We start from the raw sequence: 56,834 nt of genomic DNA, 5'->3' as shown, positions 1-56,834 counted from the left end.
GCGTAGGCCCGGGGGCGGGCGCAGGACGCGGGGGCCCGAGCGGAAGCCCCGGGGCGGGGGGCTCGGCTTCCGCTCGGGCCGGTCAGGGGTGTCTCGCAGTGGTCGTCACGCCGCGCGGACGTTGCGCTCGGCCGTCGCCTGGTGGGCGCACGGACGCTTCGTGCCGGTGCGCCGGTGGCGCAGGAAACGCGGCAGCGGCAGGGCGAGGTTGACGAAACCTTCCGCCTGCATGGCGGCGAAGCCGATGCGCGGCAGGTCGGCGGAGGCTCGGTAGACGACGAAGCGGGGCTCCCAGCGGGGCTGGAACTTGGCGTTGAACTTGTACAGGGACTCGATCTGGAACCAGCGGGAGAGGAACACCAGCAGCCCGCGCCAGGCGCGCAGCACCGGGCCCGCGCCGATCTTCTCGCCGCGCGCCAGGGCCGAGCGGAACATGGCGAAGTTCAGCGAGACCCGCTCGATGCCGAGCCGCGGGGCCGCTTGGAGGGCGGCCACGATCAGCAGCTCGTTCATGCCGGGGTCGGCCGAGCGGTCGCGGCGCATCAGGTCGAGGGAGGCGCCGTCCGTGCCCCACGGCACGAAGTGGAGGATCGCCTTGAGGTCGCCGTACGGGCCGGGCCGGTCGTCCGCCTTGTGGGCGGTGGCGATCAGGCAGTCGCCGTCGGCGGGGTCGCCTATGCGGCCCAGCGCCATGGAGAAGCCGCGTTCGGTGTCGGTGCCGCGCCAGTCGTCGGCGGCGCGGCGGATGCGGTCCAGCTCGGCCTCGCCGAGGTCACGGACACGTCGTACCCGAGTTTCGTAACCGGCGCGCTCGATGCGCTTGACCATCTGGCGCACATTGCGCATCGCGCGGCCGGCGAGTGAGAAATCCTTGACGTCCACCACCGCCTCGTCGCCCAGTTCGAGGGCGTCGAGCCCGGTCTCGCGGGTCCACACCTCGCCGCCGGTCTCGGAGCAGCCCATGACGGCGGGGGTCCAGGAGTGGGCCTTGGCCTCGTCCATGAAGCGTTCGATGGCGCCCGGCCAGGCCTCGACGTCACCGATGGGGTCGCCGCTGGCGAGCATCACGCCGGAGACGACGCGGTAGGTCACGGCCGCCTTGCCGCTGGGGGAGAAGACGACGGCCTTGTCGCGGCGCAGCGCGAAGTGGCCGAGGGAGTCGCGGGCGCCGTGCTTGTCCAGCAGGGCGCGCAGGCGTTCCTCGTCCTCAGGGGTGAGGTGGGCGGCCGGGTGTTCGGGGCGGAAGGCCAGGTAGATGGTGGTGACGGCGGTGAGCAGGCCGAGGGCGCCGAGGGAGAAGGCGACCGTCCAGGAGGTGTTGCCCTGGTAGTCGACCGGGCCCTCGAAGCCGAACAGGCCGTAGACGACGTGGGTGAGGCGGTCGGCCAGGCTGGGGTCGCCGACCATGCGGTCGGTGTGGACGCTGACGATGACCAGGCCCAGGGCGAGCGAACCGGCGCCCATGAGGACGAAGTTGGCGAGCGCACGCCAGCGGCTGCGCGGGTCGGGCAGCGCCCTGAACTGGTCGCGGTGGCGCAGCAGGGGCGCGAGCAGCGCGAGCGAGACCAGTACGCCCACGATCGAGTGCCGGTACGTGAACTGCGCCACGGCACCGGCCGGCAGCAGCGCCACGGCGGCCCGCCACGCCCGGCGCTTGCCGCGCTTGAGGCCGTGGGCGAGCAGTAGCAACAGCACACCGGCGCTCAGCGACAGCGCGGCCGCGAACGGGCCGAGCGCGCCGGGCAGCACCTCGGCGATGGCGTGCATCCGGCTGTGCCGGAAGCGCGGGAAGACGCCCGCGGCGATGTCGACGAGGCCCACGAGGGCACAGGCTCTGCCGACGAGGAGGGGGACGGCCTCGGGGCGGGGCCCACGGAACACGCGGCGCACACGGCTCGTCGGGCGCGTACCGCTGGCACCGCTGGCACCGCTCGTACCGCTGGTACGGCTGGTACCGCTCGTACGGTTCGTACGACCCGGAACCTCGCCCGACATTTCCTCATCTGTCCTGACAGACATCGCACCCTGCAGTTCTGCGAGAGACCTTGGATCCGGTGCCGATTCGGGCATCCGGCGACATTGCGCCCTCTAGGACGGTGTCTCGGGGGGAGAGGTTCACTCCCCTCGTCAAAGCCGTTTCAAAGGTCATGGAAAGCTCCGGGCAAGCCCCCGCGAAGGGGTGGGGGAGACCGCGCCCGGGCTCAGAGCGCAGGCAGGTAACCAGGCATGGGTCTCACGAGCAACAAGGCGCTCGCGCTGGCGGTGCTGTCCGCCGTGCTGCTGTTCGTCGGCACGGTGTGGCTGTGGCCACGACTGGCCCGGCGCGGCTGGCGGGCCGTCGGCGGGCGGATCGGCCTGCTGCTCGCCACCCAGCTGGCCATCTTCGCCGCGGTGGGCCTGGCCGCCAACCAGGCCTTCGGGTTCTACGCCAGCTGGGCCGACCTGTTCGGGCAGGAGAAGGACCAGGGGGTGGTCGTCGACCACACGCCGAGCGGCGGGCCGCTGCGGGTGGCCGACACCCGCCGGGTGCCGGGGGCGGGCAGCGGCCGGCCCCAGACGGGCGGCCAGATCCAGGAGGTGGGCATCGTGGGCCGTACGACCCGTATCGCAACGCCCGCGTACGTGTACCTGCCGCCGGAGTACTTCCAGCCGAAGTACCGCACACGCACGTTCCCCGTGGCCGTCGTCCTCACCGGCTACCCGGGCACCGCGTCGGCGCTGGTGGAGAAGCTGCATTACCCGCGTACGGCCCTGGAACTGGCCCGGGACGGCCGGATGCGGCCGATGATCCTGGTGATGCTGCGGCCCACGGTCGCGCCGCCCCGGGACACGGAGTGCGTGGACATCCCGGGCGGGCCGCAGACCGAGTCGTTCTTCGCCAAGGACCTCCCAGACGCCGTACGCGCGCACTACAGGGTGGCCGAGGAGCCGGGCGGCTGGGGCATCATCGGCAACTCCACGGGCGGCTACTGCGCGCTGAAGCTCGCCCTGCACCATCCCGACGTGTACGCCGCCGGAGCGGGTCTGTCCCCGTACTACAAGGCGCCGATCGACCCCACCACGGGCGATCTCTTCCACGGCGACAAGGAACGGGAGAACCGCGCGAACCTGTTCTGGTACCTCAAGCACATGCCCGCCCCCGACACTTCACTGCTCGTCAGCAGCAGCAGGGTCGGCGAGTCCAACTACAAGGACACCCTGAAGTTCATCGAGCGCGTGAAGGCCACCGGGCTGACCCGGATCTCGTCGATCATCCTGGAAAGCGGCGGGCACAACTTCAACACCTGGCGGCGGGAGATTCCGGGGACGCTGCAGTGGATCAGCGGGCGGCTGGGCGGCCACTGAAAACGATCTTGCGGAATTCGGGGTTCCATGTGCTTCCCTGCGCTCCCTCGGGATCCATTGGGATCCATTGGGATCCGATGGGATCCGATGGGATCCAATGCGCTGCAATGGGCTGCCACGGGCTCCATTCACGGTGCCGGGAGTTCCTGATGTCCTGTGAACCCTTCGGTGTGGCTTTGTTTTTACGGGGCGGGGCACCACGATTCGCCTACGCGCGGTAAGTTTCTGGCCATGCCACGTGGACGTCACCGCCATTCCCCGCCCCTGCACAGGCTGCTGCCCCCGTCGGCGATCGCAGGCGTCTCTCTCGTCTGCGCCCTGGGGCCATGGGTGTTCACGGAGCCGGCCGTGCTCCGCACGCTGGCCGCGGCCGGCGCGGCCACGGCGCTCGTCGGCGCGGCCGTCATGCGCCGCTGGGACATCCAGGCGGGCAAGCGCGTCGCCGACCTCACGCGCGCGCGTGCGAGCGACGAGTGGCGCTTCGAGGAGCGGGTCGCCGAACTGGAGGCCGACCTCGAGGAGTCGCGCGAGCTGCGCGGGAAGCTGGAGCAGCGGCTGCGGGCCAAGCGCGCCGAGCTGGCGGGGCTGCGCAACGAGCACGCGGCGCTGCTGCGGCGGTACGCCACGGCGGAGACCGAGCGCGCGAGCGTGCTGGAGGAACGCCGGGTGCTGGAGATCGAGGCCGCGACTCCGGCGCGTGCGCTGACGGCGGGCCCGGAGACGGCGGGCCCGGAGACGGCGGGTCCGGAAGCGGCCGCGGTGGACGCTGTCTCCGCGGCGGACGTGGCGCCCGCGTCGGACGCCGGGGCCGAGCCGGAGACCGCCGAGGAGAAGTCGGCGCATCCCGCGGTGTTCTCGCCGGAGGGCTCCCAGCTGTTCCTGCGGGCCAACGCGGCGCTGGCGCGGTTCGGCGGGGACGCCCCGGACGGCACCGTCCCGGACGGCGACGGCACGCCGAGGAGCGACGGCACGCCGAAGGGCGACGGCACGCCGAAGGGCGACGGCACGCCGAAGGGCGACGGCGCCCCGAAGGGCGACGAATCAGCGCCCGCGCAGGAGCAGAAGCGCGCGCAGGAGCAGGGCGAGCAGCACAGCGAGCAGGAGGACGAGGCGCAGGGGCAGCCCGAGGCGGTCGACGGGCACGAGCACGCGACCGCCGCCACCCCGACGACGGCGCAGCCCGACCAGCCCGCGCAGCCCGACCAGCCCGAGCACCCCGCCCAGCAGCCGGCCGGGCACTTCACCGTGCCGACCGCGGTGGCCGTCGTACCGCCGACCGCGCCCGTGCGGCCTCCGGTGGCCGAGGGCGGGTTCGACTTCTTCGGCACCAAGAAGGGGACGTCCCGGGCCGCCCTGGAGGCCGTCCAGAACGAGGACCTCGCCGATGTCGTCGGCCAGGAGGCGCTCGCCCTGCACAAGGCCGAGACCGAGGCCCGGTTCAAGCCGGCCGGCGAGGAGTCGCGTGCCGTGGGCCAGGTCATCGACCTGACGGCTCATGACGAGACGGAGCAGATCGACGTGCAGGGGTTGCGGAGCGCGGCTTCCTGAGGTCTGCCGGACGGTTGCCGGCGCCGCGGCTGCGGCTGCGGCTCGGGCTGCGGCCGGGGCGGGATGGGGTGGGGGCGCAGTTGGGCCCGCTCACGCCATCCATCGATCCGGCCGCGCGTCCCTGCGCCCCGTCCGGGACCTCTCCGCCTGCGCCCGCAGCAGCTCGGCGGCCTCGGAGGCGTCCCGCAGCCGTGCCGTCACCGTCTTGTTGGCCCCGGTGTCCACATGGACGTCGGCCACCCCACGGGCCCGCTCCCACGGCCCCTGCGTCAGCCGTACGCTCTGCACCTTGGCGTGCGGCACCAGTGCCAGGCTCCGCCGCAGCAGCCCGGACCGCGCCGCGAACACCGTGTCGGTGACGGCGAGTCCGTACCCGCGCCACCACACCGGCACGCACCACCGAGCCCGGCGCGGCGGCCGGGACAGCGCCGCGTGCGGCGGCACGGTCATCCCGGGCAGCACGCGCGCGATGACGGACTCCGCGATCTCGCGCGGGGCGACCGGCACCAGCATGGAGTTGGACGAACCCGCCACGTCCAGCTCCACCCGCACCCAGCCGCGCCGCCGCCACAACAGCGGCTCGACGATCCGCACGGTCTGCACCCGCCCCGGCGGCACCGTCTCGTGGGCGCGGTCGAGCAGCCCGTGGTCGACGCGCAGCCCGTCGGGGGACTCGCCGACCGTCCAGTCGTACTCGGTGACGAACCGCCCCACGCTGCTCGCCCCCGCCGCGCCGAGCAGCGGTACGGCGGCCGCCAGCACCGTCCACAGGCTGTCGCTGACCAGCCACACCACCGGCACGACGACCAGCGCGACGATCAGCCACCCCCAGGCCGCCCCGGTCAGCGCCAGCGACACGGCCAGCACGCCGGGCGGCACCCGCAGCAGCCGCGTCGACGGTGCCTCGCCGACCTCGTGCGCGGTCTCGGGCGCGAAACCGGCCGCCCGGGCGAGCAGTTCGGCCCGCAGGGTCCGTGCCTCGTCCGCGCCCAGGAAGGCGAGTTCGTCCTTCTTGTCGGTCCCTATGACGTCGAGTTTGAGCTTGGCGACGCCCGCGACCCGTGCGAGCAGCGGCTGGGTGACGTCGATGGCCTGGATGCGTTCCAGCCGGATGTGCGCGGTGCGGCGGAACACCAGGCCGGTGCGGATGCGCAGTTCGGTGTCGGTGACCGCGAAGTGCGTGAACCACCAGGAGCAGAAGCCGTACAGCGCGGCGGCCGGGAGCAGCACGGCCAGGGCGATCAGCAGGGTGCTCGTGGTCAGCCGGGTCAGGTGGCGCTGCGCCTGGTCGGGGTCGTGCACGGCCCAGCCGACGAACACGGCGACCGGCGCCCACGCCCGCCTGAACGGCGTGACGGGGTGCAGCCGCCGCTCGGCCACGGGCCGCGTCCCCCGTACGGCGTCGTCGACGCCCGGCGCCGTCACAGGCCCGCCGATCGTGCCTCGCCCAGCTCGGTGAGCCGGTCGCGCAGCCGTTCCGCCTCGGCCGGGTCGAGGCCGGGGATGGTCGCGTCGGTGGCCGCGGCGGCCGTGTGCAGCTGCACGCTGGCCAGCCCGAAGTACCGCTCGACGGGCCCGGAGGTGACCTCCACCAGCTGCATCCGCCCGTACGGCACGACGGTCTCCTGGCGCCACAGCACGCCCCGGCTGATCAGCAGGTCGTCGGCGCGTTCGGCGTACCGCCAGGACCGCCAGTTGCGGCCGAGCATCACCCAGCCCCATGCCGTCAGGGCGAGCGGCAGCAGCGCGAAGGCGGCCCACGCGGGCCCGGCGAACATGCCCGGCAGCACAGCGGTGGCCACGGTCACCAGCCCCAGCCACACCACCAGCAACAGCCGCCGCATCGTCAGCAGCCCCGGCGGCAGCCCGGTCCACACCGGCTCGTCCCCCGTGGCGGTCACCTCGGACGGGCCGGGTGTTCCCCCGGCCCCTGCCGCCCCCGCCGCATCCGCCGCTCCCGCGTCGTGCGGGCTCCCCGTCTCCATGAGGCCAGCGTACGTAGGAGAGACTGTGTGCATGACTCCTCAGACGGAGACCATGGTCGGTATCGGCGGCGCCGCGGAGAGCACCGACATGGTGCTCAACATCGGACCGCAGCACCCGTCGACGCACGGTGTGCTGCGGTTGCGGCTCGTCCTGGACGGCGAGCGCATCACGCACGCGGAGCCGGTGATCGGCTATATGCACCGGGGCGCGGAGAAGCTGTTCGAGGCGCGCGACTACCGCCAGATCATCGTGCTCGCCAACCGCCACGACTGGCTGTCGGCGTTCTCCAACGAGCTGGGCGTGGTCCTGGCGGTGGAGCGGATGCTCGGCATGGAGGTCCCCGAGCGCGCGGTGTGGACGCGCACGCTGCTCGCGGAGCTGAACCGGGTGCTCAACCACCTGATGTTCCTCGGCTCGTATCCGCTGGAGCTCGGCGGCATCACCCCGGTGTTCTACGCGTTCCGGGAGCGCGAGACCCTCCAGAACGTCATGGAGGAGGTCTCCGGCGGGCGCATGCACTACATGTTCAACCGCGTGGGCGGCCTCAAGGAGGACCTGCCGGCCGGATGGACCGCACGCGCGCGTGCCGCCGTAGCCGCCGTGCGCTCGCGCATGGACGTCTTCGACGACCTGGTCCTCGGCAACGAGATCTTCCGGGGGCGCACCCGGGGCGTGGGCGTGCTGGCGCCCGAGACGGTGCACGCCTACGGCGTGAGCGGCCCGATCGCGCGCGCCTCCGGTGTCGACTTCGACCTGCGCCGCGACGAGCCGTACCTGGCCTACGGCGAGCTCCAGGACGTCCTGACGGTGGTGACCCGCCAGGAGGGCGACTGCCTCGCCCGCTTCGAGTGCCTGCTCGCCCAGACCCACAACGCGCTGGACCTGGCCGACGCCTGCCTCGACCGGCTCGCCGAGCTGGCGCCGGGGCCGATCAACCAGCGGCTCCCCAAGGTCCTCAAGGCGCCCGAGGGGCACACGTACGCGTGGACCGAGAACCCGCTCGGCATCAACGGCTACTACCTGGTCAGCAAGGGCGAGAAGACCCCGTACCGGCTGAAGCTGCGCTCCGCCTCGTACAACAACATCCAGGCGCTGACCGAGCTGCTGCCGGGGACGCTGGTGGCGGACATGGTGGCGATTTTGGGGTCACTGTTCTTCGTGGTCGGGGACATCGACAAATAGCTCCGGGATCCCGACCGGCTGGAGCAGCCAGGTGAAGTCGCCGAGTCCGCCGGGCGCGGTGAGCTCGGCGGCCTCACCCGCGTGCGCGAGGGCCCGTACGTAGGCGGCGGGGTCGGTGGAGGCGAGCGCGAGCGGGGGGCGTGCGCCCGTGACGCCCAGGGCGTGCAGGGCGTCGCGCTGGCCGATGAGGCGCCCGCCGGGCAGCACGCTCGCGTCCAGCGCGACATGCGCCGTGAGGTCGCAGGATCCGTCCGGCACGGGCGCTGTCTCGCGGCCCTCCCGGAACCCGGTGAGCGTCCCGAACGGCGGGCGCGCCCGAGCCGTGTGCGCGTAGTCCACGGCCACGGCGAGCCCCCGCTCCACGCGGGCGACGGCGGACGCCCACGCGGCGTCCCGGGGCAGCCCGATCTCCGCCCGCAGGCCCTCCTCGGCCGGCAGCGGCCACCACCGCGCCAGCCACTCGGCCTCCGCCCCGCGGACCGGCTCCCCGAGCCGCTCCGTCCCGTCCGCGCGGACCAGCACCCGCCGCGCCACGCCCGCGCGGTCCACCTCCGCGACCTCCACGGGTACGTTGTCCAGCCACTCGTTGGCGAACAGCAGCCCGGCGACGCCCCGCGGGGGCTCGGCCCGCCACTCGATCCGGTGATCGAGGCCGTCGGGACGGTCGGCGAGATCGACGGCGTACGCGCGCGTGCGCGCGGCCACACCGGCGGGGAGCGCGGCGAGCACGCCGCTGGCCAGTTCGCCCCGCCCGGCCGCCATGTCGACGAAGTCGAGCGGCGCGGGCCGCCCCAGCGCCTCGTCCACCCGGCACAGCAGCCGCGCCACGGCCTCGGCGAACAGCGGCGAGGCGTGCACCGACGTACGGAAGTGCCCGGCCGGGCCCTCCGGTCTGCGGTAGAAGCCGCCCGGCCCGTACAGGGCCGTCTCCGTCGCCGCGCGCCACCCGCGCCACTCGTCCGTCGTCCCCGCTGTCACCGCCTCAGGTTACGCGCACACAACAACCAGAACTCCACCTTGCGGAGTACGCGCGCCCGATGCGGATCGGCCCTCCGGTTGACCTCTGCACACATCTCGCTTCCCTACGCTGGGTTATGTGCAGCGCCTCTATGACTTCCTCCGCAGGCACCCGACGTGGGTCGACGGCTTCTGGGCCCTCGTCCTGTTCGGGATCTCCGTGCTGGGCGGAGCGGCCCGGGAGGAGGCGGAGGGCGCCGACCTGCCGGTCGTCGTGGTCCCGATCACGCTGCTGCTGTGCCTGGTGGTCGCGCTGCGCCGCCGTATGCCGGAGAAGATGCTGATCCTGGCGGCCGCGCTCGGCGCGGCGCAGCTGATCACGGACGTCGGGATACTCCCCGCCGACTTCGCCCTGCTGGTGATCGTCTACACGGTCGCGGCGAACGGCGCCCGCTGGGCCTCCCGCTTCGCCCTGGCCGCCGGCCTGTGCGCGGCCCCCGCGGCGCAGCTGCGCTGGCCGAGCGAGCAGACGGGCGTCGCGGGCAACGTCGCCCTGATGGTCCTGCAGACCGTGCCCTTCGCCCTGGCCTGGGTGCTCGGCGACTCGATCCGCACCCGCCGCGCCTACTTCGCGCAGCTGGAGGAGCGCGCCGCCCGGCTGGAGAAGGAGCGCGAGGCGCAGGCCAAGGTCGCGGTCGCCGCCGAACGCGCCCGGATCGCGCGCGAGCTGCACGACGTCGTCGCGCACAACGTCTCGGTGATGGTGGTGCAGGCCGACGGCGCCGCCTACGTCCTCGATGCCGCGCCCGACCAGGCGAAGAAGGCCCTGGAGACCATCTCCTCGACCGGCCGCCAGGCCCTCGCCGAGATGCGCCGCCTGCTCGGCGTCCTGCGCACCGGAGAGCACCAGGAGGCCGGGGAGTACGTGCCCCAGCCCGACGTCCAGCAGATCGAGGAGCTCGTCGAGCAGTGCCGCGGCTCCGGGCTGCCCGTCGACTTCAAGGTCGAGGGCACCCCGCGCCCCCTGCCGAGCGGCGTCGAGCTCACCGCGTACCGCATCGTGCAGGAGGCGCTCACCAACACCCGCAAGCACGGCGGACCGAACGCCGGCGCGAGCGTGCGTCTGGTCTACTTCGACGACGGGCTCGGCCTGCTCGTCGAGGACGACGGCAAGGGCGCCCCGCACGAGCTGTACGAGGAAGGCGGCCTCGACGGGCAGGGCCACGGCCTGATCGGGATGCGTGAGCGGGTCGGTATGGTCGGCGGCACCCTGGACGCGGGACCGCGCCCGGGCGGAGGATTCCGCATCAGCGCCCTGCTCCCGCTCAAACCCGCGCAATGACGCCCCCGCACGTCCTTTGTTGACACCTGTAACAGACGGGTGACGTCCCGGCGTCCGCCACCCTGCCGAACACCTGCCGACCACTTGCCGACGGAAACGGAAGAAGACCCGATGACGATCCGCGTGATGCTCGTCGACGACCAGGTGCTGCTGCGCACCGGGTTCCGGATGGTGCTCGCCGCCCAGCCGGACATGGAGGTCGTGGCGGAGGCGGGCGACGGCGTGGAGGCGCTCGAGGTGCTGCGCTCGACCGCCGTCGACGTGGTGCTGATGGACGTGCGCATGCCGAAGCTGGACGGGGTGGAGGCGACCCGCCGCATCTGCGCGGACCCCGAGGCGCCGAAGGTGCTCATCCTGACCACCTTCGACCTCGACGAGTACGCCTTCTCCGCGCTGAAGGCGGGCGCCTCCGGCTTCATGCTCAAGGACGTGCCGCCCGGCGAACTCCTCGCCGCGATCCGCTCCGTGCACAGCGGCGACGCGGTGGTCGCGCCCTCCACCACCCGCCGGCTCCTGGACCGCTTCGCACCGATGCTGCCCAGCACCGGCAAGCAGCCCCAGCACAAGGAGCTGGAGCGGCTGACCGGCCGTGAACGGGAGGTCATGGTGCTGGTCGCGCAGGGCCTGTCCAACGGCGAGATCGCGGCCCGGCTCGTGCTGTCCGAGGCGACCGTCAAGACGCACGTGGGCCGCATCCTGACCAAGCTGGGCCTCAGGGACCGCGTGCAGGTGGTGGTCCTGGCGTACGAGACGGGGCTGGTGCGGGCCGGGGGACACGGCTGACCGGTGTCCTGGCCGCCCGGCTGAGCGGCTCCCGGACAGAACAGCTAGCGGAGGATGCCCTCCAGGAAGTCGCTGCCGAGCCGGGCCACCACCGTCACGTCCAGCTGGTGCTGCGCGTACCGGCCGCGGCGGCGCGTGGTGATCAGGCCCGCCTTCTTCAGCACGCTCAGGTGCCTGGATATCTCCGGGGCCGTCATGCCGTGGATCTGGGCCAGCTCGCTCGTGGTGTAGGCGCTGCGGGCCAGGTTGCGGCACATGCGCATACGGACGGGGTGGGACACCGCGGTCATCCTGAGGGCCAGCTGCTCGACCGTGGGCGGCGCGGCGAGCTCCGGGGAGCCGACCGGGTAGTGCAGCACCGGCTGCCAGCCGTACCGGTGCAACACCATCAGGTGCGGCCAGCCCAGACTCGTCGGCACGAGCAGCAGGCCACCGGCTCCCGTGGCCGTGCGCCCCTCGCCCAGCTTGTCGACCGTGATGCGGGCGGCCACCTCGTCGAGCGTCACCGCCGGTGACACCGCGGCCAGCGCCCCGGCCAGGCCCTTGTGCCGCAGCAGGTCCGTCTTGAGGCGGGTGTCCGCCACGAGCTGGTGACGCAGCCGGGACCACACCTCGGCGAAGAACGCCTCGTCGCAGTCCTGGAGGAACTGCCGCAGCCAGGCCCGGATACGCGGCGGATCGGCCAGCAGCCGCTCGGTGAAGCGCACCTGCTGCGGCCCGCGCGCGGCGGCCAGCTCCAGGGAGCGCCGGCGCTGTGCCTCGTCGGCGAGCGGGCCCGGGCCCGGTGCGCCGTAGGGGACGGCGCAGGTGAACTCCAGGGCCGCGTCCACGAACTGCTCGTCCGACAGCTTGTCCAGCAGGTCGAGCTCCTCGGCGAGCGTCGCGCCCGGCAGCGTGGCACCGCCCGGGATGCCCGCGCACGGCAGGAACAGGTCCGAGAACGTCGTCCGCCACAGGAAGTCGGCCTCGCACATCCGGTCGGCCAGGTGCGGGTCGAGCCGGGCCGTCACCCCCGTCACCCAGCCCTGCAGGCCCGGGTGGTGCCCCGGCTCGGACAGCGCGTGCAGCGCCATGCCGAGCTCGGCCAAGGGCGAGGGCACGACGGCGACGCCCTCCGGCCGCAGCCCCGCGATGTCGATGCTCACGCTCATGCCCGCATGGTGCATGCCGCCACTGACAACCCGGCCCCGATTGACGGCCGCCGTCAATCGACGGGACTACGACGGGCGGACGGTGCGCGAACTGCGCGAGCACCGGCGGTTCCGCGCCGTGCTCGCGGGCCGCCCGGCGCACGGGCGCGTACGGCGGATTCCGGGGCGTTGGCTGGGGATGAGGCCGCGGCCTACGGGCTGAGCGCTTCTGGGGGCTGGGGGCTGGGGGCTGGGGGCCGGGGCAGCGGCTGCCAGGAGTTCTACCGGCTGGCCCGACGGGTCAGCCGGGAAACGAACTCCCCGACCGCCGCCTTCACGTCCTCAGCCGTCCACTCCAGGCCCGCGGCCCGTACGTACACCTCCGTGCACGCCAGGCCCGGGCCCGTCCGGTCCCAAGCGTTGCCGAACAGGACCGTGCCCGTCTCCTCGGCCGTCCGGACCGCCGCCTCCGCGGCGACGTCGGCGTCGTACGGCAGCCAGACCTGGAAGTCGTGGGTGTGCGGCACCTCGGGGTGGACGCGCGCCCACGGCACCCCGGCCGCCGCGAACCCCTCGCGCAGCGCGGCCGCCACCACGTGCGCGTGCCGCACGTACTCCGGCAGCCGGGGCAGCTCCCGCTCCAGGCCGAGCAGCGCCGACAGGGCCGTCGGGAACTGCTGGAAGACCGTGCCCCCGTACCGGTGCCGCCAGGCCTTCGCCTCCTCCACCAGCGTCTTCGGCCCGGCGAGGGCCGCCCCGCCGAACCCGTCGACGGACTTGTAGAACGACACGTAGACGCTGTCCGCCAGGCCCGCGATCTCGTCCAGCGGGCGGCCGAAGTGGACGGTGGTCTCCCACAGGCGGGCCCCGTCGAAGTGCACCACCGCGTCGCGCTCCCGAGCGGCTTCCACCACCTCGGTGAGCTCCTCCCAGGACGGCAGTACGAAACCGGCGTCCCTGAGGGGCAGTTCCAGCATCAGCGCCCCGAAGGGCTCCTCGAAGTCGCGCACTTCGGCCGCGGTCGGCAGCCGCGGCTCACTCGTCACCCGCACCGGGCGCAGTCCGCTGACCTGGCTGAAGGCGTTGCGCTCGTGCAGCTCGGGGTGGGCGAGCGCGGTCAGGGCGACGGCCGGGCTGCCGGTGCGGCCCGCCCAGCAGCGCATGGCCACCTGCTGGGCCATCGTGCCCGTCGGGAAGAACGCGGCGGCCTCCGTGCCGAGCAGCCCGGTGACCTTTTCCTCCAGCGCCTCGACGACACCGTCGCCGTACATGTCCGACGGTTCGTCCAGGTCGTACACGCCCTCCGCCGCGTCCAGCAGCGCCAGACGCTCCCGGAGGGTGCCGAGGAAGCCGAGCCGGGCGAGCGCGCGCGGTGCGGCCCGGCAGACGGCGATACGCCGCGCACGGAGCCGGCTGCGCCGTTCCTCGTCGGACACCCGCTCGGTCTGCTCCTCGCCGGACACCCGCCCCGCCTGCCGCTCGTCCCGCCCCGCCGTATCACTCATGCCGGGGATCATCCCGCGCGCGGGTCCGCGCGGGCACCCGTATTTCCGCAACCACGCGCCTCATGGTTTGCGTACACGCGCGACCTACGTTCCCGTACACGCGCGACTCACGATTCCCGTACGCGCCGCGTTGCACGGAAACCCACAGCCTGTGGACAACCGAACGCCCCTCGAACCGATCGCGTTAACATGACGAGAAATCGTCCGGTACCCGGAGCGGACTGGAACGGGAAGGCCGCCGTCGCGTGAGTACAAGCCAACAGCCAGACCCCAAGGACCGCCCCGCGCGGCTCACCGTCGGCGTCGTCGGCGCCGGTCGCGTGGGACCCGCGCTGGCCGCGTCCCTCCAGCTCGCCGGGCACCGCCCGGTGGCCGTCTCCGGGGTCTCCGACGCCTCCAGACGGCGCGCCGCGCAGTTGCTCCCCGACGTCCCCCTGGTCACGCCCGCCGAGGTCCTGGCGCGCGCCGAGCTCGTGCTGCTGACCGTCCCGGACGACGCCCTGCCCGGGCTGGTCTCCGGGCTCGCCGAGACCGGGGCCGTACGGCCGGGCCAGCTGCTCGTGCACACCTCCGGACGGTACGGCGCGAAGGTGCTGGACCCCGCCCTGCGCGCCGGCGCGCTGCCGCTGGCCCTGCACCCCGCGATGACGTTCACCGGCACCCCCGTCGACGTGCAGCGGCTGGCCGGGTGCTCCTTCGGCGTCACCGCGCCCGAGGAGCTGCGGCTGGCCGCCGAGGCCCTGGTCATCGAGATGGGCGGCGAGCCCGAGTGGATCGCCGAGGAGAACCGCCCGCTCTACCACGCCGCCCTCGCCCTCGGCGCCAACCACCTGGTCACCCTCGTAGCCCAGTCCCTGGAGTTGCTGCGCACGGCCGGTGTCGAGGCCCCCGACCGGATGCTCGGCCCGCTGCTCGGCGCCGCCCTGGACAACGCCCTGCGCTCCGGCGACGCGGCCCTCACCGGCCCGGTCGCGCGCGGGGACGCCGGCACGGTCGCCGCGCACGTCGCCGAGCTGCGCAGGCACGCCCCGCAGACGGTCGCCGGCTACCTGGCGATGGCCCGCGCCACCGCCGACCGGGCGCTCGCCCACGGCTTGCTGAAGCCGGAGCTCGCCGAGGACCTGCTCGGGGTACTCGCCAACGGAATCGACGGCACCAGCGGCACCGAAGGGGAGGCGGCCGGATGAACGGCGCCGACAGGCGGGACCCCATGAGCGGCACGGCCCGCCAGGCTCGCCACGCCCCCCAGGCCCCCCATGCCCTCCAGGCCATCCCCTCGAGCCACCCGACGACGCGCGTGCCCCAGAACGGAGACGCCCGATGACCACCACCCTGCTGCGCACCGCCGGCGAACTGCACGCACGCGCGCGTGCGGGCCGCCGCGCCGTCGTCATGACCATGGGCGCCCTGCACGAGGGCCACGCCACACTGATCCGCACCGCCCGCCGGATCGCCGGCCCGGACGGCGAGGTCGTCGTCACGGTGTTCGTCAATCCGCTGCAGTTCGGCCAGGGCGAGGACCTCGACCGCTACCCGCGCACGCTGGACGCCGACGTCAAGCTCGCCGGACAGTCGGGCGCGGACGTCGTGTTCGCCCCGTCCGTGGAGGAGGTCTACCCGGGCGGCGAGCCCCAGGTCCGCATCAGCGCCGGCCCCATGGGCGAACGCCTGGAGGGCGCCTCGCGGCCGGGCCACTTCGACGGCATGCTCACCGTGGTCGCCAAGCTGCTGCACCTGACCCGCCCCGACGTCGCCCTGTACGGCCAGAAGGACGCCCAGCAGCTCGCCCTGATCCGCCGCATGGTGCGGGACCTGAACTTCGGCGTCGAGATCGTCGCCGTACCCACCGTCCGCGAGGAGGACGGCCTGGCCCTGTCCAGCCGTAACCGCTACCTCTCCCCCCGGGAGCGGCGCACCGCGCTCGCCCTGTCCGAGGCCCTGTTCGCGGGCCGCGACCGGCACGCCGCCCAGGAGGCGCTGCGCGCGCGGGCCCGTGAAGTGCCCGCCACGCACGCGCGTGCCGAGGCCCTCAGCGCCATAGGGGAGTCCCGTGCGGCGGCCGACGCGCACGCCGTCGCCACGGCCGCCCCGGGTTCCGCCGCGGCCGTCCGCGCGGCCGCCCGCCAGGTCCTCGACGACGCCGCCCGCCTCGACCCGCCGCTCGAACTCGACTACCTCGCCCTGGTCGACCCGTCCGACTTCACCGAGATCGGGGACGACTTCACCGGCGAGGCGATCCTCGCCGTCGCCGCCCGGGTCGGGACGACCCGGCTGATCGACAACATTCCCCTCACCTTCGGAGCCGCCTCGTGACCAGCACAGGCATACGACTGCACGCGCCCGCGCCCGGGTGGTCCATCTCCGCGGACGTGGTGGTCGTCGGCTCCGGTGTCGCCGGCCTCACCGCGGCCCTGCGCTGCGAGGCCGCCGGCCTGACCACCGTCGTCGTCACCAAGGCCCGTCTCGACGACGGCTCCACCCGCTGGGCCCAGGGCGGCATCGCCGCGGCCCTCGGCGAGGGCGACACCCCCGAGCAGCACCTCGACGACACCCTGGTCGCGGGCGCGGGCCTGTGCGACGCGGAAGCGGTCCGCATCCTCGTCACCGAGGGCCCCGACGCGGTACGGCGGCTGATCTCCACCGGCGCCCAGTTCGACACCGACGACGAGGGCGACATCGAACTCACCCGCGAGGGCGGCCACCACCGCCGCCGTATCGCCCACGCCGGCGGCGACGCGACCGGCGCGGAGATCTCCCGCGCCCTCGTCGGGGCGGTACGCGCGCGTGGCCTGCGCACGATCGAGAACGCCCTGGTCCTGGACCTCCTCACGGATGCCGACGGCCGCACCGCCGGCGTCACCCTGCACGTCATGGGCGAGGGCCAGCACGACGGCGTCGGCGCGGTCCACGCCCCCGCCGTGGTCCTCGCGACCGGCGGCATGGGCCAGGTCTACTCGGCGACCACCAACCCGTCGGTCTCCACCGGCGACGGAGTCGCCCTGGCGCTGCGCGCGGGCGCCGAGGTCAGCGACCTGGAGTTCGTCCAGTTCCACCCCACCGTGCTGTTCCTCGGCGCGGACGCGGAGGGCCAGCAGCCCCTGGTCTCCGAGGCGGTACGCGGCGAGGGCGCCCACCTGGTGGACGCCGACGGCGTGCGCTTCATGCAGGGGCAGCACGAACTCGCCGAACTCGCCCCCCGCGACATCGTCGCCAAGGGCATCATGCGCCGCATGCAGGAGCAGGACGCCGAGCACATGTTCCTCGACGCCCGCCACTTCGGCGCCGACATGTGGGAGCACCGCTTCCCGACGATCCTCGCCGCCTGCCGCGCCCACGGCATCGACCCGGTCACCGAGCCCATCCCGATCGCCCCGGCCGCCCACTACGCCTCCGGCGGCGTCCGCACCGACTCCCACGGCCGTACGACCGTCCCCGGCCTGTACGCGTGCGGCGAGGTCGCCTGCACGGGCGTGCACGGCGCCAACCGCCTGGCCTCCAATTCCCTGCTGGAGGGCCTGGTCTACGCCGAGCGCATCGCCGCGGACATCGCGGCGAGCAGGACCGGAACCGCCCTCCACGCGCCCGTGCCCCGGCCCCTGCCGTACCCGGAGACGCCCGAGCACCCCCTGCTCACGCCGGAGGCCCGTTTCACGATCCAGCGGATCATGACGCAGGGCGCCGGTGTCCTGCGCTCGGCCGAGTCCCTCGCCAAGGCCGCCGACCAGCTCCAGCAGCTGCACACCGACGCCCGCGACGCCCTCGCCGAGAACGGCAAGACGGCCGAGGCCGGTGTCGACACCTGGGAGGCCACCAACCTCCTGTGCGTGGCCCGCGTCCTGGTCGCCGCCGCCCAGCTGCGCGAGGAGACCCGGGGCTGCCACTGGCGCGAGGACCACCCCGAGCGCGACGACACGACATGGCGCCGCCACATCGTCGTACGCCTGAACCCGGACCGCACACTGGCCGTGCACACCACCGACACCCCAGATTTCCCCCCGATCCGGCAGCCCCAGCAGGAGCAGTGACACAAGTGACCACCCCCGACCTCCCCCTCGCCTCGTACGGAGGCTGCGGCGACGACTGCGCCTGCGGTGCCGACGAGACCTACCTGGAGTGCGGCCTCGACCCCGCGCTCGCCCAGCTCCTGGCCGACGCCGGTCTCGACCCCGTCGAGGTCGAGGACATCGCGAACGTCGCCATCCAGGAGGACCTGGCCCACGGCGTGGACGTGACGACGGTCGCCACCATCCCCGAGGACGCCGTCGCCACGGCCGACTTCACGGCACGCGAGGCGGGCGTGGTGGCGGGCCTCAGAGTCGCCGAAGCCGTCCTCTCCGTGGTCTGCGAGGACGAACTGACGGTCGAACGCCACGTCGAGGACGGCGACCGCGTCGAAGCGGGCCAGAAACTCCTCTCGGTCACCACCCGCACCCGCGACCTCCTCACCGCCGAACGCAGTGCCCTCAACATCCTCTGCCGCCTGTCGGGCATCGCGACGGCCACGCGCGCGTGGGCGGACGTACTGGAAGGCACCAAAGCCCGCGTCCGGGACACCCGCAAGACGACACCGGGCCTGCGCTCCCTCGAGAAGTTCGCGGTCCGCTGCGGCGGCGGCGTCAACCACCGCATGTCCCTCTCCGACGCGGCCCTGGTCAAGGACAACCACGTGGTCGCCGCGGGCGGCGTCGCCCAGGCCTTCGAGGCGGTGCGCGAACGCTTCCCCGACCTACCGATCGAGGTCGAGGTCGACACCCTGCACCAGCTGCGCGAGGTCGTGGACGCCGGAGCCGACCTGATCCTCCTGGACAACTTCACGCCCGGCGAGTGCGAGGAGGCGGTGGCCATCGTCGCCGGCCGCGCCCAGCTGGAGGCATCGGGCCGCCTCACCCTCGACAACGCCAAGGCGTACGCGGACACGGGCGTCGACTACCTGGCCGTAGGAGCCCTCACCCACTCCTCGCCGATCCTGGACATCGGCCTGGACCTGCGACCGGCGGAATAGGGGAGCGGGTACGGGCCATGCTGCTGACCATCGACGTAGGCAACACACACACCGTCCTCGGCCTCTTCGACGGCGACGACATCGTCGAACACTGGCGCATCTCCACGGACGCGCGCCGCACGGCCGACGAGCTCGCGGTCCTCCTCCAGGGCCTGATGGGCATGCACCCCCTGCTCGGCGACGAGCTGGGCGACGGCATCGACGGCATCGCCATCTGCGCGACCGTCCCGTCGGTCCTGCACGAACTCCGCGAGGTGACCCGCCGCTACTACGGCGACGTCCCCGCGGTCCTCGTCGAACCCGGCGTCAAGACGGGCGTCCCCATCCTCACCGACAACCCCAAGGAGGTGGGCGCCGACCGCATCATCAACGCCGTCGCCGCCGTCGACCTCTACGGGGGCCCGGCGATCGTCGTCGACTTCGGCACGGCGACGACGTTCGACGCGGTGTCCGCCCGTGGGGAGTACGTCGGTGGCGTGATCGCCCCCGGCATCGAGATCTCGGTCGAGGCACTCGGCGTCAAGGGCGCCCAGCTCCGCAAGATCGAGGTGGCCCGTCCCCGCAGCGTCATCGGCAAGAACACGGTCGAGGCCATGCAGGCCGGCATCGTCTACGGCTTCGCCGGCCAGGTCGACGGGGTCGTCAACCGCATGGCCCGCGAACTGGCGTCCGACCCGGACGACGTCACGGTCATCGCGACGGGCGGGCTCGCACCGATGGTCCTCGGTGAGTCCTCGGTCATCGACGAACACGAGCCGTGGCTGACACTGATCGGCCTGCGCCTGGTGTACGAGCGCAACGTGTCACGCATGTGAGCGGGCCAGGGCGCCGGTGCTGCGGCGGGGTGGGTCGTGCAACCCACCCCGGCGGCACGACTGCCGCAGCCGAGCGGCTGCGCGCAGCAAGGTGGCCGCACCCGCAGTCGCCCACGGTGACCCCACAACGCACCCGTAGGCGCTGCACCGACGGCACAGGAGTCACCACCCCACCCGCACAGGAGCCCCACCCCACCCGCACAGGCCGCCGCAGGCACCCCCGGCCAAACCGCCGGAGGCACCCCGCCCACCCGAGTGGCACCCCCACGCCACACCCACCCCCTATGCGGAATTTGTCTGATTAGCGCGTATCGTCGCCGCATGCCCACGCCATACGGATCCCGCGGCGGCATGGCGTTCGGCGCGGAGGAGCTGCGTGTGCTCCGCCGCGCTCTCGCCCTCGCCCTCCACCCCGCCCCCGCCTCGGCCGACGACGTCCAGGACTGCCTCCGCCTCGCCCAGTCCCTCGACGAGGCGATGCGCGAGGGCGCCCGCCTGCGTGCCTTCCTCGTGGCCGACCTCGGCCGGTACCGCGCCGCCCTCCCCGGCACCGCCGCCGGCTACCTCGCGCTCCTGGAAGAGGCACTGGGCGCCGGCTACCGCCCGAACCCCGACGACCTCGCCGCCCTGCGGGCCCTGCGCGGCAACCCCGCCGCGGCCACCCTCCTGAACCGCTGCCAGGTCCTCGCCGAGCAGGACGTGAGCGCCCGTCTCACCGGCCGCAGCGCCCGTACGACGACCCCCTCACCCCTCGCGACCGTCCCCGCCTCCCGCACCCGCCTCCTGGCCCTCCCGGGGGGCCTGTCCGGCGCCCTGCGCGACTCGGCCCCCACCGACGGCCCCGCCCAGGAGCCCCAGAAGAAGCCCGCGGAGAAACCGGCCCCCAAGCCCGCCCCCACCGCCCCCAAACCCGCACCCGCACCCTCCCCCTCCCCGGCCCCCACCCCCGGCACCCCGAAGCCCACCCGCCCGATCCCCACCCCGGGCGAGGTCTTCCCCCGCCGCAAACCGACCCCACCCCCCACAAACCCCCAGCAGCTCGCCGCGGGCTGACGCGCCCACCCCGCCCTGTCCGCCCGCCACCACCGCCTGGCTACCCTGGACCCATGGACTACGTCTCCGCGCTCCTGCCCCCGGCCGTCATGGCCGTCTTCTTCGTCGGCGTCATCCGCGTGATCGTGAAGACCCAGGGCGGCGCCAACAAGGCCAAGGAGGACGCGGCCGTCGACGCCGCCATCGCGCGTGTGGAGAGCACCCGCCAGGCCTCCCCCCGAACGAACACCGACGCCTGAGCCCACCCGCTCACGCAGCCGGCATGCCGCCGGCGCCGGCGTACGACTCCGCGCACCCACCCCGCGCTTTCGAGTCGTACGCCCTTTTTGTTCCCATTTGCCACTGAAGCGCACGTCCGCCACGCCATTGCCGAGATCTCCCACTATTGTTCTGAGGTGTGCCTCGCCCATTGGGAGAACTCGAAGACGCGGTGATGACGCGGGTGTGGAAGTGGAACCGCCCGGTGACCGTTCGAGAAGTCCTGGAAGATCTTCAGAAGGAGCGGTCCATCGCGTACACCACGGTGATGACCGTTTTGGACAATCTCCATCAGAAGGGCTGGGTGCGCCGCGAGGCGGAAGGCCGGGCCTATCGATATGAGGCGGTCTCCACACGGGCCGCCTACGCCGCCGCCCTGATGAACGACGCCTGGTCCCAGAGCGACAACCCCGCCGCCGCTCTCGTCGCCTTCTTCGGCATGATGAGCGAGGAACAGCGACACGCTCTGCGCGATGCCGTACGCATCGTCCAAGGCCCGGAAACCACAGAACCCGCCGAACGCCCGGAACCCGCTGACCCCGAGGATCCCGCCAAGGAGAACCCCGGCTCGGCACAGGACGGTGGTGGGCGATAGCGTCCGCTCATGTCCGCGAAGAGCCCCGAAGCCACCGCAAAAGCCATCACCGTCCGACGGGCCCGCACCAGCGATGTCCCGGCCGTGCGCCGTCTCCTCGACGCGTACGTCCGGGACGGCATCCTGCTCGACAAAGCAACGGTCACGCTTTACGAGGACATCCAGGAGTTCTGGGTCGCGGAACGGGACGACAACGCCGAGGTCGTCGGCTGCGGCGCCCTGCACGTGATGTGGGAAGACCTCGCGGAAGTCCGCACGCTCGCGGTGAAGCCGGGCCTGAAGGGCGCCGGGGTCGGCCATCAGTTGCTGGAGAAGTTGCTGCAGACCGCCCGCTGGCTCGGCGTTCGCCGGGTTTTCTGTCTGACCTTCGAAGTGGAGTTCTTCGGCAAGCACGGCTTCGTGGAGATCGGCGAGACGCCGGTCGACACCGATGTCTACGCGGAGCTGCTGCGTTCCTATGACGAGGGCGTCGCGGAGTTCCTCGGTCTCGAACGAGTGAAACCGAACACCTTGGGCAACAGCCGGATGCTTCTGCATCTGTGATCCACAAGGTTAGCCAAGCCAGGGTTAGCCACGGATCCGGTGCCCTATGTCCGAAACGCGCACGTTTCCGGGCCGGGGGCGGGCTGCCGGTCTCTGCCGAGGGTTTGTGTTTTTCCCGCAAAAGCGGTTTGCTTTCCGACGTACTGCAGTACTGCATATAACAGGGGACGGCGATACGGCGATACGGCGGACGCCGGCACACCCCCGGCCCTCAAGTTATCGATGAAAGGAAATCCGGTGGCACAGAAGGTTCAGGTCCTTCTTGTCGATGACCTCGACGGCGGCGAGGCGGACGAGACCGTGACGTTCGCGTTGGACGGCAAGACGTACGAGATCGATCTCACCACCGCCAACGCGGACAAGCTCCGCAGCCTTCTCGAGCCTTACGTGAAGAGTGGTCGTCGTACCGGAGGCCGTGCTTCGAGCGGGCGCGGAAAGTCGCGTTCCTCTTCCAGCGGCAGCCAGGACACCGCGGCCATCCGCGCCTGGGCGAAGGAGAACGGCTACGAGGTCAACGACCGCGGGCGTGTTCCCGCGTCCATCCGCGAGGCTTACGAGAAGGCAAACGGCTGATCATCGGCCTTAAGGACACAAGGACACCCTTAAGGACACCGCGCGCGCGAGGCCTGCGAGCAGGCCGGCGGCTGGGTGCACGCGCGCCGCAGCCGGACCCGGTGGCACTGCGTCGCCACCGTGTCCACCAGCCGAACGAGATCGGGGGCGCCCTCACCGCCGCCCCCCATGGCCGACAGTGTCGGCAGCGAGGCCTCGACCTCGCGTCCCGGCTCCGGGGGCCGCAGCCACAGGGCGGTCCCCCGGGAACCGCGGCGGTCCAGGGGAAGCGGCCGCGGCGCGGTCGGGCCGGGCCTGGGGGGTGGGGGCGCGTCCATGACGCCGCCCGCGCCGACCGCCACGAGATCGAGCGCCAGCGCCCCCCACTCCAGCCAGTCCAGCAGCCCGGGCAGTTCCTCCGCGCTGCCCGCGGCCACCAGCAGCCGCATCCGGTCGCCCTGCGCGGCCACCGGCGAGCCCGGACCCAGGCGGCGGAGGGTCGCGTATCCCGCTGCGGCCGGCACGTCCAGGACGTCGAAACGCAGCCCCACGACGAGGCGCACCGGCACCCCGGGCACCGTGGGCCAGCCCAGTTCGTCCTCGTACCACCGCCGGACCCGTTCGGTCCGCTCACCCGAGCGATCGCCCCGGCGGCTGCCGGCGTCGAGCGGCCGGCGGGGGACCGGGACCGCACCGACGGCACCGGCCGCGCTCATCGGGGGAAGGGCGCCAACCATGCCAAGTGCAACCGCCGGAAGAGCATGCGAGTTACGCTGGGTGCTCTTTCGAATGCGCGGAGTGCTGAAAAAGGGGGCGTGCGGGGGGTGCGGGGTGGCGCAAGGTTGTTCGCCCGTAGCGGAGCCGACGGGGGCGCTCGGCATGGACTGTCGGTCCCTACGGGTAAGACATCCCTAGTGGGAGGGGGCGACACGCAGGAGAGGCCGTCTCACGTTCGCCATCGGCGTACTGGCGGAAGGGGTATCTGCCTGGCCTGCGGGAACATCGTCTCGCACCATCGGGTTGGAGCAGATGTCGGCGTTCGGGGTCAGGAGGCCAAGGACGGTGTCGGCAGTTGGAATGAGCGGTCCCCGCTCGCGGGACTAAGCTGCGGAAGGACAGGGAGGGGAAGTTCCCCCCACTGCCTGACCGCTCTGAGGAGCGATTAACGATGTTCGAGAGGTTCACCGACCGCGCGCGGCGGGTTGTCGTCCTGGCTCAGGAAGAAGCCCGGATGCTCAACCACAACTACATCGGCACCGAGCACATCCTCCTGGGCCTGATCCACGAGGGTGAGGGTGTCGCCGCCAAGGCCCTTGAGAGCCTCGGGATTTCGCTCGAGGCGGTCCGCCAGCAGGTGGAGGAGATCATCGGCCAGGGGCAGCAGGCGCCGTCCGGCCACATTCCCTTCACCCCCCGTGCCAAGAAGGTCCTGGAGCTGTCCCTGCGCGAGGCGCTGCAGCTCGGCCACAACTACATCGGCACGGAGCACATCCTGCTCGGCCTGATCCGCGAGGGCGAGGGCGTCGCCGCCCAGGTCCTGGTCAAGCTGGGCGCAGATCTCAACCGGGTGCGGCAGCAGGTCATCCAGCTGCTCTCCGGTTACCAGGGCAAGGAGACCGCCGCCGCCGGCGGGCCTGCCGAGGGCACGCCCTCGACGTCCCTGGTCCTCGACCAGTTCGGCCGGAACCTCACCCAGGCCGCTCGTGAGTCCAAGCTCGACCCGGTCATCGGGCGCGAGAAGGAGATCGAGCGGGTCATGCAGGTGCTGTCCCGCCGTACGAAGAACAACCCGGTCCTGATCGGTGAGCCCGGCGTCGGCAAGACCGCCGTCGTGGAGGGTCTCGCTCAGGCCATCGTCAAGGGCGAGGTGCCCGAGACCCTCAAGGACAAGCACCTCTACACCCTGGACCTCGGCGCGCTGGTCGCCGGCTCCCGCTACCGCGGTGACTTCGAGGAGCGCCTGAAGAAGGTGCTCAAGGAGATCCGCACCCGCGGCGACATCATCCTGTTCATCGACGAGCTGCACACGCTGGTCGGTGCGGGTGCCGCCGAGGGCGCCATCGACGCGGCCTCCATCCTGAAGCCGATGCTGGCCCGCGGTGAGCTGCAGACCATCGGTGCGACCACGCTGGACGAGTACCGCAAGCACCTGGAGAAGGACGCGGCCCTGGAGCGCCGCTTCCAGCCCATCCAGGTCGCCGAGCCGTCCCTGCCGCACACGATCGAGATCCTCAAGGGCCTGCGCGACCGCTACGAGGCGCACCACCGCGTCTCCATCACGGACGAGGCCTTGGTCCAGGCCGCCACGCTGGCCGACCGGTACATCTCGGACCGCTTCCTGCCGGACAAGGCGATCGACCTGATCGACGAGGCCGGGTCGAGGATGCGCATCCGCCGGATGACCGCTCCGCCGGACCTGCGCGAGTTCGACGAGAAGATCGCCGGTGTCCGCCGGGACAAGGAGTCCGCGATCGACTCGCAGGACTTCGAGAAGGCCGCCTCCCTGCGCGACAAGGAGAAGCAGCTCCTGGCCGCCAAGGCCAAGCGGGAGAAGGAGTGGAAGGCCGGCGACATGGACGTCGTCGCCGAGGTCGACGGCGAGCTGATCGCCGAGGTCCTCGCCACGGCCACCGGCATCCCGGTCTTCAAGCTGACCGAGGAGGAGTCCAGCCGCCTGCTCCGCATGGAGGACGAGCTCCACAAGCGGGTCATCGGCCAGAACGACGCTGTCAAGGCGCTGTCGAAGGCGATCCGCCGTACGCGCGCCGGTCTGAAGGACCCGAAGCGTCCGGGTGGCTCGTTCATCTTCGCCGGCCCGTCCGGTGTCGGTAAGACCGAGCTGTCCAAGGCGCTGGCCGAGTTCCTGTTCGGTGACGAGGACGCGCTGATCTCCCTCGACATGTCGGAGTTCAGCGAGAAGCACACGGTGTCGCGTCTCTTCGGTTCGCCCCCCGGCTACGTGGGCTACGAAGAGGGCGGCCAGCTGACGGAGAAGGTGCGGCGCAAGCCGTTCTCGGTGGTCCTGTTCGACGAGGTCGAGAAGGCCCACCCGGACATCTTCAACTCGCTGCTGCAGATCCTGGAGGACGGTCGCCTGACCGACTCCCAGGGCCGGGTCGTGGACTTCAAGAACACGGTCATCATCATGACGACCAACCTCGGCACCCGGGACATCTCCAAGGGCTTCAACCTCGGCTTCGCCGCCGCGGGTGACACGAAGACCAACTACGAGCGCATGAAGAACAAGGTGTCGGACGAGCTCAAGCAGCACTTCCGCCCCGAGTTCCTCAACCGCGTCGACGACGTGGTCGTCTTCCCGCAGCTGACCCAGGGCGACATCCTGCGGATCGTCGACCTGATGATCAGCAAGGTGGACGAGCGCCTGAAGGACCGGGACATGGGCATCGAGCTCTCCCAGTCCGCCAAGGAGCTGCTCGCGAAGAAGGGCTACGACCCCGTGCTCGGTGCGCGCCCGCTGCGCCGCACCATCCAGCGCGAGATCGAGGACTCCCTCTCCGAGAAGATCCTCTTCGGCGAGCTGCGCCCCGGCCACATCGTGGTCGTGGACACCGAGGGCGAGGGCGAGGCCAAGACCTTCACCTTCCGGGGTGAGGAGAAGGCGGCCCTGCCGGACGTCCCGCCGATCGAGCAGGCCGCCGGTGGCGGACCGAACCTGAGCAAGGACGCGTAAGCGTCACGGCGGACCTCACGGCCCAGTGAAAGGGGCCGGTGCCCGAAGGCACCGGCCCCTTTCGCGTGCCGTCGGGGGCGTTACGACAGCTGACCGTCGTAGTCCGGCAGCTTGAACGTCTTCTCGGCGTGGCCGCCCGACAGGTCGGTGGCGCTGTTGCCGATGTTCGCGATGATCGTGTAGCCCTTCGACTCGATGTCGACGCGCTGGGCGGTCTTGTACTCGGCGACGTTCTTGAACAGGTCGAGGAAGCCGCGGACGTAAAGTCCGGAGACCTTGTAGCCGGTGTACTTGAGGTTGTAGTCGGTCGCCGAGTAGATGATGCCCGGGCGGGCGGTCACGAAGAACAGCGCGACGCCCCGGTCCTGGGCGTACTTGGCGACTTCCAGGACCGGCTTGTTGGCGGGCTGGGGGTAGCTGAAGCCGAAGTCGGTCTCCAGCGTGGTGTTGTCGATGTCGAAGACGATCGCCTGCTTCTCGCCGGGCTTGGTGGCGGCGATCCGCTGCTTGAGGTACGGCAGCGCCTGGTCCATCACCGCCTGGCAGTCCTTCTGCCAGGTGGCGTAGTCGACGTCTGCGGCTGCGGCCGTGCTCGCGGTGGTGGTGGCCGTCGTGGCGCTGCTCGTGGGCGTCGCGGCGTCGGCCGGGGCGGCCATCGCGGCCAAGGCCGCCGCCGAGACGGCGGTCACTGATGCACGGCGCAACCAGGGGCGTCGGCTGGTCATGTTGTGGGGGTCCCTTCACGTCCGTAACGCTGCCAACGTGTCGTGTGCATGTTCGTGGGCGCGGGTGGCGCGAGGGGAACCGTAGGGTTACCGAACGGTAGGTGCATAGAGGCGTGCGCCACATTTCCAGAACGGCCGATCGGGCCGCCCGGTGACATGCCGCACAGGCGATTTGTCCGGTACTAGGCGGAATAGTGGAAAACCGCATTGGACAAAAGGGACTTTTCGTCCGCAGGTGAGGGTGGAGTGGGCCTTACTGTGCGGTTTTTATCCCGAATGAGGGTTACGTCAAGAGACGTAGGCCACTGAGGGAAGTTACTAACTTCCGTCGTAGATCACCGTTTTGGGCATTTGTGGGGCCTCGGGTTACCAAGGGACAGCCCATTCGGCAGCGCCTCGGCGCGCCGGGTGGTTTTCTCTGTCCCCCTCCCCATGAGGTTTTCGATGTCCCAGCGCGTCACGCCCCGTTCTTCCCGTACGTCCCGGCTTCGCACCCGCGCGTCCGTCCTGGCCGCAGGCCTTGGAGTCTCGGTCGTGTTGGGGGCCGGGGTCGCGGCCGCCGCCGACACCACGGCCGCGTCCGGCGTCGCCGGTGCCGTCCAGGCGCAGGCCGCCGCTCAGGCCAAGGCCGCCGAGGCCGCTCAGGCCAAGGCCGCCGAGGTCGCGAAGGCCAAGAAGGCCGCGGAGGCCGCCCAGGCCAAGAAGGCCGCCGCCGTGAAGAAGGCGGCCGCCGTCAAGAAGAAGGCCACGCCCTCCTGGGTGGACCCGGTGAAGACCTACAAGCTCTCCGCGAGCTTCGCCCAGGCCGGCGGCATGTGGCAGTCCACCCACAGCGGTCAGGACTTCGCCGTGCCCAGCGGCACCCCGGTCTACGCCGTGCACGGCGGCACCGTCGTCAAGGCAGGCGGCAACGGCGCCGGCGACGGCCCCGCGTACGGCAACGCCGTCGTCATCAAGCACGGCAACGGCACGTACTCCCAGTACGCCCACCTGTCGCGGGTCAACGTGAAGATCGGTCAGGTCGTCAAGACCGGGCAGAAGATCGCCTTGTCCGGCAACACGGGCAACTCCAGCGGCCCGCACCTGCACTTCGAGATCCGTACGACCCCGAACTACGGCACGGCCGTCGACCCGGTCAAGTTCCTGCGCTCCAAGGGCGTGACCCTCTAAGAGCCCCTGGCGCCTTCGTGTGTACCAGGCCGAGCGACTGCTGACCGAACGCAGCGAGGAGCTGGACTTCTCCAGGCCGTTCGGCGGCTGAGCCGTCCGCGTCACTGCGGCAGCATCGGATAGCTCCCGGTGTTCGTCGGCGCGTGCTCCGGCAGCCACAGCACGGCGACCGCGCCCTCGGCCGGTACGTGTTCCGGGGCGCCCGGCGTCCGTACGTTGCGGAATGTGAGCCGGGCGCCCAGTACCCGGGCCTGCCCGGCCGCGATGGTCAGGCCGAGCCCGTGGCCGTGGCCGGCGCGGTCCTTGCTGCCGGTGCGGAAGCGGCTCGGGCCCTCGGCCAGCAGGTCCTCGGGGAAGCCGGGCCCGTGGTCGCGGACCCGGATGACCCGGCCCTCCACGGTGACCTGGATCGGCGGCTTGCCGTGCCGGGCGGCGTTCGCCAGCAGGTTGAACAGCACGCGCTCCAGGCGGCGCGGGTCGGTCGTGACCTCCGACTCGTGCACCACGCGCACCTCGACGTCCGGGTCCTTGGCGGCCACCCGCCGGGAGACGAACTCACCCAGCATGATGTCCTGCAGCTCGGCCCGCTCGGAGGCGCCGTCCAGCCGGGCCACCTCCAGCACGTCCTCCACCAGCGTGCGCATGGCCTTGGCCCGGTCCAGCACCAGCTCGGTCGGACGGCCCGGCGGCAGCAGTTCGGCGGCGGTCAGCAGCCCGGTCACCGGGGTGCGCAGCTCGTGCGCGATGTCGGCGGTGACCCGCCGCTCGGCCTCCAGCCGCTGCCGCAGCGCGTCCGCCATCGCGTCCACCGCACTCGCCAGGTCGTCGGTCTCGTCCCGGACGACCCCGCCGATCGCGTCCCGCACCCGTACGTCCGTCTCGCCCCTGGCGACCTGGTTGGCCGCGGCGGCCGCCTTGCGCAGCCGCCGCGACAGGTGCCCGCCGACGAGCACGCCGAGCGCGCTGCCGCCGAGCACCACCGCGATGGAGCCGATCACCAGCGCCTGGTCGAGGTCCTTGAGGATGTCGGAGCTGCGGTCGGTGAAACCGGAGTGCAGGGACATCACATGCCCGTTCTTCAGCGGCACGGCGGCCCATATGTCCGGCGCGCCACCCGGCCGGTCGGCCACGTACGTCGCCCGCCGGCCCGCCTCGACCTTCTCCCGCAGCGCCGCCGGCAGCTCCGGGTCGTCGATCTTGGTGTTGGGGAAGTTCAGCCGCCCGGACAGCTCGTAGTTGCGCTGGGCGATCATGATGCGCTCGTCCGCGAGGTCACGGGCGTTGTCCAGCATCGACACCCGGGCCGCGTTGTGCACGACCAGGCTCAGCACGAGCGCCACGAGGGCGCCGACCAGCGCGATGGCCGCGCTGAGCTTCCATCTCAGGCCCGTACGGATGCCCGCACGCTCCACGCACGCGGCGACCAGGCGCCGGAGGTTCCCCCTCATACCCCTGCTCAGGCCTTCAACTTGTAGCCGAAGCCGCGGACCGTCTCGATACGGTCCTGGCCGATCTTCGTCCGCAGCCGCTGCACATGGACGTCGACGACCCGGGTGTCCCCGCCCCAGCCGTAGTCCCACACGCGCTCCAGCAGCTTGTCGCGGGAGAGCACCGTGCCCGGCGCCGAGGAGAACTCCAGCAGCAGCCGCATCTCGGTCGGCGTCAGCGCCACCGGCTGCCCGGCCCGGCGCACCTCCATGCCCTCGGTGTCGACCTCCAGGTCGCCGAAGGTCAGCACACCGCCGGCGGCGGGGGAGGCCGGCTCCTCGCCCCGGCCGCCGCTCGCGTGCCCGAAGCGGCGCAGCACCGCGCGGATCCGGGCGACCAGGACGGCCCCGTCGAACGGCTTGGTCACGTAGTCGTCGGCGCCCGCCTCCAGGCCCAGGACGACGTCGATGGAGTCGGCCCGCGCCGACAGCATGATCACGGGGACGGTCGACTCGTCCCGGATCCGGCGGCACAGGCTCACCCCGTCCAGCCCGGGCACCATCACGTCCAGCAGCGCGATGTCGGGGCGGTTCGCCCGGAACGCCTCCAGGCCCGACAGACCGTCGGGCATGGCCGTGACCACGAAGCCGTCCCGCTCCAGCGCGAGCTGGGTGGCCTCGCGGATGACGTCGTCGTCCTCGACGAACAGGACGTGGGTCTGGTCTGCCATCCCGGTGCTCTCAGTTCTCGTGTGATCTCGTGATCTCGTCAATCTCAGGTGTTCACCGGCTCCCCTGGGCGGACGCGGGAAACGCGTGCCAGGTTCACCGGTACGTCCCCCGGTTCGCGCGGCCGTACGGCTCACACTGCCCGGTCCGTCGGCCCGTACGGTTCACGCCGCCCGGTCCGTCGGCCCGTACGGCCGGTGCGCGCCGTGTCCGCGCCTCAGCTGTCGGGGACCGGCGACGCCTCGTCGCCGACGACCTTGCCGTAGTCGTTGTGGATGCGGTACTCCTCGGTGAACCGGCCGGAGGTCCAGCGGTACGTGATCACGTTCTCGCCGGACGGACTCGACACCGGGTCGCCCTTCTCATACACCTGCTTGGTCACGACCAGGTCGCCGCGGTCGATCTCCGCGTAGACCGGCGGCTCCTCGGCCTTGAACACATTCTTGTACGCGCCGTCCTGCTCGCGATACACGTAGCTGCCGACACCCACCGCGTCGCCGCAGGTCAGCACGTTGACGACGACGTCGTCGGCCGAGCCCCCGGTCAGGTTGCCATAGCTCACGTCGACGGGGTACTCGTCGGCGACGCACGGCTTCAGCTCCCGCTTGACCTGCTTGGAGACCTTCGGGTCGGCCATGACGAGCTTGACCGCGTTCACGCGGTCGGGGGTCTTCGAGGGCGCGGCCGACGGTGAGGCGGTGGCGCCCGCCACCGAGTCGGCGTGCGCCGGGCCCTCGTCACGGGCGCCGGTGCCGCCCGTGGCGCAGGCGGACGTGAAAAGGGTGAGGGCGGCGAACACGGCCGTCGCCGTGATCACCGCCGGGATGGTTCCCCTGACCCGGGTGGGCCCCGCGCCGGTGGCCCTGGGGGGCGGCGTTCTGGCTAGGCCGCGCAACGCTCCCGCTCCTCACGCTCCAGCGCGCGTGCGTCCAGATCGCGGGCCTCCAGCTCCTCGCGGAGCCGGGCGAGCGCCCGGTGCAGCGTGCTCTTGACCGTTCCGGCCGACATGCCGAGGGCGGCGGCCGTCTCCTCCGTGGACATCTGCTCCAAGTGTCGCAGCACGACGACGCTGCGCTGCTTGGGGGCGAGCACCTTCATGACGTCCATCAGCAGGGCGCGGTCCGCGTGCTGCTCGGTGGAGTCGTCGACCGAGGCGTCCGGGAGCTGCTCGGTCGGCACCTCCTCCAGCTTGCGGGCCCGCCACCACTCCGTCCGCGTGTTGATCATGACCCGGCGCAGGTAGGCGTCCGCCAGCCGCTTGTCCTCGATGGTCTCCCAGCGGCCGTACGTCCGCACCAGCGCGGTCTGCAGCAGGTCCTGCGCGTCCACCGGGTCCGGGACCAGCCGGCGGGCGCTGCGCAGCAGCGCGTCCTGCCGGGTGCGGACGTACTCCTCGAACTCGAGCACCTCGCCCTGCGCCATGTCCAACCGCCTCCGATTCCCCGTGACCGGCGCGTCCTTGCCGCCGGGTTCTTCTCTGTCCGTGGTGATGGACAAGAAGCTACGGAGGGGTTGTCACGGCGCTGTCCGAGCCAGCCCGCGACTAGCGCTCGGCTGTGCGTCGGTTGTGTAACAGCCGTCAGATCCGGGTAAAGCGCTGGCCTGGTTGAGGCGGTTACGGGGCGATTTGGGCGTCGGCTTACGTCAACGGCAGCCGATACAAACCACCCGGCAGTGGCTCCACGAGTCCGTCGGCGACGAGACCGTCCAGAGCGCGGGCGCGCTGCACCGGCTCGTGCCACACGCGGTCCAGGGCCGCCTGCGGAACCGGACCGTGCGCCTCCCGCAACACGGCCAGCAGCCGGCCGCGCACCTGACGGTCGGTGCCCGCGTACGTCTGGCCGCGGCGTGGCGGGCCGTCGTGGGCCGGCTTGCCCGCCAGCCGCCAGGCGCACTGCGCGGCGATCGGGCAGCGGTGGCAGGACTCGCTCTTCGCGGTGCACACCAGAGCGCCCAGCTCCATGGAGGCGGCGGCCCAGCGGGCGGCGGTCCGCTCGTCGTCCGGCAGCAGCGCGCGGGCCAGCTTGCGTTCGGCGGCCGTGGTGGCGTTCGGCGGGTACTGCACGCCGGTGACCGCCCGGGCGAAGACCCGGCGGACGTTGGTGTCCAGCACGGGGTGCCGCCGCCCGTACGCGAAGGAGGCCACGGCCGCGGCGGTGTACTCGCCGATGCCGGGCAGCGCGAGCAGCTGGGCGTGGTCGGCCGGTACGTCGCCGCCGTGCCGCTCCGTTATGGCGACGGCGGCGCCGTGCAGCCGCAGGGCGCGGCGCGGGTAGCCGAGCCGGCCCCAGGCCCGGACGGCCTCGCCGGGGGCCTCCTTGGCGAGGTCTGCGGGGCGCGGCCAGCGGGCCATCCACTGCTCGTAGACCGGCAGGACCCGGTTCACCGGCGTCTGCTGGAGCATGAACTCACTGACCATCACCCCCCAGGCACCGGCCTCCGGGCGCCGCCACGGCAGGTCGCGGGCGTTTTCGTCGAACCAGTCGATGACAAGGCTGTGCAGCGGCTGACCGAGGGGGTGCTCGGGGCTGGGGTCGGACGGGCTGGTGTGCGGGGGTTTCGTGGGCGCAGTCATGGCCTTTCGATCCTGCCATGCCGGGCCGGGCCGGTCGGGTACGTGCGGGTGCGTGTGACTGCGGGTCGTGGCGCGACCCGGTCCCTGGGCGCTGCGGATCCCAGACCCTCGCGTTCGGCCTGACGGCCTCGTCCGCAAGCGCCGGACGGGCTGTTACCGCCCGGCCGGCATCGGGAGGTCACACCTGACGATCGGCAGCAGTGCCGCCCCGCCGCCCGCTTGTAGCGTCGGGCGGATGGAACGTCCTTGTCTTGCCCGGCTCGGCAGAGGTGCCCTCCTCTGGGCGGCCCTCGCCCTCCCCGCGGTCACGGCGGACCGGCTCGGACTGAACGAGCCGCGTCCCGCCTGGCAGCAACTGGCCGGCCTCGGTGTGCTGGCCGCGGCCGCCGCCGTGTCCCGGCGGCAGCCCCTGGCGGCCTTCGGGCTGACGGCCGTACTGAGTCTGGCCGGCGCCCCGGCGCTGTTCACCGTCTCCTATGGCCCGGCGCTCGGCGTGTTCGCGCTGCTGCTCGGCCTGCGGGCGGCCCGGGTGCGTCCCGCGGCGGTGGCCTTCGCGGCCCTCGGCGGCGTCGGCCTGGTGAAGATCGCGCTGGTCGGAGTCGACCCGGCCCCGGAACGGTTCGTCCTGACCGGCACCCTGCTCTTCGGCTGCGTCCTGCCCTGGCTGGGCGGCCGCTACTGGCGGCAGCACCGCGAACTGGCCGAGGCCGGCTGGCTTCGGGCCGCCCGGCTGGAGGAGGAGCAGCGCCTGACGGAGGAACGCGCCCGGCTGCGCGAACGGGCCCGCATCGCCCAGGACATGCACGACTCCCTGGGCCACGAGCTGAGCCTCATCGCCCTGCGCGCCGGTGTCCTCCAGGTCGCCGCCGACCTCCCGGAGCACCACCGCACCGCCGCCGCCGAGCTGCGCGCGGCCGCCGCCGACGCCACCGACCGGCTGCACCGCATCATCGGCGTCCTGCGGGAGGACGACGAGCCGGTGCCGCTGACCCCGGCGGGCGAGACCATGGAGCAACTCGTCGCGAGGGCCGCCGAGTCGGGCCTGCCGGTCCGCTGGGAACCGGGCACCATGGCTACGGTCCTGGAGCCCGGCGGGGTCGCCGAGCGGCTGCTGCACCGGGTGGTGCGCGAGGCGCTGACCAACGCGGCACGGCACGCGCCGGGCGCACCGGTCGTCGTGGCGGTGACGGGGGACGGACGCGGGGTGGCGGTCACCATCACCAACGGACGGGCCACGCAGGAGAGTTCCCGGCCGTCCGGTGGCGGCTCGGGCCTGCTCGGCCTGCGCGCCGCGGTGACCGCCGTCGGCGGCACCTTCGAGGCGGGGCCCCACGGGGAGGGATTCCGGGTCCGGGCGTACGTCCCCACCCAGCAGACCACCGCCGCACCGCGCGCCCCTTCGGCACCCTTCGCCCACGCCCGCCGCCGGGTCGCCGTCGGCCTCGGTGCCGCCGCCTGCGCGGGCGTCGCCCTGGTCGGCGCGGCCTTCGGCTGGTACGCCTACACGGAGACGCACTCGGTGCTGGAGCCCGCCGCGTACACGAAGCTGCGCCTGGGCACCCCGGCCGCCGAGGCCGCACGGGTCCTGCCGGACCGGGACGTCGACGACCCGCCCGACGACCGGGCCCCGGCGCCACCGCCCGCCGCCGACTGCCGCTACTACCGCGCGAGCGGTGAACTCCTCGTCTCCGTCGACCACTTCAGGCTCTGCTTCGCCGAAGGGCGGCTCGTCGCCAAGGACGTGGTCCCGCGCGCCGGACTGGCCCGCGAAGGACGCGAGGAATACGAGGAATACGCGGAATACGAGGGCCACGCAGGCAACGAGGAAGACACGGAAGACCCGGAACACAGGGAACGCATGCAACACACCGAACACAGGGAACACAGGGAGCTCGCACAGTGACGATCCGGGTCCTGCTGGCCGACGACGAGACGATGGTGCGGGCGGGCGTACGCGCCATCCTCGCAAGCAGCGGCGAGACAGAGGTCGTCGCCGAGGCGGGCGACGGGCGGGAGGCGGTCGAGCTGGCCCGGGCCCACCGCCCGGACGTGGCCCTGCTCGACATCCGCATGCCGCGCCTGGACGGACTCGCGGCGGCCGAGGAGATCGTGCGGACCGTGCCCGGCACGGCCGTCGCGATGCTGACCACCTTCTCGGAGGGCGCCTACGTGGCCCGCGCCCTCGGCGGCGGCGCGACGGGGTTCCTCCTCAAGTCCGGGGACCCGTACGAACTCATCGCCGGTGTACGCGCGGTGGCGGGCGGCGCCGCCTTCCTGTCGCCGAAGGTGGCCCGGTACGTCATCGAGGACCTCGGCGGGGGCCGGCTCACCCGTGAGGCCCACGCACGCGCGCGCGTGGCCGAGTTGAGCCCGCGCGAGCGCGAGGTGCTCGGCCTGGTCGGCGCCGGCCTGTCCAACCCGGAGATCGCCGCCCGGCTGCACCTGGTGGAGGGCACCGTGAAGGCGTACGTGAGCGCGGTCCTGGACCGGCTGGGGGTGCGCAACCGGGTGCAGGCGGCGATCGTGGCGTACGAGGCGGGGCTGGCGGAGCCGTGAGGCTCAGCGGTGGCGGGCGGGGGACCGGGGGCTGACGTACTGCGCGCGGGCCGGGCCCGGCCCGGTGAACCACCGTACGGCGGGTGCCCGCGAGCCGCGCATCGCCTCGGCCAGCCTGGTCGCCGGGCGTATGGCCAGGCGTACGGCGACCAGGGCGACGACCGCGCCGAGGGCGAGGCCCGCGACGACGTCGTGCGGGTAGTGCACGCCCACGAAGACGCGCGAGAAGGCCATGAGCAGGGCCAGCGGGGCGGTCAGCCACACCAGCGCGCGGCGCGCCAGGACGAGGGTGACGGCCGCGGCGCCTGAGATCGTCGCGTGGTTGCTGGGGAAGGACCAGTCGCCGTGCGGCGGGCAGACGGCGAGGGACGGGGCCGCCCCGGCGACCGCGCGGCACGGACGCTCCTCCGCGACACCGGACTTGAGCACCTCACTGCACACGTACGCCACGGCCGTGGCCAAAGGGGCGAGGGCCGCGATCGCGAACGCGTGAGGATCGCCGCGGCGGGACCGCCACCAGGCGGCGGCGAACAGCGCGACGAAGACCAGCAGCCCGGCCTCCGTCCCGATTTCCGCGGTGTGCTGCACCCACGTCGGGGTGTCATGAGCGAGGTCGGTGATGTCGCGGTAGAGCCCGGCGTCGTCGAAGTCCATGGTCACGGACCGTAGGCGGCGCGCCGTTGCCGTCACATCCTGCGATCGTCATGCCCCGCACCTGACGAAAGTCAGGGGTGCGAAGGGTTTTCCGGGATGATGATCCTGAAAAGTTGTGGCTCTCAGCGGCGGGTGGGACAAGCGAACGCGCCGATCTCTCGTACAGTTTCCGCCGTGGGATCTCTGCGCAATCCGGTCGGGCCGCTTCCCTCCTCCATCTACTGGCGTCGGAGGGCCGTACTGCTGTCTGTGATCGCCCTGTTGGCGCTGCTGATCACGTGGATCGTCACGTCCGGCGGCGGGGGCGGGAAGGACAGCGACAACGGAGCCAACGGCAAGAATCCCGCGCCCACGATCGCTCCGGGCCCGTCGAGTTCGGGGCCCGCGATCAGCCAGGCGCCGGGCGGGCGCGACGAGCCGGGGAGCGGATCCGGGTCCGGGTCCGGTGGGGCGTCTTCCGGCAGTGGGGACGGGTCCGGTGACGGGTCGGGGTCCGGGTCCGGCGGCTCCGGTGGGGCCGACGGATCGGTCGGCGGGGCCGGTGGCATCGCCGGCGGTGGTTCGCAGGGCGGTACGACCGCCGGTGTCGGAGCGGGGGACACGCTGCCGGCCGGTTCCACGCTGCCCAACTGCACCGCGAGCGTGGTCAAGTTCAGTCTGCGGAGCGTGCGCAACACGTACGAGCCCGGGCAGACGCCGACGTTTCTGCTGACCGCGCGAAACATCTCCGGGAACGACTGCAAGGTCGATCTCGGGCCCAAGAACGCGGTGTTGACGATCACTCAGGCGAACGGGGACGACGAGTACTGGTCGTCGGCGGACTGCCCCAAGGGGGCGGGGAGCCTGGTGTTCCGGGTGCCGTCGGAGAACAGCATCACGTACACCGTGAAGTGGGATCGCAAGCCGAGCGCTCCGCAGTGCGCGACGCCTCCGGCGGGGTCGGCGGGGGCCGGGACGTATCTGGTGGAGGCGAAGGCTCCGGGGTTTGCGAAGGTGCAGACGTCGTTTGTGCTGGAGGCTGATTAGACGTCGTCAGAGGGTTGTCGGTCGTCGGGGCGAGGCGGGGGTCGGGTGCGCGGCCCGGCGCTGCGGGGCGCCTCCCCAGGCTCTCGGCTTCTCCCTCAAGTTCTCGGCTTCTCCCCCAAGTTCTCGGCTTCGTTCGAACAGGGGGGACCCCCATGAACCTGGGGGATCCCCAAGAGCAGGGGGGACCCCCATCGCCCCAGGCGGCACGAATCCCCGCGGCCGGCGGTCTCAGCTCAGACGTACCGCTCCAGGATCGAGCTCTCCGCCAGTCGCGACAGCCCCTCCCGGACACTCCGCGCCCGTGCCTCGCCCACGCCGTCCACCGTCTGGAGGTCGTCGACGCTGGCGGCGAGGAGCTTCTGGAGGCCGCCGAAGTGTTCGACCAGGCGGTCGATGATCGCGCCGGGCAGCCTCGGCACCTTGGCCAGGAGGCGGAAGCCGCGCGGGGAGACCGCCGAGTCCAGGGTTTCCGGGGAGCCGGTGTAGCCCAGGGCGCGGGCGACCGTCGGGAGCTCGAGGAGTTCCGCGTGGGTGAGGGCGTCGAGTTCGGCCAGGGCCTCGTCGACCGTGCGGGAGCGCTTGGCCGTGGGCTCGGGGACGTAGTCCCGCACGACCAGCTCGCGCTCGGGCTCCACGCCGGCGATCAACTCGTCCAGCTGGAGGGCCAGCAGGCGGCCGTCCGTGCCGAGCTCCACCACGTACTCGGCGATCTCGGTGGCGATGCGGCGGACCATCTCCAGGCGCTGGGCGACCGCCGAGACGTCCCGGACGGTCACCAGGTCCTCGATCTCCAGCGCTGACAACGTTCCCGCGACCTCGTCGAGGCGGAGCTTGTAGCGCTCCAGGGTCGCCAGGGCCTGGTTGGCGCGGGACAGGATCGCCGCCGAGTCCTCCAGGACGCGGCGCTGGCCGTCGACGTAGAGCGCGATCAGGCGCATGGACTGGGAGACCGAGACGACCGGGAAGCCGACCTGCTTGCTGACGCGGTCCGCCGTGCGGTGCCGGGTGCCCGTCTCCTCCGTCGGGATCGTGGGGTCCGGGACCAGCTGGACGCCCGCCCTGAGGATCTTGGACAGGTCCGAGGACAGCACGATGCCGCCGTCCAGCTTGCACAGCTCGCGCAGACGGGTCGCCGTGAACTCGACGTCCAGGACGAAACCGCCGGTGCACATCGCCTCGACGGTCTTGTCGGAGCCGAGCACGATCAGACCGCCGGTGTTGCCACGGAGCACGCGCTCCAGGCCGTCACGCAGGGGCGTGCCGGGTGCGACGGCGCTCAGTGAGGCGCGCATCAGGCCATCGGTACCGGCACTCCCACCGGACTTTCCGGGAGCTGCTGCCCGGTCGTTGGCTGCCACTGCACTCCTCCGGTCGCAGGTTCTGGGGCGCTCCCGTTTCGCACACACGGTCGTACGGACGGGCGAGACCTGGGCAAAGTCTACCGGCGGTCCTCCGTCTCCCGTGGGGCCTCTCGGCGACGGGAGCGGGGAAGGACCCGCAGGGCGTCCCCTATGTCCGCGACTTCCAGGACCTTCATACCGGGCGGGATCTTGCCCGGATCACCCGGTACGAGGGCGTGCGTGAAGCCCAGGCGGTGCGCTTCGGCGAGCCGGCGCTGCACGCCCGTGACCCGTCTGACCTCGCCCGCGAGGCCGACCTCGCCGATCGCGACGAGGTTCTTGGGCAGCGGGGTGTCACTGGCCGCCGAGGCCAGGGCGAGGGCGACGGCCAGGTCCGCGGCCGGCTCGGACAATTTCACACCGCCGACCGTCGCGGAGTAGATGTCCCGCTTGCCCAAAGCGCTGATTCTGCCCCGCTGTTCCAGCACCGCGAGCATCATCGAGACGCGGGAGGTCTCCAGGCCGGAGGTCGTGCGGCGGGGCGAGGGGATCTGCGAGTCGACCGTGAGCGCCTGGACCTCGGCCACCAGCGGGCGGCGGCCCTCCAGGGTGACGGTCAGGCAGGTGCCGGGGACCGGTTCGGCCCGACGTGTCAGGAAAAGTCCGCTCGGGTCGGCAAGGCCCGTGATGCCCTCGTCGTGCAGTTCGAAGCAGCCGACCTCGTCGGTGGTGCCGTAGCGGTTCTTGACGCCCCGTACGAGACGCAGGCGCGCGTGCCGGTCGCCCTCGAAGTGCAGGACGACGTCCACGAGGTGTTCGAGGAGGCGCGGCCCGGCGATCGCGCCGTCCTTGGTGACATGGCCCACAAGGAGGGTCGACATGCCGCGCTCCTTGGAGGCCCGGATCAGGGCCCCGGCGACCTCCCGGACCTGCGCCATGCCGCCGGGGGCGCCGTCGATCTCGGGGGAGGCCACCGTCTGCACCGAGTCGAGGATCAGCAGCGACGGCTTCACCGCGTCCAAGTGGCCGAGCACGGCCGCCAGGTCGGTCTCGGCGGCGAGGTAGAGGTGGTCGTCGATGGCGTGGATGCGGTCGGCGCGCAGCCGGACCTGGCTCGCCGACTCCTCGCCCGTCACGTACAGCGTCCGGTGCTCCTCGCTCGCCGACTTGGCCGCCACGTCGAGCAGGAGCGTCGACTTTCCGACGCCGGGCTCGCCCGCGACCAGCACCACCGCGCCCGGCACCAGCCCGCCGCCGAGCACCCGGTCCAGCTCGGGCACGCCGGTGGAGCGGGCGGTGGCCTGGCGGCCGTCGACCTGGCCGATGGGCACGGCGGAGGTCGTGACCCGCCCCGGCGTCGTCGTACGGACCGCGGGCGTGCCGTACTCCTCGACCGTGCCCCACGCCTGGCACTCGGGGCAGCGGCCGAGCCACTTGGCCGTCTGCCAGCCGCACTCCGTGCAGCGGTAGGACGGGCGGTCCTTCGTGGTCTTGGTACGGGCAGCCATGGTGGGAACCGTAGCCTGCGGCACTGACAGCGGGAGGGCCGACCGGGCGGCTCGCCTCGCGCCGGCCTCCCGCCACCCCGCGCCAGCGGCGGAGCCAGGGGTCGTATCCCCTATTGAGGGATCGTTTCACCCGTACGGATTAAAAGTGCTCAAGGCGCGAGAAGGCACCACCCCCGGCCCCCTACGGTCGCCGGATGATGAGCAGCAGTCCGGAGACCCCGACCCGCACGACCGGCACGACCGGCGCGCACCGGGCGCGCCGGGAGGCGCGCGACCGCACTGCCGCGCGCACGCTGGCGCAGCGGCCGCCCGCGCGCTACGAGCCGTACCTGGATGGCCTGTTCACCTACTGCCTGTCCGTGCTGTGCGACCACGACGCGGCGATCGCCGCCCTGGGCGACGTCCTCGCGCTCGCCGAGCGCCGCGGCCGCAGCGTCCCGGAGGCCGCCGGGGACCGCCGGGCCTGGCTGTACGCACTGGCCCGCTGGGCGTGCCTGCGCAAGCTGGCCGAGGCCAAGCAGAAACGTCAGGCCACCCACGCGGCGGGCCGCACCACCGACCGGCAGCGGGCCGCGCAGCCGGCCGATCCGCCCGTGTCCGAGGAGGTCCTGGAGCAGCGCCGGCGCGAACTGGCCCTGCTGGCCTGGCCGGAGGCCGCCGGCACCACCCCGGAGCAGCGCGAGGCACTCGAGCTGGCCGTGCGCCACCACCTCGCCGCCCACGAGGTCGCCGCCGTCCTCGGCCTGGAGGCGGCCGCCGCCCGCGAGCTGCTCGCCTCCGCCGCCTGCGAGGTGGAGCGCACCCGCGCGGCCCTCGCCGTCGTCGAGACCGGCACCTGCCCGAGTGTGGCGCACCTCACCGGCGACCAGCAGTTCGTGCTCAGCGCGGCCCTGCGCCGCGAACTCGTGCGGCACGTCGACGACTGCCCGCGATGTCGCCGTACCGCCGAGCGCGCGATCCCCGGCCGCTGGCCCGGCACCAGCGTCACACCCGCCGAGCTGCCCGTCCTTCCGGCACCCCGCGCGGCCGTGCACGCCGCCCTGGCGCACCACCCGCGCGTGCGGCGCGCCGCACCCCGCTTCGACCGGCGCGGCTTCCCGATGGACCCCAAGGACCACGCGGCCCGAAGAGACCGCCTACGCGCGCGTGCCGTCACCACGACCGTCGTCGCCACCGTCGTCGCGGCCCCCGTGCTCGCCCTGTGGGCCGCCTACCGGGGCACCGCCGTCGGCGAGGCCCAGGACGGCCGCTCGGCCTCCGCGCGCGAGGCGGACCACCCCGCCGGCCTCGACGGCGAGATGGCCGGCAGCGGCTACGAGAACGCGGGCAACGCCCGCACCCGGCCCGATCCCCGCTTCGGGAGGGACGGCAGGCCCGACGTCTCCGTCGAGGTCCGCAGCGTCGCGGGCCGCAAGGGCGCCGCCCGCCTGGAGGTCACGGCCGGCCACCACGGCGACACCACCCTCGTCACGCTGGTCGCGACCGGCTCCGCACCGGTGGCCTGGTCCGCGTCCACCGGAGCCCACTGGCTCTACCTGAGCCAGTCCTCGGGAACGCTCCGGCCCGGCCAGTCGTTGACGATCAAGGTGTACGTCGACCATCTGCGCGAGCCGTCCGGCCCCTGGCGCGCCCAGGTGGCGATCGCACCCGCCGGCGCCGTCGTCTCCATCAGGGGCTACGGCACCGCGCCCAGCCCCTCCGGCCCGGGCCCCCGCCCGGTTCCCCGCCCCAGCTTCCCGAGCGACCCGCCCCCGAGCCACCCGGACCCGACCCCCACGCCCTCGGCGTCCACGCCGAGCGACCCGCCCCCGTCGTCGCCCGGCCCGGACCCCACGCCCACGCCGTCCGAGCCGACCGACCCGGCGAGCCAGGCACCACCGCCCGGCGACGGCGGCGACCCGAGCCCGTCGATGCCGTAGGCCCTGCCGCCGTCGATGTCGCAAGCCCTCAGGCTGTTGTGCTCAGTCGACGGGATCCGCCGGATGCGGGGCCAGCAGCGGCAGGCGCGAGGCCAGCCGCTCCTCGCACAGCTCGACCAGGCGGTCGTAGCCGGCCTTGCCCATCAGCTCGGTCAGCTCGGCCCGGTAGGAGACGTACACCGGCTCGCCCGCGCCGTGCGCCGAGGTCGCCGACGTGCACCACCAGTGCAGGTCGTGACCGCCCGGGCCCCAGCCGCGGCGGTCGTACTCACCGATCGAGATCTGCAGCACGCGCGTGTCGTCGGGCCGGTCGATCCACTCGTAGGTCCGCCGGATCGGCAGCTGCCAGCACACGTCCGGCTTGGTCTCCAGCGGCTCGCGGCCCTCCCTCAGGGCCAGGATGTGCAGCGAGCAGCCCGCGCCACCCGCGAAGCCGGGCCGGTTCTGGAAGATGCACGAGCCCTGGAACGGGCGGGTCTGGCGGTCGCCGTCCTCGTCCTCCGAGACCCAGCCGCCGCGCGTGCCCTCGGCGTGGTGCTGCCAGATGTCCGGCGTGAGCCTCGCCACATGCTCGGCGACCCGCTTCTCGTCGTCCTCGTCGGAGAAGTGGGCGCCCAGCGTGCAGCACCCGTCGTCGGCGCGGCCCGCCTGGATGCCCTGGCAGCCGCTGCCGAAGATGCACTTCCAGCGAGAGGTCAGCCAGGTCAGATCGCAGCGGAAGACCTGCTCGTCGTCCGCCGGATCAGGGAATTCCACCCACGCGCGCGCGAAGTCGAGGCCCTTCTCGTCGTCCATCAGCGCCTTCCCCGACTTCCTCGGTGCTGTCACCTGCGAAGAACCCTTTGTCCCTTTGCCCTTCTTGGCAGGGTTGGTCGCCTTTTCGTCCTTCGCCTTTTTCGTCTTTGGCACGCGACCAGGGTAAGACTCCCCGGGCCCGGTCCGGGACGGCTCCCGGATCCCCTTCCGGGACGGCTCCGGGGACGGAGATCCGCCCTGCTGGCAGTAGCGTTCCCCCCATGAGACTCGGTGTCCTCGACGTGGGATCGAACACGGTGCATCTGCTGGTGGTGGACGCACACCCCGGCGCGCGGCCGCTGCCGGCGCACTCGCACAAGGCGGAACTGCGCCTCGCGGAGCTCCTCGACGACAACGGAGCGATCGGCCCCGACGGGGTCGACCGGCTGGTCTCGGTCGTCCGCGAGGCGCTCCAGGCCGCCGAGGACAAGGGCGTCGAGGACCTGCTGACGTTCGCGACCTCCGCCGTGCGGGAGGCCGGCAACGCCGACGACGTCCTCGCGCGCGTACAGGCCGAGACCGGCGTCGAGCTGTCCGTCCTCACCGGCGAGGAGGAGGCCCGGCTCACCTTCCTCGCCGCCCGCCGCTGGTACGGCTGGTCGGCCGGAAAGCTGCTCGTCCTGGACATCGGGGGTGGCTCCCTGGAGATCGCCTACGGCATGGACGAGGACCCCGACGCCGCCGTGTCACTGCCGCTGGGCGCCGGCCGCCTCACCGCCGGCTGGCTGCCCGGCGACCCGCCCGACCCGGAGGACGTCCGCGCGCTGCGCCGTCACGTCCGGGCCGAGATCGCCCGTACGGTCGGCGAGTTCAGCCGCCTCGGCGCGCCCGACCACGTGGTGGCCACGTCGAAGACCTTCAAGCAGCTCGCCCGGATCGGCGGCGCGGCACGCTCCGCCGAGGGCCTGTACGTCCAGCGGGAGCTGAAGCGCCAGTCCCTGGAGTCCTGGGTGCCACGGCTCGCCGGCATGACCGCCGCCGAGCGCGCCGAACTCCCGGGAGTCTCGGAGGGCAGGGCGGGACAGCTGCTCGCGGGGGCCCTGGTCGCCGAGGGCGCGATGGATCTGTTCGGGGTCGAGACGCTGGAGATCTGCCCGTGGGCGCTGCGGGAGGGCGTGATCCTGCGGCGGCTTGATCACATGGGGTCGGCAGACACCTGAGGGGCGCGGGGAACCGCGCGAGAACCACGGACAACCCGCGCGAGAACCACGGACAACCCGCGCGAGAACCACGGACAACCCGCGCCCGCTATGGCAATGACCACAACGGCCAATAGGCGCCCCTGCCCCACCGCCGGAGGCAACCGCACCCCGTAATCTGTCCTTCGTGGCAGAACCAAGGGACGTTGTCCGCATCCCGGATGCGAAGGTCGCCCTGTCGACGGCCTCCGTCTATCCGGAGTCCACGGCGACGGCCTTCGAGATCGCAGCGCGCCTCGGGTACGACGGTGTCGAGGTCATGGTGTGGACCGACCCGGTGAGCCAGGACATAGAGGCCCTGCGCCGCCTCTCCGACTACCACCGGATCCCGGTCCTGGCCGTGCACGCGCCCTGCCTGCTGATCACGCAGCGCGTGTGGTCCACGGACCCCTGGACCAAGCTCCAGCGGGCCCGGGCCGCGGCCGAGAAGCTGGGCGCGACGACCGTGGTCGTACACCCCCCGTTCCGCTGGCAGCGGCAGTACGCCCGGGACTTCGTCACCGGAATCTGGCGGATGGCGAACGAGACGGACGTGCGGTTCGCCGTCGAAAACATGTACCCCTGGCGCTACCGCGACCGCGAGATGCTCGCGTACGCCCCCGACTGGGACGTGACCAAGGACGACTACCGGCACTTCACGATCGATCTCAGCCACACCGCGACGGCCCGTACCGACGCGCTGCAGATGATCGACCGCATGGGTGACCGCCTCGGCCACGTCCACCTCGCCGACGGCCGGGGTTCGGCCAAGGACGAGCACCTCGTGCCCGGCCGTGGCACCCAGCCCTGCGCCGAGGTGCTGGAACGTCTCGCCGCGAACGGCTTCGACGGCCACGTCGTCGTCGAGGTCAACACCCGCCGGGCCATGTCCAGCGCCGAGCGCGAGGCCGACCTGGCCGAGGCGCTCGCCTTCACCCGCCTGCACCTGGCCTCGGCGATGCGGGTGCCGCGGCGATGACCAGTACGACGCCGGCACCGCGCCGCCGCGGACGACCCCCGCGTACGGAGTCCGCCGACGCGCCCGCGACCCGCGACCGCATCCTGGACGCGGCCCGCGCGGAGTTCTCCGAGCGCGGCTACGAGAAGACGTCCGTACGCGGCATCGCCAAGGCCGCGGGGGTCGACTCGGCGCTCGTGCACCACTACTTCGGCACCAAGGAACAGGTCTTCGAAGCGGCCGTCGAGGTCGCCATGGCCCCCGCCCTCAGCGCCCGGGACACCATCCTCGAAGGGCCGCTCGACACCGTCGGCGAGCGCCTGACCCGCATGTTCTTCGGCCTCTGGGAGAACCCCGTGACCCGGACGCCGCTGCTCGCGATCGTCCGCTCGGCCGTGAACAACGAGGCCGCGGCCGCCGTCTTCCGCCGCATGATCGCCACCCAGCTGCTGCGCCGCCTCGCCGGCCGGCTCGACCTGCCGGACGCGGAGCTGCGCACGGAACTGGCCGCCGCGCAGCTGGTCGGGATCGCGATGATCCGGTACGTGATCAGGATCGAGCCGCTGGCGTCGGCGGACCCGGAGCAGATCATCGCGCGGGTGGCGCCGGTGGTGCAGGGGCATCTGACCGGGGCGTGAAAGCCGGTGGGGCAGGGGCACCTGACCGGGGAGCGGCCCCCGATCCTGCGGGGGTATCCGGCCGGGCCGTGAAGGCCGGTCATGCGGAGATGGCGTGAAGGGCGGTCGTGCGGAGGCATCCGACCGGGGCGTGAACGCCGGTCGTCCGGATGTGTCCGGCCGGGGAGTGACCGCTCATGCCCCGGGCTGAGACATTCGTCCCGTATCCCGGACACCGCGTCCCGCCCTCTGGATGACCGGCGTACGCTCGACTCAGTCAGAACTCTGTCAGCGCCCTCTGGCAGACACTCTCTGAAGGAGCGAGCGACGATGCCCGAGCTGAGGTCCCGCACAGTCACCCACGGCCGCAACATGGCGGGCGCCCGCGCCCTGATGCGCGCCTCCGGTGTACCCGGTGCGGACATCGGCCGCAAGCCGATCATCGCGATCGCCAACAGCTTCACGGAGTTCGTGCCCGGCCACACCCACCTCGCGCCGGTCGGCCGCATCGTCAGCGAGGCGGTGAAAGAGGCCGGCGGCATCCCGCGCGAGTTCAACACCATCGCCGTCGACGACGGCATCGCCATGGGCCACGGCGGCATGCTCTACAGCCTGCCGTCCCGCGACCTGATCGCGGACAGCGTGGAGTACATGGTCGAGGCGCACTGCGCCGACGCCCTGATCTGCATCTCCAACTGCGACAAGATCACCCCGGGCATGCTGAACGCGGCCCTGCGCCTGAACATCCCCACCGTCTTCGTCTCCGGCGGCCCGATGGAGTCCGGCCGGGCCACCCTGGTCGACGGCACGGTCCGTACGCTCGACCTGGTCGACGCGATCTCCGACGCCGTGAACGACAAGGTCTCCGACGAGGACATCCTCCGCATCGAGGAGAACGCCTGCCCGACCTGCGGCTCCTGTTCCGGCATGTTCACGGCCAACTCGATGAACTGCCTGACCGAGGCGATCGGCCTGTCCCTCCCCGGCAACGGCTCGGTCCTGGCCACGCACACCGCCCGCCGCGCGCTGTACGAGAACGCGGCCCGCACGGTCATGGACCTGACCCGCCGCTACTACGAGCAGGACGACGACACGGTCCTGCCCCGCTCCATCGCCACCTTCGCGGCCTTCGAGAACGCCATGGCCCTCGACATCGCGATGGGCGGCTCGACCAACACGATCCTGCACCTGCTGGCGGCGGCCCAGGAGGCGGGCGTCCCCTTCGGCCTGGAGGAGATCGACCGGGTCTCGCGCCGGGTGCCGTGCCTGGCGAAGGTCGCCCCGAACGTCGCCAAGAACCGTACGTACTACATGGAGGACGTGCACCGCGCCGGCGGCATCCCCGCCCTCCTCGGCGAACTGCACCGCGCCGGCCTGCTCAACGAGGAGGTGCACGCGGTCCACAGCCCCTCCCTGGCCGACTGGCTGAAGACCTGGGACGTCCGCGGCGGGTCGCCCTCCGCCGAGGCGGTCGAGCTCTGGCACGCGGCGCCCGGCTGCGTCCGCTCCGCCGAGGCCTTCTCCCAGTCCGAGCGCTGGGAGTCCCTCGACGACGACGCCGAGAACGGCTGCATCCGCTCCGTCGAGCACGCCTACTCCAAGGACGGCGGCCTCGCGGTCCTCAAGGGGAACCTGGCGGTCGACGGCTGTGTCGTGAAGACGGCCGGCGTCGACGAGTCGATCTGGACCTTCGAGGGCCCGGCGGTCGTCTGCGAGTCGCAGGAGGAGGCCGTCCAGAAGATCCTGACCCAGCAGGTCAAGGAGGGCGACGTCGTCGTCATCCGCTACGAGGGCCCCAAGGGCGGCCCGGGCATGCAGGAGATGCTGTACCCGACCTCGTACCTGAAGGGCCGCGGCCTGGGCAAGGCCTGCGCCCTGATCACCGACGGCCGCTTCTCCGGCGGCACCTCCGGCCTGTCCATCGGCCACGCCTCCCCGGAGGCCGCCTCCGGCGGCACGATCGCCCTCGTCGAGGACGGCGACCGCATCCGCATCGACATCCCCAACCGCACGATCGACCTCCTGGTCGACGACGCCGAGCTGGCCCGCCGTGAGCAGGCGCTGGGCGGGGTGTACGCCCCGAAGAACCGCGACCGCAAGGTCTCGGCGGCCCTGCGCGCGTACGCGGCGATGGCGACCAGCGCGGACAAGGGCGCCGTGCGGGACGTGAGCAAGCTGGGCTGAGTCCCTGTCGAGTGCCGGTTGAGTACCTTTTGAGTCCTTGCTGACTCCTTGCTCGACTCATGGGTGAGGGCCGCCTCCCGTCGCCGGGGGCGGCCCTCTCGCACGCTCGCGTGCGTGCTGAGCCCTGCCCTATGAGTTCGGCCCTACCAGGCCGACGGATCGCGTCCGTCCACCGCGAAGACGGTGCCGTCGGGGGCGGCGGCGTAGACGTGATCGTGGGCGATCACGGGCTCGGGCAGGGCGGCCGGGACCCGGTCCGCGTGCGGGCCGAGCCGCGGCCGGGTCTGACCGAGGAGCTTCCCCGTCCGGGCGTCGACGGCGAGGAGCCGTCCGTCGGGGGCGGTGACGTACACGTGCCGGCCGTCGGTGACGGGCGCCGAGCCACGGGTCACGGACGTTTCGAGACGCCACAGCTGCTTCCCCGCGGCCATGTCGACGGCCACCAGCGATCCGCCGTCCCCCATGACGAGGACGACGTCGCCCCGCACGGTGCCGTGGGCCTGTTGCAGCGGAACCGGCAGCACGACCCGCCGCACCGATCCGGTGTCCGGCGTGGTGTCCGCACTGGTGTCCGCGGTGGTGTCCGGGGTGTAGCGGACCACCGCTCGCGCATCCCCGTACACCGCGTCGACGGAGGTGAGGAAGACGGACCCGCCCGCCGTGCCGAGGGGCTCCAGGCTCCCCTCCAGCCGGGCGTCCCACCGCACGTCCCCCGTCCTCGGATCCACCGCGGTGACGCGCGTGCTCGCCCCGTCGGCGGACGTGCTCGTCGCATACGCCAGCGGGTCCCCGGCGAACGAGGAGAAGTACGGCACCGAGTGGCCCGGCACCCGGTGGCTCCACCTGGTCTCACCCGAGGCGCCGTCCACGCCGGTGACCGTCCCGTCGGCGCCGGTGAGCAGCAGCATGCCGCCCGCGCTCGCCAGGCCGCTGTACGCGGGCATGGTCTGCCGCCACCGCACCGTGCCGGATGAGGGATCAAGCGCCTCCAAACGACCTATCCGCTCCAGCGAAGGCTGGACGAGACCACCCAGCAGGACCGGCGGCCCGCTCACGTGTGCCCTGTCGACGGAGCGCCGCCACAGCGTGCGGCCGTCGGCCGGATCGAGGGCGAAGACGAGCCCGGGCTGCGCACAGAGCAACGCGCCCCGGCCGTAGGAACACTGGGGCGTGGTCTCGTCGGACGCGGGCACCCTCTCCCAGGCACTGAAACCGGCCACCGTCGTACGAGGGGTGCTCTCCGGCGCCGGGCTCCTGCCGTCGAGCACCTGCACCGACGCCAGCAGGCCCAGGACGGCGAGGCCGAGCGCCCCGGCCCCCAGAGCCACCCGGCGGCCCGGACGCCTCCTGCCCCGCTGTCCGGCCGCCCCGGCTGCCGCACGGGGCTCCGGCCCGGTCTCCGGCCCAGGTTCCTTGCTCTGTTCTCGATCCCCTCCCGGACCGGGCCTCTTGTCCGTCCTCGGCTCCGGACCCGTCCCCGGCGGATCGTCCGTCCCCGCCGGATCGCCCGTCCGCTGCGCCGGTATGAACGCCTGCGTGTCGTACGAGGCCGCCACCGACCGCAGTTCCCGCATCAACTCGTCGGGCGAGGGCCGGTCCTCGGGCTCCTTGGCCAGGCACCGCAGGACGAGCGGCGCGAGCTCCTCCGGTACGCCGGTCAGGTCGGGCTCGTCGTGCACGACCTGGTAGGCGACGACGTACGGGCTGTCGGAGTCGAACGGCCCGCGTCCGGTGGCCGCGTGCACCATCACGGACCCGAGCGCGAAGATGTCGGCGGCCGGTCCCACCTCCCGTGGCCGCCGGAACTGCTCGGGTGCCATGAACGGCGGCGTACCGATCAACTTGCCGGTCTCGGTCCGCAGTTCACTGTCCTTCGGCCGGGAGATGCCGAAGTCGATGACCTTCGGCCCGTCCTCGGCGAGCAGTACGTTGCTCGGCTTCAGATCCCGGTGCACCACGCCGACCCGGTGGATGTCCCGCAGCGCCTCCGCGAGCCCGGCCATCAGGCGACGCAGCTGGGCCGGAGCCATGGGACCGTTCCGCTTCACCTGGTCGGCGAGCGTCGGGCCGGGAATGAACAGCGTGGCCATCCAAGGCCGTTCGGCCTCCGGGTCGGCGTCCACGACGGGTGCGGTGAAAGCACCGCTGACCCTGCGGGCCGCACCGACCTCCTGCCGGAACCGTCCCCTGAACTCGGGATCCCTGGCGAACTGGGCGTGTACGACCTTCACCGCGAGCTTCATCCCCGAGGTGCTCCGGGCCAGGTGCACCACGCCCATGCCGCCCGACCCCAGGCAGGCGTCCAGACGGTAGTGACCGGCGTACTCGGGAAGTTCCGCTTCCGCGCCCGCTCCGGTGTTGTGCTGTGGCGCCACTGGGACCACCCCCGTGCTGTTCGTCCGCGCGCGCGACGCTCGGAGCCTAGTCGATGACTCGTGCGGGACCGAGGCGGCTTGCTAGCCTCCGTGGCGAGTTGCGTATATGTGTTTCATTGCGTGATTCAGGGGAATCAACGGGACCCCATGGCAGTCATGGGGATCAACGGGGGAGGTTGTCATGTCTGTTGACCGCGTCGAAGAGGTGGCGGGCAGAGACGGTTCGGAGCCGGTCGCCATGGCGGTGGAGACCACGGCTCTGCGGTACTACTCGGTGGCCCCGGGCTACCGCGTCAACGTCCGCAGCGGCCCCGGCACCAACTACACCGTCGTCCGTGTCCTGCCCGAGGGCGCCAAGGTGGCGATCTACTGCCAGACGCCGGGCACCACGGTCACGGGCCCGTACGGCACGACCAACATCTGGGACAACATCGACAACGGCGAGTACGTCTCGGACGCCTACGTCAACACGGGCAGCGACGGATACGTCCGGCCGCGCTGCTCCTGATCCCACGCGGAGCCGGCAGGGGTGCCGGAGCCATAATCAACGCGTGAGCGATGAAACCGGCACCCCGGACACCCCTGCGGGCACCCCGCCCTCCACCGGGCCGCGCCCAGAGCCCCTCCGTTTCTTCGGCACGACCTGGGTGCACCACGACCAGGGCTACACCGCCCGCCGCTTCGGCGTCGCCGTCGGCTCACTCGCCGCTGCGGCCGCCGCCTGCCTCGTCCTGCGCGTCGCCTACCAGGGCCTCCAGATCGCCGCCATCGGCAGCTTCGTCACCCTCCTCATGGTCGTGATGTTCGCGATCTGCAGCGCGCTCGCCTTCCGGCACACCTGGGACGGCTTCACCCGCCGCCCCGACCCCGACCGCCAGGCATCCCTGCGCGGCCTGCTGGCCATCGGCTTCGTCGGCTCCCTCCTGGCGTACTTCTTCCGCTCCCTCTTCGAGGCCCCCGGCGAGCAACTCCACCGCGAGGAGTACGAGACCGCCCGCAAACAGCACGAGCAGCGCACCACCCGCCGCTCGGGCAACCCGTCCAGGAAGCGCCGCCGCTCCTGACCAGGCAGCGCACGCCAGGCTGCCCGACCCGCCTCTCACCCAACACTCACCGCACCCGGTCCCCGCCCGCGTCCACCATGGCCGTATGACCACACGGCCCTCCACTCCCGCCACCCCCTCCGCCGCCACCGCCGCCTCCCCGAAGCCGTCGCGACAGAAGCCGTCCCCTCCGAAGCCGTGACAACCGAAGGCCCCACGGCCCAGGACCTGCGCACCGCCCGCGCCCACTCCTTCAAGGCGGCCGCAGCCCAGTACGCCGCCAACCGCCCCTCGTACCCACCCGCCGTCTTCGACGCGCTGGAAGACCTGGCCGGTCGGCCCCTCACCGGCTCGCGTGTCGCGGACATCGGCGCCGGCACCGGCATCGCGACGGCCCTCCTGCACGCCCGCGGCGCCGACGTGATCGCCGTGGAACCCGGCGACGGCATGGCGGCCCAGTTCCGCCGCGCCCACCCCGACATCCCGCTCGTCCGCGGCAACGGCAACGCCCTGCCCCTCGCCGACGCCTCCGTCGACTTCCTCACCTACGCCCAGGCCTGGCACTGGACCGACCCCGCCCGCGCCGTCCCGGAGGCCCTGCGTGTCCTGCGCCCCGGCGGCGCGCTCGCCCTGTGGTGGAACGCCGACGCCCTCGACGTGCCGTGGATCGCCGAGGCGGCCGACCGCACCAGCCGCCGCTTCGGCCTGAACATCTCCGCCGAGAAGCGGAACGTCAACGCCCGCGCCGCCGACCCCACCGGCCGCCTCGACTTCGCCCGCCGCACGGTCCGCTGGAGCCGCCGCGTCCCCGTCGACACACACCTCGCCAACCTCGGCAGCCACTCGGTCGTCCTGGTCCACGGAGAGGAGCACAGCGCGACCTTCCTCGCCGAGGAGCGCGAGCACCTGCTCAGGACGTTCCCGGACGGCATCGTCGAAGAGGTCTACGACGTCATCCTGCTGGTCACCACCACACCGACCACCGACTGACCACCACCCCTGGGCCTGACCGTGCCCGGCCGCCCATCTCGCAAGGGCCGCCGGGCACGCGTGTCCCCACCCAGCCGGCCCTCACGCCCGCCATCCGGGCACCCAGCACCCTTGCCCCACCCCTGCCGTCCCCGCTTGACGCGACCCTCCCCCCGGAGCACTATTCATCACATGATGAATTATTCCTCCGGGCCACCCCGTACCGCGACGGCGCCGGCGACGGAACCCGCCGACAACGCCCCCGCGATCCGCGCCGAAGGCCTCACCGTCGTCCGAGGACCCCGCACGGTCCTGCGCGGACTCGACTTCACCGTCCCCCGCGGCCAGATCACCGGCCTGCTCGGCCCCTCCGGCTGCGGCAAGTCGACCCTCATGCGCGCGATCGTCGGCACCCAGGCCAAGGTCACCGGCACCCTGGAGGTCCTCGGCCACCCCGCCGGCCACCCCACCCTGCGCACCCGCATCGGCTACGTCACCCAGGCCCCCTCCGTCTACGACGACCTGACCGTCCACCAGAACCTCGATTACTTCGCCGCGATACTCGACCCCGGCCGGTCGGCGACCGACCGCCGCCACGAAGTGGACCGCGTCCTCACCGATGTCGACCTCACCAGCCACGCCGACGCCCTGGCCGGCAACCTCTCCGGCGGCCAGCGCAGCCGCGTCTCCCTGGCGGTGGCCCTCCTCGGCACCCCCGAACTCCTGGTCCTCGACGAGCCCACGGTCGGCCTTGACCCGGTCCTGCGCCGCGACCTGTGGAACCTCTTCCACGACATCGCGGCATCCCGCGGCGCCACCCTCCTCATCTCCTCCCACGTCATGGATGAGGCCGAACGCTGCCACCGCCTCCTGCTCATGCGCGAGGGCGAGATCCTCGCCGACGACACCCCCGACGCCCTGCGGACCCGCACCGACTCCGAGACGGTCGAAACAGCCTTCCTGCACCTGGTCGACGAGGCGATCGCAGCTGGCCGCACGAAGGAGGCCACGCGATGAACCCGACGAACGCAGCGGATACGACGAACACGACGGGCACGCCCGCAGCCCCGACGAGCGCCCTGAACCCCTCCCGCACCCTCGCCACCGCGACCCGGGTCCTGCGCCAGCTCCGCCACGACCCGCGCACCATCGCGCTGATGATCCTCATCCCCTGCGTGATGCTTTTCCTGCTGCGCTACGTCTTCGACGGCAGCCCACGCACCTTCGACAACATCGGCGCATCACTCCTGGGGATCTTCCCCCTGATCACGATGTTCCTGGTCACGTCCATCGCCACCCTGCGCGAACGCACCTCGGGCACCCTGGAACGCCTCCTCGCCATGCCCCTCGGCAAAGGCGACCTCATTGCCGGCTACGCCCTCGCCTTCGGCACCCTCGCGATCATCCAGTCGGCCTTCGCCACCGGTCTGGCCCTGTGGGGCCTCGGTCTGGACGTCACGGGCAGCCCCTGGCTGCTCCTCCTGGTGGCCCTCCTGGACGCCCTCCTCGGCACAGCCCTCGGCCTGTTCGTCTCGGCCTTCGCGGCCTCCGAATTCCAGGCGGTCCAGTTCATGCCGGCCGTGATCTTCCCCCAACTCCTCCTTTGCGGCCTCTTCACCCCCCGCGACAAGATGCACCCCGTCCTGGAAGCCATCTCCAACGCCCTCCCCATGTCCTACGCCGTCGACGGCATGAACGAGGTCCTCAAACACACCGACATGACCGCCACCTTCGTACGCGACGCCCTGATCGTCGCGGGCTGCGCCTTCCTGGTCCTGTGCCTGGGCGCGGCAACCCTGAGGAGGCGAACCGCCTAGCACCGAGCCCCGCAGCGTCGGGCGCCTGACCAGCGGCCGGCGTCAGCACACCCGGCCCAGCCGACGGCAGTCACATTCCGCCCACCGGACACCCACCCCGCCGGACATCCCCGGGTGCGAGGATGAACCCGGACGACGCAACCCCCGGAGGGCACCCCCAGCCATGACCCAGAAAGTCGCAGTCCTCGGTACCGGCAAGATCGGCGAAGCCCTGCTCAGCGGAATGATCCGAGCTGGCTGGGCCCCGGCCGACCTCCTGGTCACGGCCCGCCGCCAGGAACGAGCCGAAGAACTCCGCACCCGCTATGGAGTCACCCCCGTCAGCAACGCCGAGGCCGCCAAGACCGCCGACACCCTGATCCTCACGGTCAAGCCGCAGGACATGGGCACCCTCCTCGACGAACTCGGCCCCCACGTCCCCGCCGGCCGCCTGGTCATCAGCGGAGCCGCCGGCATCACGACCTCCTTCATCGAGGACCGTCTCGCCACCGGCACCCCGGTGGTCCGCGTCATGACGAACACCCCCGCCCTCGTCGACGAGGCGATGTCCGTCATCTCCGCCGGCAGCCACGCCAGCGAAGCCGACCTCGCCCACACCGAGGAGATCTTCGGCGCCGTCGGCAAGACCCTCCGCGTCCCCGAGTCCCAGCAGGACGCCTGCACCGCCCTCTCCGGCTCCGGCCCCGCGTACTTCTTCTACCTGGTCGAAGCCATGACCGACGCCGGCATCCTCCTCGGCCTGCCCCGCGACAAGGCTCACGACCTGATCGTCCAGTCCGCGATCGGCGCCGCCACGATGCTCCGCGACAGCGGCGAACACCCGGTCAAGCTCCGCGAGAACGTCACCTCCCCCGCCGGCACCACCATCAACGCCATCCGCGAACTCGAGAACCACGGCGTACGAGCCGCCCTCATCGCCGCCCTCGAAGCCGCCCGCGACCGCAGCCGCGAACTGGCCTCCGGCAACAACAGCTGACCCGGCTGCCGACAGCGCCCGCCCGGGGCGGTCACCCCGCCACTTCCACCACCTCCTTCGTGGTCACCACGCGGCGAAACCGCCCCCGTGCAGCGACACCGCCGACGCCTGCGCCACCTCGTCCGCATCCGGACCGCGGCCGCCACCGCCGCCGGCATCGACCTCTGCCTCCACCTGGTCCGCCTCGCCCACGGCGCCGAGGCCGCCGCCGCCACCGCCCGCTCCATGGTCACGGCCCCCTGGGAGGTCGCCCGCCGCGCCGACGTCGGCAGCGAGGTCACGATGCGCCAGCACTTCGCATCGCGCCTCGCCACCAGCACGCGCCTACCGAGCGGTGTTCAGCACGCCACCCGTATCAGAAACGGCAGGCAGCAACCCGACCGCGCGATAAGCGGCATCCACCGTCGGCCGCGCCATGGCCCGCGCCCGCTCCGCACCATCCCGCAGCACCCCCTCTACATAGCCAGGATCCGCGCACAACTCCTTGTGCCTCTCCTGCACGGGCCTGAGCACCTCGACCACAGCCTCCGCGGTGTCCGTCTTCAAGGCCCCGTACGACTCATATACACCGCTCAGGTCCGCGGGGTTCCCACCCGTACAAGCCGCGAGGATCTCCAGCAGATTCGCCACCCCCGGCCGCTCCACCCGGTCGTACACGACGTCCCGCCCGCTGTCGGTCACCGCCCGCATGACCTTCTTCCTCACCACGTCCGGCTCGTCGAGCAGATAGACGATCCCCGGCCCGACGTCGTCGCTCTTCCCCATCTTCGACGTCGGATCCTGCAGGTTCATCACCCTCGCCGCCACCGGCGGAAGCGTGGCCCGAGGCACCACGAACGCATGCCCGTACCGCTGGTTGAACCGCACCGCCAGATCCCGCGTCAGCTCCACATGCTGCGCCTGGTCGTCCCCGACCGGCACCTCGTCGGTTCCGTACGCCAGGATGTCCGCCGCCATCAGCACCGGATACGTCAGCAGCGACAGCCGCACACTCCCGCCCCGCGCCTGCTCCCGAGCGGCCTTCTCCTTGTACTGGATCATCCGCCGCATCTCACCGTCGGTCGCCACGCACTCCAACAGGTACGACAGCCGCGCATGCTCGTCCACATGACTCTGCACGAACACCGTGCACCGCTGCGGATCCAGCCCTGCCGCCAGCAGCAGCGTCGCCGCCTGCCGACTCAGCCTGCGCACCCGCGCCGGATCATGCTCCACGGTCAGCGCGTGCAGATCGACGACGCAGAACAGCGCGTCCGCCCGGTGCTGGTCCACCGCGACCCACTGGCGCATGGCCCCCAAGTAGTTCCCCAGCGTCAGGTGCCCGGTCGGCTTGACCCCACTGAAGACCCGTTTCATCCCTGCTCAACCTCCTGGTCGAGGCCGCCGCCCGGCGGCCGCCCCTCTGGAGCTCAGGAGGGAGATACGCGAACGGCCGCCGGAGCGGCGGCCGTTGAGTGCATACGTGAGAGCGGCCGCCGTCAGGCGGCCCACCACTGCCGGGTGCACGTACGCGTCGTCATACGCTCCAGACTACGCCGCCGGGGTGCCGCCCGTACCGAAGTTGACACGCCCTGGCCCGGTACGTAGTGTTCTTCGGGTTGTCCGACGTGAGCGCCGACTCCGGTCGGTCCCCGGACAGCCATCCCGCAGGTACCAACCACTACTCGACGAGCAGTCGATCTGCCGTCGTTTCGTTGGCATGCGTATTTACGGAATGAGGAATCCACGTTCGAAAGAGCGCGGGCCCCGATTAGCTCGGCAGCCGGGAATCCGCTAAAGTCTCACTCCGTCGGAACGGCCCAACAGCCGAGAAGACAACACCCTGCTGACAGGGAATCAGGCCCGAAAGGATCTGATATAGTCAGAACCGCCGGAAAGGGAAACGCGGAAGCGGGAACCTGGAAAGGCAGCCGAAAGGCGAATCCCGCCGACTGGGAATCGGGTCCGAAAGGATCTGATAGAGTCGGAAACACCGAAGGGAAGCGCCCGGAGGAAAGCCGCGAGAG

Annotated in this window: 50 protein-coding genes and 1 pseudogene; 32 read left to right on the top strand and 19 right to left on the bottom strand. The window is 72.2% G+C overall.

Features of this window, described 5'->3' with window-relative positions; translation table 11 throughout:
- Window positions 1-105: 105 nt before the first annotated feature.
- Window positions 106-1,995, bottom strand: coding sequence for a phosphatidylglycerol lysyltransferase domain-containing protein (locus ACYVMZ_RS34160; protein WP_461086704.1), 1,890 nt, complete (start codon window positions 1,993-1,995; stop codon window positions 106-108).
- A 231-nt stretch (window positions 1,996-2,226) separates the two neighbouring features.
- Here ACYVMZ_RS34160 and ACYVMZ_RS34155 point away from each other — a divergent pair, with 231 nt between their 5' ends.
- Together ACYVMZ_RS34155 and ACYVMZ_RS34150 are read left to right on the top strand one after the other, a co-directional pair.
- Window positions 2,227-3,345 carry an alpha/beta hydrolase gene (locus ACYVMZ_RS34155; protein WP_461086702.1) on the top strand — a complete coding sequence of 373 codons (1,119 nt, stop codon included), beginning with the start codon at window positions 2,227-2,229 and terminating at the stop codon, window positions 3,343-3,345.
- 231 nt (window positions 3,346-3,576) lie between these two features.
- Entirely contained in the window at window positions 3,577-4,893 is a 1,317-nt protein-coding gene (locus tag ACYVMZ_RS34150; RefSeq protein WP_461086700.1) for a hypothetical protein, read from the top strand.
- A gap of 90 nt (window positions 4,894-4,983) precedes the next feature.
- Here the strand turns inward: ACYVMZ_RS34150 and ACYVMZ_RS34145 are convergent, their stop codons facing one another.
- Both ACYVMZ_RS34145 and ACYVMZ_RS34140 read right to left on the bottom strand, forming a co-directional pair.
- Window positions 4,984-6,318 (bottom strand): PH domain-containing protein, encoded by a 1,335-nt coding sequence (locus ACYVMZ_RS34145; RefSeq protein WP_461086698.1) that lies wholly within the window; start codon window positions 6,316-6,318, stop codon window positions 4,984-4,986.
- The gene (locus ACYVMZ_RS34140; protein WP_461086696.1) at window positions 6,315-6,878 is read right to left on the bottom strand and encodes a PH domain-containing protein; all 564 of its coding nucleotides are present in this window, start codon (window positions 6,876-6,878) and stop codon (window positions 6,315-6,317) included. The genes ACYVMZ_RS34145 and ACYVMZ_RS34140 overlap by 4 nt, the downstream gene beginning before the upstream one ends.
- Before the next feature lie 31 nt (window positions 6,879-6,909).
- Here ACYVMZ_RS34140 and ACYVMZ_RS34135 point away from each other — a divergent pair, with 31 nt between their 5' ends.
- Window positions 6,910-8,061 (top strand): NADH-quinone oxidoreductase subunit D, encoded by a 1,152-nt coding sequence (locus tag ACYVMZ_RS34135; RefSeq protein WP_461086694.1) that lies wholly within the window; start codon window positions 6,910-6,912, stop codon window positions 8,059-8,061.
- Here the strand turns inward: ACYVMZ_RS34135 and ACYVMZ_RS34130 are convergent.
- Entirely contained in the window at window positions 8,026-9,039 is a 1,014-nt protein-coding gene (locus ACYVMZ_RS34130; RefSeq protein WP_461086692.1) for an SAM-dependent methyltransferase, read from the bottom strand. The two genes, ACYVMZ_RS34135 and ACYVMZ_RS34130, sit on opposite strands and share 36 nt — an antisense overlap.
- A gap of 118 nt (window positions 9,040-9,157) precedes the next feature.
- On the opposite strand from ACYVMZ_RS34130, the gene ACYVMZ_RS34125 reads away from it, so the two are divergent.
- Together ACYVMZ_RS34125 and ACYVMZ_RS34120 are read left to right on the top strand one after the other, a co-directional pair.
- Window positions 9,158-10,360: a sensor histidine kinase gene (locus ACYVMZ_RS34125; protein ID WP_461086690.1), complete on the top strand. Its 1,203-nt coding sequence runs from the start codon at window positions 9,158-9,160 to the stop codon at window positions 10,358-10,360.
- Window positions 10,361-10,471: 111 nt separating this feature from the next.
- On the top strand, window positions 10,472-11,143 hold the full coding sequence (locus tag ACYVMZ_RS34120; RefSeq protein ID WP_461086688.1) for a response regulator transcription factor: 672 nt from the start codon (window positions 10,472-10,474) through the stop codon (window positions 11,141-11,143).
- 44 nt (window positions 11,144-11,187) lie between these two features.
- On the opposite strand, the gene ACYVMZ_RS34115 is transcribed toward ACYVMZ_RS34120, so the two are convergent.
- Window positions 11,188-12,294 (bottom strand): DUF5937 family protein, encoded by a 1,107-nt coding sequence (locus ACYVMZ_RS34115; protein WP_461086686.1) that lies wholly within the window; start codon window positions 12,292-12,294, stop codon window positions 11,188-11,190.
- Window positions 12,295-12,554: 260 nt separating this feature from the next.
- Entirely contained in the window at window positions 12,555-13,790 is a 1,236-nt protein-coding gene (locus tag ACYVMZ_RS34110) for a threonine aldolase family protein (protein WP_461086684.1), read from the bottom strand.
- 233 nt (window positions 13,791-14,023) lie between these two features.
- On the opposite strand from ACYVMZ_RS34110, the gene ACYVMZ_RS34105 reads away from it, so the two are divergent.
- The 10 genes from ACYVMZ_RS34105 (at window position 14,024) to ACYVMZ_RS34060 (ending at window position 22,617) form a co-directional block, all read left to right on the top strand.
- Window positions 14,024-14,965, top strand: a complete 942-nt coding sequence (locus ACYVMZ_RS34105; protein WP_461086682.1) for a Rossmann-like and DUF2520 domain-containing protein — start codon at window positions 14,024-14,026, stop codon at window positions 14,963-14,965.
- A 133-nt stretch (window positions 14,966-15,098) separates the two neighbouring features.
- Entirely contained in the window at window positions 15,099-16,091 is a 993-nt protein-coding gene (panC, locus tag ACYVMZ_RS34100) for a pantoate--beta-alanine ligase (protein ID WP_461086680.1), read from the top strand.
- Window positions 16,088-17,803 (top strand): L-aspartate oxidase, encoded by a 1,716-nt coding sequence (locus tag ACYVMZ_RS34095; protein WP_461086678.1) that lies wholly within the window; start codon window positions 16,088-16,090, stop codon window positions 17,801-17,803. Before panC ends, ACYVMZ_RS34095 begins: the two co-directional genes overlap by 4 nt.
- 5 nt (window positions 17,804-17,808) lie before the next feature.
- Window positions 17,809-18,780 (top strand): carboxylating nicotinate-nucleotide diphosphorylase, encoded by a 972-nt coding sequence (gene nadC / locus ACYVMZ_RS34090; RefSeq protein ID WP_461086676.1) that lies wholly within the window; start codon window positions 17,809-17,811, stop codon window positions 18,778-18,780.
- Between the two features lie 17 nt (window positions 18,781-18,797).
- The gene (locus tag ACYVMZ_RS34085) at window positions 18,798-19,595 is read left to right on the top strand and encodes a type III pantothenate kinase (protein WP_461086674.1); all 798 of its coding nucleotides are present in this window, start codon (window positions 18,798-18,800) and stop codon (window positions 19,593-19,595) included.
- Between the two features lie 351 nt (window positions 19,596-19,946).
- Entirely contained in the window at window positions 19,947-20,648 is a 702-nt protein-coding gene (locus ACYVMZ_RS34080; RefSeq protein ID WP_461086738.1) for a hypothetical protein, read from the top strand.
- A 53-nt stretch (window positions 20,649-20,701) separates the two neighbouring features.
- Window positions 20,702-20,887 (top strand): hypothetical protein, encoded by a 186-nt coding sequence (locus ACYVMZ_RS34075; RefSeq protein WP_461086672.1) that lies wholly within the window; start codon window positions 20,702-20,704, stop codon window positions 20,885-20,887.
- Window positions 20,888-21,057: 170 nt separating this feature from the next.
- Window positions 21,058-21,501, top strand: a complete 444-nt coding sequence (locus ACYVMZ_RS34070; protein ID WP_461086670.1) for a BlaI/MecI/CopY family transcriptional regulator — start codon at window positions 21,058-21,060, stop codon at window positions 21,499-21,501.
- 9 nt (window positions 21,502-21,510) lie between these two features.
- On the top strand, window positions 21,511-22,044 hold the full coding sequence (locus tag ACYVMZ_RS34065; RefSeq protein WP_461086668.1) for an amino-acid N-acetyltransferase: 534 nt from the start codon (window positions 21,511-21,513) through the stop codon (window positions 22,042-22,044).
- A 237-nt stretch (window positions 22,045-22,281) separates the two neighbouring features.
- Window positions 22,282-22,617, top strand: a complete 336-nt coding sequence (locus tag ACYVMZ_RS34060) for a histone-like nucleoid-structuring protein Lsr2 (RefSeq protein WP_461086666.1) — start codon at window positions 22,282-22,284, stop codon at window positions 22,615-22,617.
- 29 nt (window positions 22,618-22,646) lie between these two features.
- Here the strand turns inward: ACYVMZ_RS34060 and ACYVMZ_RS34055 are convergent, their stop codons facing one another.
- Entirely contained in the window at window positions 22,647-23,333 is a 687-nt protein-coding gene (locus tag ACYVMZ_RS34055) for an SCO3374 family protein (RefSeq protein ID WP_461086664.1), read from the bottom strand.
- 431 nt (window positions 23,334-23,764) lie between these two features.
- Between ACYVMZ_RS34055 and ACYVMZ_RS34050 the strand changes: the two genes are divergently transcribed.
- The gene (locus ACYVMZ_RS34050; protein ID WP_461086663.1) at window positions 23,765-26,287 is read left to right on the top strand and encodes an ATP-dependent Clp protease ATP-binding subunit; all 2,523 of its coding nucleotides are present in this window, start codon (window positions 23,765-23,767) and stop codon (window positions 26,285-26,287) included.
- Between the two features lie 80 nt (window positions 26,288-26,367).
- Here the strand turns inward: ACYVMZ_RS34050 and ACYVMZ_RS34045 are convergent, their stop codons facing one another.
- Window positions 26,368-27,012, bottom strand: coding sequence for an HAD family acid phosphatase (locus ACYVMZ_RS34045; protein WP_461086661.1), 645 nt, complete (start codon window positions 27,010-27,012; stop codon window positions 26,368-26,370).
- A 444-nt stretch (window positions 27,013-27,456) separates the two neighbouring features.
- Here ACYVMZ_RS34045 and ACYVMZ_RS34040 point away from each other — a divergent pair, with 444 nt between their 5' ends.
- On the top strand, window positions 27,457-28,182 hold the full coding sequence (locus ACYVMZ_RS34040; protein WP_461086659.1) for a M23 family metallopeptidase: 726 nt from the start codon (window positions 27,457-27,459) through the stop codon (window positions 28,180-28,182).
- A gap of 101 nt (window positions 28,183-28,283) precedes the next feature.
- On the opposite strand, the gene cseC is transcribed toward ACYVMZ_RS34040, so the two are convergent.
- The 5 genes from cseC to ACYVMZ_RS34015 all read right to left on the bottom strand — a co-directional run bounded on the left by cseC (window position 28,284) and on the right by ACYVMZ_RS34015 (window position 32,913).
- Window positions 28,284-29,750 carry a two-component system sensor histidine kinase CseC gene (cseC, locus tag ACYVMZ_RS34035; RefSeq protein ID WP_461086736.1) on the bottom strand — a complete coding sequence of 489 codons (1,467 nt, stop codon included), beginning with the start codon at window positions 29,748-29,750 and terminating at the stop codon, window positions 28,284-28,286.
- The gene (gene cseB / locus ACYVMZ_RS34030) at window positions 29,639-30,340 is read right to left on the bottom strand and encodes a two-component system response regulator CseB (protein ID WP_461086657.1); all 702 of its coding nucleotides are present in this window, start codon (window positions 30,338-30,340) and stop codon (window positions 29,639-29,641) included. The genes cseC and cseB overlap by 112 nt, the downstream gene beginning before the upstream one ends.
- 215 nt (window positions 30,341-30,555) lie before the next feature.
- Entirely contained in the window at window positions 30,556-31,155 is a 600-nt protein-coding gene (locus ACYVMZ_RS34025; RefSeq protein WP_461086655.1) for a hypothetical protein, read from the bottom strand.
- A 65-nt stretch (window positions 31,156-31,220) separates the two neighbouring features.
- Window positions 31,221-31,760 (bottom strand): SigE family RNA polymerase sigma factor, encoded by a 540-nt coding sequence (locus tag ACYVMZ_RS34020; protein WP_461086654.1) that lies wholly within the window; start codon window positions 31,758-31,760, stop codon window positions 31,221-31,223.
- A 217-nt stretch (window positions 31,761-31,977) separates the two neighbouring features.
- Window positions 31,978-32,913, bottom strand: a complete 936-nt coding sequence (locus ACYVMZ_RS34015) for an HhH-GPD family protein (protein WP_461086652.1) — start codon at window positions 32,911-32,913, stop codon at window positions 31,978-31,980.
- 235 nt (window positions 32,914-33,148) lie between these two features.
- Between ACYVMZ_RS34015 and ACYVMZ_RS34010 the strand changes: the two genes are divergently transcribed.
- Together ACYVMZ_RS34010 and ACYVMZ_RS34005 are read left to right on the top strand one after the other, a co-directional pair.
- Entirely contained in the window at window positions 33,149-34,816 is a 1,668-nt protein-coding gene (locus ACYVMZ_RS34010) for a sensor histidine kinase (protein WP_461086650.1), read from the top strand.
- Window positions 34,817-34,848: 32 nt separating this feature from the next.
- Window positions 34,849-35,469 (top strand): response regulator, encoded by a 621-nt coding sequence (locus ACYVMZ_RS34005; RefSeq protein ID WP_461086734.1) that lies wholly within the window; start codon window positions 34,849-34,851, stop codon window positions 35,467-35,469.
- A gap of 3 nt (window positions 35,470-35,472) precedes the next feature.
- On the opposite strand, the gene ACYVMZ_RS34000 is transcribed toward ACYVMZ_RS34005, so the two are convergent.
- Window positions 35,473-36,123, bottom strand: a complete 651-nt coding sequence (locus tag ACYVMZ_RS34000; RefSeq protein WP_461086648.1) for a phosphatase PAP2 family protein — start codon at window positions 36,121-36,123, stop codon at window positions 35,473-35,475.
- A gap of 174 nt (window positions 36,124-36,297) precedes the next feature.
- Between ACYVMZ_RS34000 and ACYVMZ_RS33995 the strand changes: the two genes are divergently transcribed.
- Window positions 36,298-37,149, top strand: coding sequence for a hypothetical protein (locus ACYVMZ_RS33995; RefSeq protein WP_461086646.1), 852 nt, complete (start codon window positions 36,298-36,300; stop codon window positions 37,147-37,149).
- A gap of 233 nt (window positions 37,150-37,382) precedes the next feature.
- Here the strand turns inward: ACYVMZ_RS33995 and disA are convergent, their stop codons facing one another.
- Together disA and radA are read right to left on the bottom strand one after the other, a co-directional pair.
- Window positions 37,383-38,507, bottom strand: a complete 1,125-nt coding sequence (disA, locus tag ACYVMZ_RS33990; protein ID WP_461086644.1) for a DNA integrity scanning diadenylate cyclase DisA — start codon at window positions 38,505-38,507, stop codon at window positions 37,383-37,385.
- 80 nt (window positions 38,508-38,587) lie between these two features.
- Window positions 38,588-39,997, bottom strand: coding sequence for a DNA repair protein RadA (radA, locus tag ACYVMZ_RS33985; RefSeq protein WP_461086642.1), 1,410 nt, complete (start codon window positions 39,995-39,997; stop codon window positions 38,588-38,590).
- A gap of 194 nt (window positions 39,998-40,191) precedes the next feature.
- Between radA and ACYVMZ_RS33980 the strand changes: the two genes are divergently transcribed.
- Window positions 40,192-41,916, top strand: coding sequence for a BACON domain-containing protein (locus tag ACYVMZ_RS33980; protein ID WP_461086640.1), 1,725 nt, complete (start codon window positions 40,192-40,194; stop codon window positions 41,914-41,916).
- Window positions 41,917-41,958: 42 nt separating this feature from the next.
- Here the strand turns inward: ACYVMZ_RS33980 and ACYVMZ_RS33975 are convergent, their stop codons facing one another.
- Complete coding sequence (locus tag ACYVMZ_RS33975; RefSeq protein WP_461086638.1) at window positions 41,959-42,825, bottom strand: hypothetical protein; 867 nt, start codon at window positions 42,823-42,825, stop codon at window positions 41,959-41,961.
- A gap of 107 nt (window positions 42,826-42,932) precedes the next feature.
- On the opposite strand from ACYVMZ_RS33975, the gene ACYVMZ_RS33970 reads away from it, so the two are divergent.
- The 4 genes from ACYVMZ_RS33970 to ilvD all read left to right on the top strand — a co-directional run bounded on the left by ACYVMZ_RS33970 (window position 42,933) and on the right by ilvD (window position 47,648).
- Window positions 42,933-43,871 carry a Ppx/GppA family phosphatase gene (locus ACYVMZ_RS33970; protein ID WP_461086636.1) on the top strand — a complete coding sequence of 313 codons (939 nt, stop codon included), beginning with the start codon at window positions 42,933-42,935 and terminating at the stop codon, window positions 43,869-43,871.
- Window positions 43,872-44,037: 166 nt separating this feature from the next.
- Window positions 44,038-44,868, top strand: coding sequence for a sugar phosphate isomerase/epimerase family protein (locus ACYVMZ_RS33965; RefSeq protein ID WP_461086634.1), 831 nt, complete (start codon window positions 44,038-44,040; stop codon window positions 44,866-44,868).
- The gene (locus ACYVMZ_RS33960; RefSeq protein ID WP_461086632.1) at window positions 44,865-45,485 is read left to right on the top strand and encodes a TetR/AcrR family transcriptional regulator; all 621 of its coding nucleotides are present in this window, start codon (window positions 44,865-44,867) and stop codon (window positions 45,483-45,485) included. Before ACYVMZ_RS33965 ends, ACYVMZ_RS33960 begins: the two co-directional genes overlap by 4 nt.
- Window positions 45,486-45,794: 309 nt before the next feature.
- A complete protein-coding gene (gene ilvD, locus ACYVMZ_RS33955; protein ID WP_461086630.1) occupies window positions 45,795-47,648 on the top strand; it encodes a dihydroxy-acid dehydratase in 1,854 nt (617 codons plus the stop codon).
- Between the two features lie 143 nt (window positions 47,649-47,791).
- Here the strand turns inward: ilvD and ACYVMZ_RS33950 are convergent, their stop codons facing one another.
- On the bottom strand, window positions 47,792-50,023 hold the full coding sequence (locus ACYVMZ_RS33950) for a serine/threonine-protein kinase (protein WP_461086628.1): 2,232 nt from the start codon (window positions 50,021-50,023) through the stop codon (window positions 47,792-47,794).
- Between the two features lie 181 nt (window positions 50,024-50,204).
- On the opposite strand from ACYVMZ_RS33950, the gene ACYVMZ_RS33945 reads away from it, so the two are divergent.
- From ACYVMZ_RS33945 to ACYVMZ_RS33915, 7 genes and pseudogenes are all read left to right on the top strand, one after another.
- On the top strand, window positions 50,205-50,531 hold the full coding sequence (locus ACYVMZ_RS33945; RefSeq protein WP_461086626.1) for an SH3 domain-containing protein: 327 nt from the start codon (window positions 50,205-50,207) through the stop codon (window positions 50,529-50,531).
- Between the two features lie 43 nt (window positions 50,532-50,574).
- Window positions 50,575-51,087: an EamA/RhaT family transporter gene (locus ACYVMZ_RS33940; protein ID WP_461086624.1), complete on the top strand. Its 513-nt coding sequence runs from the start codon at window positions 50,575-50,577 to the stop codon at window positions 51,085-51,087.
- A 177-nt stretch (window positions 51,088-51,264) separates the two neighbouring features.
- Entirely contained in the window at window positions 51,265-52,056 is a 792-nt protein-coding gene (locus tag ACYVMZ_RS33935; RefSeq protein ID WP_461086622.1) for a class I SAM-dependent methyltransferase, read from the top strand.
- A 171-nt stretch (window positions 52,057-52,227) separates the two neighbouring features.
- A complete protein-coding gene (locus ACYVMZ_RS33930; protein WP_461086620.1) occupies window positions 52,228-53,052 on the top strand; it encodes an ABC transporter ATP-binding protein in 825 nt (274 codons plus the stop codon).
- Window positions 53,049-53,852: an ABC transporter permease gene (locus ACYVMZ_RS33925; RefSeq protein ID WP_461086618.1), complete on the top strand. Its 804-nt coding sequence runs from the start codon at window positions 53,049-53,051 to the stop codon at window positions 53,850-53,852. Before ACYVMZ_RS33930 ends, ACYVMZ_RS33925 begins: the two co-directional genes overlap by 4 nt.
- A 163-nt stretch (window positions 53,853-54,015) precedes the next feature.
- On the top strand, window positions 54,016-54,828 hold the full coding sequence (proC, locus tag ACYVMZ_RS33920; RefSeq protein WP_461086616.1) for a pyrroline-5-carboxylate reductase: 813 nt from the start codon (window positions 54,016-54,018) through the stop codon (window positions 54,826-54,828).
- A gap of 126 nt (window positions 54,829-54,954) precedes the next feature.
- Window positions 54,955-55,219 (top strand): annotated as a pseudogene (locus ACYVMZ_RS33915) (AraC family transcriptional regulator); the annotation flags it as partial.
- On the opposite strand, the gene trpS reads toward ACYVMZ_RS33915, so the two are convergent.
- The gene (gene trpS / locus ACYVMZ_RS33910) at window positions 55,153-56,184 is read right to left on the bottom strand and encodes a tryptophan--tRNA ligase (protein ID WP_461086614.1); all 1,032 of its coding nucleotides are present in this window, start codon (window positions 56,182-56,184) and stop codon (window positions 55,153-55,155) included. The pseudogene ACYVMZ_RS33915 and the gene trpS sit on opposite strands and share 67 nt — an antisense overlap.
- Window positions 56,185-56,834: the final 650 nt, after the last annotated feature.

This window comes from Streptomyces deserti (assembly GCF_054782695.1).
The sequence above is the reverse complement of the archived record's forward strand: the minus strand, read 5'-3'. Positions and strand labels throughout refer to the sequence as shown.

Coding starts and splice junctions, on each gene's coding strand:
- ACYVMZ_RS34160 (WP_461086704.1), bottom strand. CDS start 1,995: ATGTCGGGCGAGGTTCCGGGTCGTACGAACCGTACGAGCGGTACCAGC.
- ACYVMZ_RS34155 (WP_461086702.1), top strand. CDS start 2,227: ATGGGTCTCACGAGCAACAAGGCGCTCGCGCTGGCGGTGCTGTCCGCC.
- ACYVMZ_RS34150 (WP_461086700.1), top strand. CDS start 3,577: ATGCCACGTGGACGTCACCGCCATTCCCCGCCCCTGCACAGGCTGCTG.
- ACYVMZ_RS34140 (WP_461086696.1), bottom strand. CDS start 6,878: ATGGAGACGGGGAGCCCGCACGACGCGGGAGCGGCGGATGCGGCGGGG.
- ACYVMZ_RS34135 (WP_461086694.1), top strand. CDS start 6,910: ATGACTCCTCAGACGGAGACCATGGTCGGTATCGGCGGCGCCGCGGAG.
- ACYVMZ_RS34120 (WP_461086688.1), top strand. CDS start 10,472: ATGACGATCCGCGTGATGCTCGTCGACGACCAGGTGCTGCTGCGCACC.
- ACYVMZ_RS34115 (WP_461086686.1), bottom strand. CDS start 12,294: ATGAGCGTGAGCATCGACATCGCGGGGCTGCGGCCGGAGGGCGTCGCC.
- ACYVMZ_RS34110 (WP_461086684.1), bottom strand. CDS start 13,790: ATGATCCCCGGCATGAGTGATACGGCGGGGCGGGACGAGCGGCAGGCG.
- panC (WP_461086680.1), top strand. CDS start 15,099: ATGACCACCACCCTGCTGCGCACCGCCGGCGAACTGCACGCACGCGCG.
- ACYVMZ_RS34085 (WP_461086674.1), top strand. CDS start 18,798: ATGCTGCTGACCATCGACGTAGGCAACACACACACCGTCCTCGGCCTC.
- ACYVMZ_RS34080 (WP_461086738.1), top strand. CDS start 19,947: ATGGCGTTCGGCGCGGAGGAGCTGCGTGTGCTCCGCCGCGCTCTCGCC.
- ACYVMZ_RS34075 (WP_461086672.1), top strand. CDS start 20,702: ATGGACTACGTCTCCGCGCTCCTGCCCCCGGCCGTCATGGCCGTCTTC.
- ACYVMZ_RS34065 (WP_461086668.1), top strand. CDS start 21,511: ATGTCCGCGAAGAGCCCCGAAGCCACCGCAAAAGCCATCACCGTCCGA.
- ACYVMZ_RS34055 (WP_461086664.1), bottom strand. CDS start 23,333: ATGGTTGGCGCCCTTCCCCCGATGAGCGCGGCCGGTGCCGTCGGTGCG.
- ACYVMZ_RS34050 (WP_461086663.1), top strand. CDS start 23,765: ATGTTCGAGAGGTTCACCGACCGCGCGCGGCGGGTTGTCGTCCTGGCT.
- ACYVMZ_RS34045 (WP_461086661.1), bottom strand. CDS start 27,012: ATGACCAGCCGACGCCCCTGGTTGCGCCGTGCATCAGTGACCGCCGTC.
- ACYVMZ_RS34040 (WP_461086659.1), top strand. CDS start 27,457: ATGTCCCAGCGCGTCACGCCCCGTTCTTCCCGTACGTCCCGGCTTCGC.
- cseB (WP_461086657.1), bottom strand. CDS start 30,340: ATGGCAGACCAGACCCACGTCCTGTTCGTCGAGGACGACGACGTCATC.
- ACYVMZ_RS34020 (WP_461086654.1), bottom strand. CDS start 31,760: ATGGCGCAGGGCGAGGTGCTCGAGTTCGAGGAGTACGTCCGCACCCGG.
- ACYVMZ_RS34015 (WP_461086652.1), bottom strand. CDS start 32,913: ATGACTGCGCCCACGAAACCCCCGCACACCAGCCCGTCCGACCCCAGC.
- ACYVMZ_RS34010 (WP_461086650.1), top strand. CDS start 33,149: ATGGAACGTCCTTGTCTTGCCCGGCTCGGCAGAGGTGCCCTCCTCTGG.
- ACYVMZ_RS34005 (WP_461086734.1), top strand. CDS start 34,849: ATGGTGCGGGCGGGCGTACGCGCCATCCTCGCAAGCAGCGGCGAGACA.
- ACYVMZ_RS34000 (WP_461086648.1), bottom strand. CDS start 36,123: ATGGACTTCGACGACGCCGGGCTCTACCGCGACATCACCGACCTCGCT.
- radA (WP_461086642.1), bottom strand. CDS start 39,997: ATGGCTGCCCGTACCAAGACCACGAAGGACCGCCCGTCCTACCGCTGC.
- ACYVMZ_RS33980 (WP_461086640.1), top strand. CDS start 40,192: ATGATGAGCAGCAGTCCGGAGACCCCGACCCGCACGACCGGCACGACC.
- ACYVMZ_RS33970 (WP_461086636.1), top strand. CDS start 42,933: ATGAGACTCGGTGTCCTCGACGTGGGATCGAACACGGTGCATCTGCTG.
- ACYVMZ_RS33960 (WP_461086632.1), top strand. CDS start 44,865: ATGACCAGTACGACGCCGGCACCGCGCCGCCGCGGACGACCCCCGCGT.
- ilvD (WP_461086630.1), top strand. CDS start 45,795: ATGCCCGAGCTGAGGTCCCGCACAGTCACCCACGGCCGCAACATGGCG.
- ACYVMZ_RS33945 (WP_461086626.1), top strand. CDS start 50,205: ATGTCTGTTGACCGCGTCGAAGAGGTGGCGGGCAGAGACGGTTCGGAG.
- ACYVMZ_RS33930 (WP_461086620.1), top strand. CDS start 52,228: ATGATGAATTATTCCTCCGGGCCACCCCGTACCGCGACGGCGCCGGCG.
- ACYVMZ_RS33925 (WP_461086618.1), top strand. CDS start 53,049: ATGAACCCGACGAACGCAGCGGATACGACGAACACGACGGGCACGCCC.
- proC (WP_461086616.1), top strand. CDS start 54,016: ATGACCCAGAAAGTCGCAGTCCTCGGTACCGGCAAGATCGGCGAAGCC.
- trpS (WP_461086614.1), bottom strand. CDS start 56,184: ATGAAACGGGTCTTCAGTGGGGTCAAGCCGACCGGGCACCTGACGCTG.